Raw genomic sequence first — 57,671 nt, 5'->3', positions numbered from 1 at the left:
AGCTCAACACCATCAGCAGTTTTGATTACAGTAAATTCTTTTGGAGAAATATTATAACCTGTCAAACGTGCACGCAAATCAGCATTATCTTCCAACACTTTAATCAATTGAGTATTAGCAGAACGATACAAACTTACTTTTAATGGACTGTTTGATGCCGAATTGTTCAAAATAAAGTATTTGAAGTCTGGACTAAAGTTGGCAGAGTTCATACCACGCTCAGCAGACAACTTCTTTTTCACTTTACCATCCAACGAAATACTGTACAAATGGCGTTCGATCGAGGCAATCTCAGTAGAAGTAAAATACAACGTATTGGTTGATTCATCAATACCATAAAAGTTATCCACTTCCCAATTACCCGAAGTTATTTTGCGAACTTCACGACCCGACATATCGTACTGATATAAATGTTTATAGCCATCTTTTTCGGAAGACATAATAAAGCTTTTGCCGTCAGCCAAGTACGTTAGGTCATCGCCAAAGTTTTCAACATCTACATAAGTTCTACTTTCTTCAATCAAAATAGTCGTTGTCTTACCCGTAAACGCATCAGCGTGAATCAATTCCATTTTGTTTTGATAACGATTCAAGCGACTAATTGATAGCACATTCGTATTGATTGTCCAACGAATACGTGGAATATACAAATCGGTTTCTTTACCCAAATCCATTTTTACTGTTTTGGTATCTACAAGATTATAAACCGAAATACTTACAGCCGAGTTAGGTTCACCTGCTTTTGGATATTTGTAACGGTAGTCAGTAGGATATAGCTTACCCCACATTTGCATATTGTATTCTGGCACTTTGCTCTCGTCGAAGGTATAAAAAGCAATTTTGCGACTATCTGGCGACCAGAAAAATGCTTTTGCAAATGAAAACTCCTCCTCATATACCCAATCGCACATACCATTAATAATGTTGTTCCATTTACCATCTGTCGTAATTTGACGCTCAGCCATGGTGTTCAAATCAACCATAAAAAGGTTATTTTGGCGAACAAAAGCTATTTTAGTACCATCTGGTGAAAAGGTTGCAAAAGACTGTTTGCCTCCAGCCGATAACTTAACCAATTTTTTGGACTTAATATCATACACAAAGTTTTCAGCTCGCGAACTGCGACGATAAATTTGCTCAGGATCTGTTTCAATTAAGATTTTTTGCTCGTTGGAAGACAAAGTATAATCTGCAATCGTGATCTTTTGACCAAGGTTTTCGACACTTACTCCTTCATCAAAGAGGGTTTCTACGGCAGCTCCGTCAGTTACCTGATGCTTTACAATACGACCGTTTTCTAGTGCCGAATAAAACGAGCCATCTTTCATCCAATTGATACTACGAACTTGCTTTTGCGAAAAGGCAAATTTGCTCCAAACTTCGTCAAGGCTCACATTTTTCTTTTGAGCAACTACACTCAGGCTACTGTACATAAGCAATGCTATTACGGAACAAATGATTAGTTGTGTTTTTTTCACTGTATATAAAAGGTTTCTGTTGTTGATATAAACTAGTTAGTGGGCAAAATATAATTTAATTTTTGAGCTTATGGTTTTCAGCTTTGGGCATTCGACAAAAATGTATCTATTGTTACTAAAACACAATTTAACACTTTTTGACTTGTGTCTGTTGCCTTATGCCTTCAACACAATACTTAAGTCTGTCAAATTTAAGTAAAATAGTGCAATTTACTACCCTAGTTCTGACTGGTTTTTGGGCTCTTTCGTCTAAAGATAACAGCCCCAAACTCGGCTTTCTTTCCGTATTTCTGCATTCCATCGCAGGAACTAAGTACTGTCACCAGCTCTATTTCGTTGCGCGAAAACTGTTTAAGTTTTTCCATATCTATTTCTTCATTATCAACTATATAGAGTGGAATTTCAGGCTTTTTGTTTTCACGCATTTGTTTTAGCTCAGATATCACACGTGACATATTTGCTAATGATTGGTGAAATACTTGTCTCGTTTTAATCTTGATGGTATCTATTTTATTTTCCTTTCTTTCGGGAGCTGGAAAAGAAGTACTTCCTTGTCCTAAAGTGGTTTCAATAGACACAACACCATCTAAATTGATTGTTTTTCGATTGGTATATTCATTCTCAAGTCGATTATCAATCATATAAATCACCGATTGTGCTTCGAGCTTGGCTTTTCGATAAGCTCGAAACTCATCCATATCAGCAAGAACGGTGTCAGATAGTATTTTCCATCCACCATCAGAAGCTATCTTCTCACTTTCTACAACATTAATTTTAAAAACCAGATTGGGCAATGTTTTAGTTTTATGTGTTTTTACTACAACTAACCCTCCCTCAAATCGTGAACTAAAATAGCGTTTGGCATTTTCAGGAGAATAGACTTTAATAGATTCTATTTCGGGCAACTTAAGATTCCGCTCAGTAAATCCAATAGCTTGTAGTTGTCCATCAACCAAATATCGAGGAGACGTTGAGGTTTTTTCTGATGAAAGTCCTAAACCATCAAAAAAAGGTTGCTCTACCGAGCAAGTATAGCGAAGCTCCTCTAAAGTCAATTTTTTGAAGGTAACAAAACTTTCTGGCAAATCGTCCAGATACTGAATTACCGCCGCTGACAGTGGAACAGGCTTCTTTTGACTCGGTTTTTCCTTTAAATACACATAGTATGTTGAGGTATCGGTAGCATTGCCATATACTTGAACATTTGGCATTTTGTCGAGATATGATTTATTGGAAAAAATTATCTCGTTGACTCTAATGATGGCTTCAGGATGTATCTGCGTTTTATCGAAAACTTGGTTTTTGGGAGCAAACCAAGGTATATGACTCATCGTAAATCTAACAGAGGTTAAATCCTCCACATTGTAATAAACAAGAGAATCAAGAGGAACATTAAAACGCCTCAAAGAAGTTTCTGTATTTTGAGAATAGGCTTTCATCGAAAGAAAAACCAATAGGGTGACTATAGAAAAGTTAGCGCGCATAACTGAGAGAAGAGTATATTGAACTTATTTCTTAATTTACAAAAAATTGATGCAATTCTAAAGCTATTTAAGATAAGTAAAAGAAAGTTATTAGTTAACCGTAAATCAGCTATTAGAATTAACTCATAGTCAGAAGGATTACAATCAATATGTACCGCAGATGTATTATTACTTCTTCCCTATTACTTAGGTGAAGGCTAATTCCATAAAAAAAGCTACCCATCTAGGTAGCTTCTCTTTCAATAATTCACATTGGTATGATAAAAACATAGAGCCTATTGCATAGCTCCTATTGCATAGCGCCACATTAATTATCAAATAGTACAATATCGTTAGACTGTACCACATTGCTTTTGTGAAGGGCACGGTCGGTAATCCAAATATCAAAACGAATGGTATCTTTTTTTCCTGTCAATGAAGGAATACCACTGAAGTTATTGTAGTCAAAATTGATAGAAAAATCAATACTTCCCTCGATTGGACCAGGCTTATCTCCTTCTTTATAACGTTGGAAATGGTTTCCTCCTAAAGGAAAACTAGGAGTTGATTTGATATAAGTACCTTTCTTTTTTACATACAAATCCACATCGAAAGTACGTAAGTTAGGTTGAATCAAAATCAGCTTTTTATAATCATCTTGCGTAAGTCCTAAGTCGCCGTCACCATCTTGAAAATTGATAGTCAAAATCAAAGAGTCACGCTTGGTGGTATTGCCCAAAAGATCGGATGAAGTTTTAGTAATAATGCGTGCCGAGTTGAAGCCAATATACGGTATTACGTCAAAAGTTGGTTCGCTCACGCAACCAAGCATTCCAAAAAGTCCTAATAAGAAAAAAGTAATTTTTTTCATGGGGGCACAAGTTCTTTACAAGGTAAAAATCTATCAAACAGTTATCTGACTGCGTTTAAGAGCGTTTTGTGTGTTCAAAAAACGATGGCATTCTTGGAACGAAAAAGCCCTTGAAATGTTGTTCTTTCAAAACCAAACTTCTGTAAAGTTAATCATTTGAAGTAATTTTGCACGGAGAATTCCCAAAATCAACATTTTTGTATTTATAGGCTGTTACTTCTCATATAGATAAGAGCAACATTGAGCTACAAAAAGTTTCTTTACAATACTATGCAATCATCAAACGCTGACATATTAAAACAACGAGTATTGTCGGTAGATGAATCAAATTTTGATTCACTTGCCCTTGATATTTTTCAATTTCAAGCTACAAACAATCCTATTTATCGTCAATATATCGAGCAACTTGGAAAAAAAACTTCTGATATTACTTCAGTTAGTGACATTCCTTTTTTGCCAATCGAATTTTTCAAATCCCAAACTATCATTACCAACCAAGTACCAAGCAAAGTTGTTTTTGAAAGTAGCGGAACTACAGGCTCACAAACCAGTCGTCATTATGTATATGACCCAGATTTTTATGTAAAGGTTGCAATACAGATATTCGAAAAATTTTATGGGTCTTTGGCAAATTTTCAAATTTTGGCCTTGCTTCCCTCCTATTTGGAGCGTAACAACTCTTCATTGGTTTATATGGTCAAAAGTTTTATTGAGCAAACCAATTCACAATATTCTGGTTTTTTCCTAAATGATTACAAAGGACTTATTGAAAGTCTTAAAAAGGCTCACAAAGCAAATCCTAAGCAAAAAATTCTATTAATAGGGGTAACTTTTGGGCTTTTGGACTTAGCAGAGTCAGGAGAAGATTTTAGTTTCCTCAGAGACTTTGAAGATGTTATCATCATGGAAACAGGTGGTATGAAAGGACGTAGAAAAGAGTTATTACGAGAAGAAGTTCATGAGATATTAACTGCGGCATTCGGTGTAAAAAGCATTCATTCGGAATATGGTATGACCGAGCTACTTTCGCAGGGATATTCGTATGGAGAAGGGATTTTTGAGCTTCCAGCGTCTATGCGTGTGTTGTTGCGCGACGTCAACGACCCTTTTACATTAGTAGATTCAAGTGTGCGCTCAGGAGGTATTAATGTAATTGACTTGGCCAATATCGACTCATGTTCTTTTATCGAAACCAAAGACTTAGGCAGCTTTTTGCCAGACAATCGCCGTTTCCGCATACTGGGCAGGTTCGATAATTCAGATATTAGAGGCTGTAATTTGATGACGCTTTAGAGTGATGAGTTTTGTGTTAGGAGTGCGGAGTTTCAGACGATTACGGATTTGGGATTTCTGATTTCGGAAATATTGAAAATAACTCAATTTTTGTAAAATATTATTCGAAAATATGGGCTACACTTCCGAAATCCAACATCCGATATCCGAAATAGATATTTTCTCCGCACTCCTAACTCAAAACTCATCACTCTTAAGCATGTGCTTCTAGCCATTCTTCACCATTGTCATACACTTCTTTTTTCCAGATAGGCACTACTTGCTTGAGCGTATCGATAAGCCACTTGCAGGCTTCAAATGAAGCTGCTCGGTGAGGCGTTGCTACAGCTATTACTACCGCTACATCGCCAATCGAAAGTACCCCTTTGCGGTGAACCATCACAATTTTTTCAGTATTCCAGCGTACTTGTGCTTCGTCTGCCAATTCTTGCATTTTTTTGACAGCCATTGAATCATACGTTTCAAACTCCAGTCTTACTACCGACTTGTCTTTATTATGATTTCGAACGGTTCCAATAAATACATCTACTGCCCCAGCACCTTCAGACTGAGCAGCGTCAATACATTCTTGAATAATTATAGGAGAATCTGCAATAGCAATCATAGCCTTGTGATATGTGTTTTTTGATGAAAATATCGAAGAATCCTACGCCTTATCAGTGCGTTTTTCTAAAGTAACAAAATCGAAAGCATATGCATGCTTTTCGTCTGGCTGAAACGACTTACGTTCTGTTTCTGTCCAAATATTTGTATCTAATACTGGGAAAAAAGCGTCGCCTTCAAAATTATGATGCACTTGGGTCAAATATACCGTGTCTGCCATATCCAATGCTAACGCGTAGATTTGAGCGCCACCGATGATAAAAGCCTCTTCTGTTTCAATCTCTTTTGCTTTTTCTATTGCCTCCTCTAAAGAACTCACAACAATACAACCCTCAACCTGATAGTCGTTATTGTGTGAAATAATGATGGAAGTACGATTAGGAAGTGGATTACCGATAGACTCAAATGTTTTACGACCCATGATAATCACATGACCAGTTGTCAAACGTCTAAACATTTTAAGGTCTTCGGGCAAATGCCAAATTAATTGATTGTCTTTTCCTATTACACCCTGTTCGGCTGTTGCAACAATTATTGAGAGTTTCAAAGTTTTATTTCTTTAAAATGCTATTCTAATTTTTTTGTAAAAATAAGCAATTAATGTTCTTCCATTAGTACGCCTTTCAAGATTGTTGGTCTTGTTAAGTCGTAATTGTGGTTTTCTATTAAACATATTCTCCATAACTTTAGCAACCCTAAAATTATGAATACAATACCGATATGCTAACTATGAAAAAATTATTACTACTTATTCCAGTACTATTACTATTCGGGTATCTGATTTGGTCCAATCTCGATCGACAAGAGCTTGACCTCCCTACTGATGCTCAATTCAGAGACTATCAAACGATTGGTATTGATTCAAGTCGTGGAAATCTCATTGGAATTCAACCTTTCATGGTCACAGCAGACTATAGTTCAGAGAAAGCTTTTTATAAAAAAATGGATGGATATTTCGCTCAACTCAAACAACGCCATTGGCTCAACAGCAAAAGTATTGTTGTGCTTCCCGAATATTTGGGCACATGGTTGGTAACTGTTAATGAAAAGCATTCGGTATATACTTCTTCCTCATCAGCTAAGGCATTGCAAACGATGGCGCTCAGTAATTTAGGAAGTTATGCGAGTGCCTATTTGAGTGTTCCCGATTCTGTTAAAGTACATCCAAGATATGCTATTTTTAAGATGAAAGCGGAAATAATGGCAAAGATTTATGGTAATGTTTTCAAGAAAATCGCCTCCACGTATCAGGTACATATTGTGGCAGGGTCTATTCTTTTACCTAATCCCAAAGTTGAAAACAATGAGATCATTCCACAAGATGGACTCATGTATAATGTCTCGGCAGTGTTTCGCCCAAATGGAAGTATTGCTATTGATTTGGTCAAAAAAAGCTTTCCTATTGCTGAAGAACAAGCATTTTTAGCGGCTTCGCCAATACAAAACCTTCCAAGTTTCGACACTCCTGCAGGTAAATTGGGAGTACTAATTTGTGCGGATTCATGGTTTCAAGAGGGTTATCAAGTTCTTAAGCAAAAGGGTGTAAAAATTTTGGCTGTGCCTTCATTCTGTTCTATCAATTTTGGTTGGCAAATTCCCTGGACTGGCTACAGTGGTTGGCCAACGCCAGCACAAGCCAAAGCTGATATTGGCATTTTGACAGAAGGACAAGCTTGGCTAAAATATGCCATGGTAGGAAAAGCATTTACAGTTGGGAATATGCAGGCAGGGATGAATGTATTTCTAAAGGGGCAGTTATGGGATTTTGGATTTGATGGAAGAACGACCTCTACTCTTGGCACAAAATCATACACTGACAATCAATCACTTAGCTCAACTGTAACGTGTTTATGGCTTTAACGCCATCTAGGAAGTCTTACTTTACCGTTTAAAAAAATGAAGTGAAAATAATGTTAAATTTCAATTTTTTATGTTAAGTTTATATGTTATTGCACTAATTGCTTGCCAAATGTTTGTTTCCAAAATCATTACCAATCAGTTAGTATTAATAACAAAAATAAGTTAACGATATTAATATAGGTATAGGCAAAAACGTCAATGGAATTTTCTATTGACGTTTTTTTGGTCTAAGATATACGATATGATGAAAATTAATTCATATATCAAGCCACGTATTTTATCATTACTCCCATAAGAGATTACTATGTTTTTACTAGACGACTCTGCTCACCATACCAATCATAAAGACGTTTGGCCAGACTATCAAAAAGCGTTGAAGGCTACAATCATTTCACAATCACGATTTCTTGATGATACAGTTGCCTTGGAAAGGCAGCATCGTAATTGGAAAATCAGACTAGAGGTTGACTATAGGACACTAGACAAACATAATCCTCCCTTTACTCGGATGCGTTGTCGGTATAAGACCTTAGATAACTTTGTTTTTAGGATTTATGAAGAGGGTTGGCTTGGTATCATTGGTAAAGTATTGGGTGCGCAAGACCTTACGATTGGCAATACAAAATTTGATGAGAAATTTATTATCAAAAGCAATCACCACAAAATCCAAGATTTACTAACAAACAGCTCTGTCAAAACGAGTCTTCTTTCTATTTCTCACCAAGTAAACTTCCAATTCAGAATTGTAGATAATAGTAGTATTTTCATGGATGGTCTACCCGATGGAGTACATGAATTGTACATGGAAATGGACGGTATTATCCTCAACTTTAAGACCATTAAAACTATGTTTGAGCTATTTATAGAGGTAATGGATTTGTTAGAAAAATTAGGAACAGCAGTAGATGAGAAGATTGAATTTTAATTTTCTTAGGTAGTCGTATGTGCTTTAGGCAACATGCACTAGGCAAAGAGTTTTAACATGTTTTTGCCAAAAGCCCATTCCTGAAAGTCGAAAGCCAAATAGTTGGATTTTATTTTGCCTACTAACTTCTACAAAAAAAGGGCTTCGAGTAACTAGCACTCAAAGCCCTTTTTATTATTTATAATTTGTATTTTTCTTATTTAGAAAGATACAAATTACGTTCGCTATACACTTTGCGGAAGAACTCATCTTTCAATGAATCAATGAAGTAAATGGCTTCACCCGTTGATTTCATTTCTGGCCCTAATTCCATATTTACATTCGGGAATTTGTTGAATGAGAATACTGGAATCTTGATTGCCCATCCGTTTTTCTTAGGAGCAAAGTTGAAGTCTTTCAATTTAGCACCTAGCATTACTTTAGTAGCGTAGTTTACATACGGCTCTTGGTATGCTTTACAGATAAATGGCACCGTACGCGAAGCACGTGGGTTAGCTTCGATGATGTACACCACTTCGTCTTTAACGGCAAACTGGATATTAATCAAACCTTTTGTTTGAAGCGCTATAGCGATTTTTCTAGTATGTTCTTCGATTTGACGAATTACATTTTCAGATAAATCAAATGGAGGTAATACCGAGTGAGAGTCACCAGAGTGGATACCCGCAGGCTCAATATGCTCCATTACTCCGATGATATATACATCTTCGCCATCACAGATTGCATCTGCTTCTGCTTCGATTGCATTCTCAAGGAAGTGGTCAAGCAAAATTTTATTACCTGGAATATCGCGTAGAATGTCCACAACGTGTTGTTCCAACTCCTGCTCGTTGATTACAATCTTCATTGATTGTCCACCCAATACGTAAGAAGGACGAACCAACAAAGGATAACCCAATTGACGACCTAATTCTACTGCATTGTCAGCATCTTCACAAACTCCAAATTTAGGATATGGAATGTCATTTTCTTTCAACAATGTAGAGAATGCACCACGGTCTTCAGCTAAGTCAAGGGCTTCGAAAGATGTACCAATAATTTTGATACCATATTTCGATAATTTCTCAGCTAATTTAAGTGCAGTCTGACCACCCAACTGAACGATAACACCTTCTGGTTTTTCGTGTTGGATAATGTCATAAACATGCTCCCAGAATACTGGTTCGAAGTATAATTTATCAGCGATATCGAAGTCAGTCGAAACGGTTTCAGGGTTTGAGTTAATCATGATTGCCTCATAACCTGCTTCTTTTGCCGCCAAAATACCGTGTACACATGAATAGTCAAATTCGATACCTTGACCGATACGGTTAGGACCAGAACCCAATACGATTACTTTTTTCTTATTAGTTGCTACTGACTCATTATCAAGCGTTTCTGAACCTTGCGAGAATGATGAGTAGAAATAAGGAGTTTTTGCTTCAAACTCAGCTGCACAAGTATCTACGCATTTGTAAACACGTGTAATACCGTAGCTTGTACGCAAGTCGTGTACTTCAGATTCTAAACAACGTAAAGCGTAAGCAATTTGACGGTCAGCAAAACCTTTGTGTTTTGCTTCTTCCAATAATGCTTTTGGTACAGACTGAAGTGTGTATTTCTCTAGTTCATTTTCCACTCTTACTAAATCTTCCACTTGGTATAAGAACCACTTGTCAATCTTAGTAGCGTTGCGGATTGTTTTGAACGAGATACCCATTTTGAAGGCATCGTAGATATGGAACAGACGATTCCAAGATGGATTAGCCAATGACTTCATGATAGCATCCTGATCGCGCAAGCCTTTTCCATCTGCTCCCAAACCATTACGTTTGATTTCGAGTGATTGACAAGCTTTTTGCAATGCCTCTTGGAAGTTACGACCAATACCCATAGCCTCACCTACTGACTTCATTTGGAGACCCAAAGATTTGTCAGCTCCGTGGAATTTATCAAAGTTCCAACGTGGTACTTTCACAATCACATAGTCAAGTGCTGGTTCGAAAAACGCAGAAGTTGATCCTGTAATAGCATTCGTTAACTCGTCGAGGTTGTAACCAATCGCCATTTTAGCAGCGATTTTAGCAATTGGATAACCAGTTGCTTTCGAAGCTAAAGCCGAAGAACGAGATACACGTGGGTTGATTTCGATAGCAATGATATCGTCTGTATCAGGATTCAAGGCAAACTGAACGTTACAACCACCCGCAAACTTACCAATCGCATTCATCATCTTGATGGCCATGTCACGCATCTTTTGGTAGATAGTGTCTGGCAAAGTCATCGCTGGAGCTACTGTAATAGAGTCACCAGTGTGAATACCCATTGGGTCAAAGTTCTCGATAGAACAGATAATGATTACGTTGCCCAAGTTGTCACGCAACAACTCAAGTTCGTATTCTTTCCAACCCATGATAGATTGTTCTACCAATACTTCATGCGTAGGCGAAGCGTGCAAACCTTTGTTAAGAGCAGCGTCAAAATCTTTTGGCTCATTAACAAAACCACCACCAGTACCACCCAAGGTAAACGAAGGACGAATAACCAAAGGGAAGCCTGTTTCCTGCGCAATTTCTTTACCCTCCAAGAAAGAACGTGCAGTACGACCTTTACAAACGCCAACACCAATTTCTAGCATTTTCAAACGGAACTTCTCGCGGTCTTCGGTAGTTTCAATCGCATTGATGTCTACACCGATGATACGTACTCCGTATTTTTCCCAGATACCTGCAGCGTCGCAATCGATAGCTAAATTTAATGCCGTCTGACCACCCATAGTTGGCAAAACGGCATCGACTTTGTGTTTCTCTAAGATTTCAATAATAGACTTTTTCTCAAGTGGCTTCAGATATACATGGTCTGCATTGAGAGGGTCTGTCATAATCGTGGCAGGATTCGAGTTAATCAAAATAACCTCGATTCCTTCTTCACGAAGTGAACGCGCTGCTTGCGAGCCAGAATAGTCAAATTCGCAAGCCTGACCGATGATAATTGGACCTGAACCGATAATGAGAACGGACTTGATGGATGTGTCTTTAGGCACGGCTGTACTTTATGTTAGTTTTGAAATAATACGTAAAATAAAAGTATTCAGTACTGACTTTCAGTGATTTACGATTAAAAGCTTAATGATTAATTGAAATGTGCGAGAAGAACATGATTCAAAAAAGCTAATCATTAGCAAATACCTGATTATCAGAGTGCAATTTTTGTGGAACATCCTTGAATTACATAGCGGTAACAAAGGAAGGATATGCTCAAAAATTGCACAAAGGTAATAGATTGAGCCGAAAAACGAAGCCTAAAATTGTATTTATTTAATTTTTCAAAAACTTTCTAAGAAAAATATTATTCTGTTTTTACCCTAAAAACCCCTAAAATTCGCCTCTAGCAATACGCCAAGCCAGAAAAAAGAATAGTTGCGCACGTTTTTGCAAAATGTCAAATTCAATCTTCTCTACATCGTCAGTTGCCTTGTGATAATCTTCATGTTCTCCATTGGTAAAAAAGATAATTGGGATATTATGCTTGGCAAAATTGTAGTGATCTGAACGATAATATAACTGTAATGGGTGCATCTCTGAGCTATAGGCATAATCCAACGACAAGTGGGTATAGGTATTGTTGGTATTTTTTAAAAGACTATCCAATTTGGGATTCATTTTGTCTGAACCAATCACATAAACATAGTTGGGGTCTTTTTCTTCTTCATGATAATGATCGATACGCCCTACCATATCAATATTGAGATTACAAACTGTTTTTTCAAGTGGAATAATAGGGTGTTCTGTATAAAATTCAGAACCTAATAATCCCATTTCTTCTCCCGCTACGGTCATCAACAATATACTTCTTGAAGGTTTATAACCTGCTTTTTGTGCCTCCGCAAAGGCGGTAGCCAATGCCAAAATCGTAGATGTGCCTGAGCCATCATCATCGGCTCCGTTATATACTTTCCCTTGATCTTTTCCTAAATGGTCGTAATGTGCTGTAATCACGACTACTTCGTCTTTTCTATCTGTGCCTTCAATAAAGCCCAAGACATTTTCGGTAGGAATGACGCCTCGTCCTTTGATATGCTGTGTCTTAGGAGCATGAATGACGCTATATTGTTCTAAGAAATAACGTTTAATATAAAATGGTTGAATAAAACTATCTCCTTTGAGGCTATCTTTTACGATTGGTAATAAGCCTTGGCTCTCAAAATGTTTTGCTATATACTGAGCCGCCTTTTTTTGTCCAACAGTACCTGTACGACGACCCGCTAGCTCATCGGATGCAATGTAGGTTAAATGTTTTTTTAATTCTGGCACCGAAATATACTGCGCAAATCGTAGTGCAGTGCTGTCTTGAGCCTGTAAATAATAGGGAATCAATGTTAAACAGAAGAGTAATTTTTTAAGCATAATTGTTCTTGGATAAATGGTACTTTTGGTGAACAGGCGAAAGGGGCAACACCTCAAGGTATTAGTGCTGAATTGTGAGTTGTGAATTGTGAATGTAAATTTAAGTTTTCGGCTTTGGGCCATGGTCTTTGGACAAAAACAAGTCTGTGCTTATCAAAAAGCATGTTAAAACTCTTTGCCTGTTGCCTAGTGCCTATTACAAAAACCTACTACTATTTCATAAGAAATATTTGACTGAAAGCTAAATCGTCAGAGTTAATTTCGCTGTGTTACTTAATGCCCCATGTAGCACAAAGGCAGCCATATAAGCTGCCTTTGTTGCTTGGACTTTATTTTTGCGCTTTAGCACTTGATTTGATAACTTCTCAAAATCAGCACTCCTATTAAGGTTTGTTTGAATCTACCACGATACGTTTATCACGGTTTGCCAAATCCCATGCCATATAGTACACCAATTTGGCACGTTTTTCCATTTTGTTAAATTCAATTTTCTCTACATCGTCGGTAGGCTGGTGATAATCATCATGAACACCGTTGAAGAAAAATGCTACAGGAATTTTGTTTTTAGCAAAGTTATAATGGTCTGAACGATAATAGAAACGATTAGGATCGTTAGGGTCATTGTAACGGTAATCCAAATCCATTTTTGTGTACTTGTTATTGCTCATCTCCATGATTTGATGTAATTCTGAAGACAATTTATCAGAACCAATCACATAGATATAGTCACCTTTTCCTTCATGTTCTTTGTCGGTACGACCTACCATATCGATATTGATATCGCAAACTGTGTTTTCCAAAGGCAACACGGGATGTCTTACATAATACTCAGAACCTAACAAGCCTTTTTCTTCACCAGTTACCGTCATAAACAACATACTACGACGCGGACGGTGACCAGCTTTGGCAGCTTTTCCGAAAGCCTCAGATACCTCTAATACAGATACCGTTCCAGAGCCATCATCATCTGCACCGTTATAGATTTTACCATCGTTTACACCCACGTGGTCGTAGTGAGAAGTTACCACAACGATTTCATCTTTTTTGTCAGTACCTTCCAAGAAACCCAATACGTTGTAAGTTTCGACAGGAGTAATAGTGCGCTCGATACGTAAAGCGCCTGTTTGTGGCGTCAAAGAACCAGCAACTGTTTTTTTCGTTTCGGCAGCTTTAGCACGAAGTGCATCCAAATCGCCAGCTTTGATGCCCAACAAATCTGTTGCCATAGCATTGCTCACGTTTAGGACAGCAAAATCAGCTCCTTTAGGCTCACCATCTTCACGGAATCCCATACGAGCATTGCCAAAACGCTTCATCATTACTTGGCGCTGTTTGATCGCTTTATCAAAATCTTCGTCTGAAGTTTTTGTAATCAATATCATAGCTTTTGCTCCTTTTTCTTTAGCAATCGCCATTTTATCTTTCCAGCTGTCAGCTTTACTCCATTTTGAAGCTTCGTTACTACCTGAAAGTACATAAGTACCATCGGTATTACGAGGTTCGCCATCAAATGCTACAATCACTTTTCCTTTTACGTCCATGGTAGCGTAGTCGCTCAAGCGAGATTCGTCGATACCATAACCCACAAATACGAAATCTACTTTTTCTTCAGTGTTGATTGGAGCTGTATTGCTAGCAATAAAGTCTTGGAGGTACACATAAGTCTTAGTGTTAGACTTGATATAAAATTCGCCCCAACCACGTTTCACTAAATCTACTAATTGGAAATGCGATTTGTCGGCACCAACGATTCCTTTCAAGCCTACCGATTCGAAATGATTGGCAATGTATTGTGCAGCTACTTTTTGTTCTGGCGAGCCAGTGTCTCTACCTTTTAGGCTATCAGAGGCAATAAATGTAAGATGTTTTTTTAGGTCGTCAGCCTTGATGGTATTAGCGTACTTAGCAATCACTTTATCCTGTGCCAAAGTAGCCGTACCAGTCATGAGTAACAAGACAGCGGGTACTATCAGTTTTTTCATATAAAGGTATTTTGTTGAATGAATCTACGAAGATAATGAATTCTTGGTGTGGGACAAATGGGAGTTTGTGGGGGTATAGCAGAGCTTAAACATTTTTTCTCTTGGAGGCTCTTCTATCTCATGCAATTTTCTCACAAAAGTCAGAGAATTAGTAAACACTTACCTAAAACAGGATTAATCCAAGAATGATTGCTGCGTTTTTTTTGAAAAAAATTACTAGAACAATCTTCTGAAACAGGATGTTACTTATAAAAATCGCTCTAATTAGCACTGTCCGAGCCTTCTGGATTCAATGTTAGGGATTTGTGAACAAGTGTTTGCTGTTTTGATAATAATTCTACTTAAATTTGCAGCGATTTCCGACAAAATACCATCAAATCACCCATTTAATGAAAATCAACTTTCAGTATCAGGAAAAATTTGAGACACGCCATAACAACTCACATGTAGCTGACCGTAAGGCTATGTTAGAGGCAATTGGTGTTGATTCGATCGAAACACTCATCAACCAAACAGTACCTGCGGCAATTCGTTTGCCACAGGCATTAAATCTTCCAAAAGCAAAATCTGAAGCTCAATTTTTGAAAGATTTCAAGAAATTAGCTCAGTTAAATGATACCTACAAATCTCATATTGGGATGGGATATTATGATACAATCACTCCTTCTGTGATTTTACGTAATATTCTTGAAAATCCAGCTTGGTATACTGCTTATACTCCTTATCAAGCAGAAATTGCTCAAGGTCGTTTGGAGATGTTGCTCAATTATCAAACCATGATAATTGATTTGACAGGAATGGAAATTGCTAATGCCTCGTTGCTCGACGAAGGTACAGCTGCTGCTGAAGCGATGACTATGCTTCACGGACAAAGAAAAGGTGCTAAGAAAAACGCTGAAACCATCTTTGTTTCTGAACTATGTCACCCTCAGACTATCGATGTATTGGTTACACGTGCTACTCCACTTGGTATCAAGGTTGTAGTAGGCGACCACCGTACTGTTGACCTTACTCAGGAAGATATTTACGCTGTATTTGTACAATATCCTGCTGGTGATGGTTCTGTTTTTGATTACACAGACTTTATTGCTTCTGCACATGAGTTGAGTATCAATGTTATTGTTGCAGCAGATTTGCTTGCCTTGAGTTTGTTAAAATCTCCAGGTGAAATGGGTGCAGATGTTGTAGTAGGTTCTTCTCAAAGATTTGGTGTGCCAATGGGCTTTGGTGGTCCTCACGCTGCATTCTTTGCAACAAAAGAAGAATTCAAACGTCATATTCCAGGTCGTATTATCGGGGTATCTGTAGATGCTCAGGGAAATCGTGCTTTGCGTATGGCTTTACAGACACGCGAGCAACATATCCGTCGTGAAAAAGCTACTTCAAATATTTGTACAGCACAAGTATTGTTGTCGGTAATGGCTGCGGCTTATGCGGTTTATCATGGTCCAGAAGGTATCAAAGCTATTGCGGAGAAAGTTCATGGCTTGACTAAATTGACAGCTTTGGCTCTCGAAGAGCTAGGATATAAAGTAGAGACTGAATCATATTTTGATACGATTAAAGTATTTATCGACGAAGACGAGAAGCGTTTAAGAATGGAAGCATTGGCTAATGGCATCAACTTCCGTTATTATGATGACTACCGTTATATCGGTATTTCTTTGGACGAAACTTGTACTTTGGAAGACGTAGAAACGATTATCTACGCTTTTGAAAAAATTGGTAAAAAAGAAGTAAAACTAGAAAGCCTTTTCGAAAAAGTTGATTATGCTTTCCCTGCTTCTTTGAAACGTGAAAGTGCATATTTGACACACGAAGTTTTCAATAGCTATCATTCAGAACATGAAATGTTGCGCTATTTGAAGCAATTGGAAAACAAAGACCTTTCAATGGTTCACTCAATGATTTCGTTGGGTTCTTGTACCATGAAGTTGAACGCTACTACCGAAATGATTCCAGTAACTTGGCAAGAATTTGGTAACGTTCACCCATTTGCTCCAAAAAATCAGGTTGGTGGTTATTTGAAAATGATTGATGAGCTAAACGTATGGTTGTCTGAAATCACTGGTTTTGCACAAATGTCATTCCAACCAAACTCTGGTGCTCAAGGTGAATACGCAGGTTTGATGGTAATTCGTGCATATCATGAGTCAAGAGGTGATTTCAATCGTAATGTAGCCTTGATTCCTTCTTCTGCACACGGAACTAACCCAGCATCGGCTGTTATGGCGGGTATGAAAGTGGTTGTAACAAAATGTGACGAAAACGGAAACATCGACGTTGCTGACTTGCGTGAAAAAGCAGAACAATATTCTGATAGTCTTTCTTGCTTGATGGTTACGTATCCATCTACTCACGGTGTATTCGAAGAGTCAATCAAAGAAATTTGTGCATTGATTCATGAGCACGGTGGTCAGGTATATATGGACGGAGCAAACATGAACGCTCAGGTAGGTCTTACATCTCCTGCAACTATTGGCGCTGACGTTTGTCACCTTAACCTACACAAAACATTCTGTATTCCTCACGGTGGTGGTGGTCCCGGTATGGGTCCAATCGGTGTAGCTGCACACTTGGCTCCATTCTTGCCTGCTCACGCTGTTGTGAAAGATGCTGGTGGTAAATTAGGTATCACAGCTGTTTCGGCTGCTCCTTACGGTTCAGCTAGTATCTTGACTATTCCTTATGCTTACATTGCTTTGATGGGCGGCGACGGATTGACAAGAGCTACAGAAACAGCAATTTTGAATGCTAACTATATCAAAGCTCGTTTGGAAGGACACTACCCTGTACTTTACACAGGTACAGAAGGACGTTGTGCTCACGAAATGATTTTGGATTGTCGTCCATTCAAACTTTCGGCAGGTGTTGAAGCAGAAGATATTGCAAAGCGTTTGATGGACTATGGATTCCATGCTCCTACCCTTTCGTTCCCAGTTGCTGGAACATTGATGGTTGAGCCAACCGAATCTGAATCTAAAGCTGAATTAGACCGTTTCTGCGATGCGATGATTGCTATTCGTGAAGAGATTGCTGAAATTGAAGCTGGTGCAGACAAAACCAACAACGTTTTGAAAAACGCTCCACATACGCAATATGTAGCATTACAAGAAAACTGGGATAAACCATATTCTCGTGAGAAAGCGGTATTCCCATTGGCGTATGTAAAAGCGAATAAGTTCTGGCCAAGCGTTTCAAGAATTGACTCAGCTTACGGTGACCGTAACTTGATTTGTGCTTGTATTCCAACAGAGGCTTACGCACAATAATCAATACAGTATGGAAAATTTGCTTAAGCAGATGCTCCACACTTCCTAAATAAAAAGGGGCAATTTGATAACTCAAATTGCCCCTTTTTTTATCTAAAAATAGCTAAAGTACCCTTCAACTCTAACTCTGGATGATCAGGGAAAGGTATGATATGGTAGGTATAAGATCCCATTGGCAATACTCGCCCATTATAGGTTCCATCGAAGCCCGCATAAGCGCCATAGGAGTAATAGGCTATTTCGCCCCATCGATTAAATACCCGTACTTCTGCATTAGGATATGCTGTTATGTTGGTTAATTCCCAAGTATCATTAAATCCGTCTCCATTAGGAGTAAATACATCTGGAATCCAGATTTTTTCAAACACTACGACATCTACCGATTTTTCGTCACTACAATTTGAGCTAAATGGACTTTCTACCTTCAAAGTGTAAGTCTGTGTTGCTGAAGGATTAGCGATAGGTGTTGGAATTTTTGGATCGCTTAAGGCAACATTAGGACTCCATGTATAAAGATATGTCGGATCTGTATAATTGCTTTGAAGAGTTACACTTGAACCTTTCCACATAAATTCAGTACGAGCAAATTCGATTTTAGGAATTTCATGAATGATTACATCTTGATTAGCCACACCATTCAAACAACTCAATGTACCTCTTACCTCATAATTTACGGTGTGTTTTCCTACGCCTAATTTGGCATAATCAAACTGCGTTGCAGCAATACCATCGATGGTAAATGTACCGCCAATAGGAGTACCTTCCAAAGGGATGGCTGTATGATTGAGTCCACAAACGGAGGGAATATTAGTAATTTTGGGCTGAACCTGATTAACAAATTTTGCCGTGAATACCTTTTCGGCACTACACTCTCCATCCGAAACCTTCACTTTATAATCAGCATCACTAGTGATTGTTAATTTGCTACCTACCTCCGAAAGTATAGTACTATTTTGAGACCATTCATAACTTACAAAACCTGTGGTAGCTTGTAAACTGGCTGGTTGTCCAATACAAAAATCTGTACCGCCAGTGCTACTAGTAAGTACCACTTGAGGGTCTTTTACAACAATTTGAACACTGTCCTCTAAATTTGGACAGCTATTATTTTGTGGCAAAGAATAAAAGATTTTGTGAGTTCCTACTTTGGCATCTTGTGGCGAAAAAAAGCCCATGGAGGTATTGGTAATACCTGGCCCTCTGAACGTACCTCCAGCATAATTTACCGAAAGATTAAAGCCTGCTGTACTTACACCACAGACTGTTGGAACGGGCGTAATGACTGGTTGTTGTAAGGAAAAATAAGTAATCTCATAAGGGGTAGATGATTTTACACAACCTGTAGTTCTATCTATTACTTCGAGTACATACTTACCTTCTTTGGTAGCCTTAATGACAGTATTATTATTGTTTAGCGAGCTATTATTGAGTCGCCAATTATAAAAAACATTAGTGACTATATTTGCTCGAAGCTCTAAGGAATTACCTTTACAGATTTGGTTTGTAGGACTTGCAGGGGTAATTTCTGAAACTGGAGCTATCAAATCTACAACTGTTACTTCTGGAAATGAAACAGTTGCGTTACCAGATTTACGGTTAGCAAAAAGTCTATATCTACCTGATTCTGTAATATTCAAATCACTACCATTGACACCTCCCACCCCATTCACTTGAGCCGACCAACTTTGTGAGGATACCACGAACTGTTGCCAACTAAAACCTGAATAATCATCGGGATTATCAACATACAAACGTAGAGAACTGTTAGGGCATATACCTAAACCATCCATCTTAATTTGCTGTGCAAATGACGAAGAATAACTCAGGAATAATATGGTAAAAAAGGCAATATATCGGTAAATATTTATGGGCATATAAGTTAGTAATCGAAATTGTAGGAAATGCTTTTTGATATGGGCTATTTGAAAATTCAGGAATGAAGAGTTATTTTTTGGGTGCTGTTAGAGTAAATTTTCTATCACACATTTACCCAAAATTCTTTTCTAAAACAGCTTTCAAAGTATAATCCTGATCCTCAATAAGATTGACAAATTTACTGTAATTAACGTTGCAATACAATTGAATATTTTCCTGATACTCTTTTCCAAAAAAGAAACCCCTTCATCAATTGACAAAGGGGTTTGCTAATATGGGATAAGATAGAGTCTTCGCTCGCGATGAAAACTTCCGTTAATTAATTGGTCCCATTTCTTATTATCTTTTTAGAAAAGGCTTTTGCCTAATTCTATTTATCTCGCTGATTTTTGAATTGTAATTGGAACACATTCTTGAGGTCCGCAATCACAAGCTACAGGCTGAATTCTCACTACTTGATCTGTAAAACAACCATTGGCATTGAATACTCGAATCGTGTAGGTTTTTGTTGCCGTTGGATTCGGAATATTCGCCATCAAGATACCATTGGTAGGAATAACCGTTGCCGTTGCAAAGTTTTTCGTTCCTGTGTAAGTCGAAGCCTCAACAATGTCATATTTATCTCCAGTATTGAAACCTGCGATACGAATTGAGCCATTGTTTAGCGTAGTTGTTTTGTTACATTCTGAGTTAGTGACAATCGGAACAAAGTTTGGTTTTGCATAAACCATTACATCTGTTGTAGCTGTTGCCACACAACCATTAGCTGAAACAGTTACCATATAAATACCTTGTGACAGTGCACTCGCTCCTGATACTACAGGGTTTTGGGCTGTTGAAGTAAATCCATTTGGACCAGCCCAGCTATATGAAGTACCACCACTTGCTCCTAGAGTAATCGAAGAACCTGCACAAGCACTTACCGAAGTAGCGGTTGCATTTACACTATTTTTGGTTACGGCTACCGTTGTAGTTGCTTCACAGTTTTTATCAGTAATTACTTTCACGGTGTATGTTCCCTCTTGGGTAATCGATACCGTTTGAGATGTTGAGCTAAATCCGTTTGGACCTGTCCACAAGTAAGTTTGACCGCTAGTTACACCTGAATTAATGGTTAACTGTGTTGAAGCATCCGAGCAGAATGCTGTTGCTCCTGTTACAACCGTTGCTGCTTTAGGATTCTGAGTCACATTGAATACCTGAACAGATTTACATCCATTAGCTTCCGTAATATTCACCGTATAAGCTCCAGCAGTTGATACGCTAATTGAAGACGTTGTTGCTGAAGTATTCCAACTATAAGTAGCATTGGTAAATCCAGTGACTGCCAAAGTTGTTGTACTACCTTCACAGAATTCAATTGCTTTAGTCGTTGTTGGAATAGGACTCACTGTAATACCAACTGTCGCAGTAGTTGTACAACCAGAATTACCTTCGATAGTGACTGTATATGTTCCTGAATTACTTACTGAAACATTCGACAGTACAGGGTTCGTTGTTGTGGCAGTAAAGCTTGCTGGGCCGCTCCATGAGTAAGATTTTACGCCAGAACCAACCGTTGCATTTACATTCAAATTAACCGAACCTCCTGAACAAACAGTTGTCGCACTTGCTGAAGCATTTACATTAAATGTTTCAGTTGTCAAAGTTACGGTTCCTGTCGCAGAACATCCATTATTTGTTACTACCACTTGATAACTTCCTGCTGTACTTACATTAATCACTGCGGTATTGGCAGTAAATCCATTTGGACCAGTCCAAGCAAAAGTACCACTAGAGTTTGCCGTAAGCGCTACTTGACCACGTGGGCAGATTACTCTATTTCCAGAAATAGTCACCACTGGATTTTCTTTTACTGTCAAAGTTGCTGTGGTAGAACCAACACAACCTAATGAAGTCGTTCCTACTACGGTATAAACGCCATTCATTGTCGTAGCCGCACTATTTGAAATCAAGGCTTGAGCAGATGTTGAAGTAAATCCGTTTGGACCTGTCCATGAATAAGTACTTGCACCTGTAGCTGTCAATTGAGCAACACCTCCTACACAAACCTCAACATTAGATACATTTATCGTTGCCGCAGGATTCACGGTTACACTTGCTGTAGCTGTACCAATACAGCCCGTAGCATTAGTTCCTGTTACTGTGTAAATTCCTTGTGTATTTACTGATGGTGACGCACCTGTTGCTGTAAAGCCATTTGGTCCTGTCCATGAATAAGTACTTGCGCCAGTTACTCCCAAATTCAAACTTTGTCCTTGACAAATCGTTCCGCCTGTGGCTGTCAATGCTGGTAAGGTATTTACTGTTACCTGAACTGTTGTTGATGCACTACAAATATTACCATCACTTACGACTACTGTATAGGTTCCAGAATTTGAAGTTGTCGCACTTGCAATCGTTGGATTTTGCTGTGTCGAAGTAAAGCTTGATGGTCCACTCCATGAGTAATTAGAGCCTGAGCCATTCGCCTTCAATTCGATTGTTTGACCTTGACATACTACTGTATTTACTAACGTTGCACTTACTGTTGGTAGAGCATTTACTATAACATTTACTGTAGCCGTTGTCGTTGCTGAACAAGCATTATTAGCTGTTACTGTCAAGGTATATACTCCCGATTGAGCGGTTGTTACACCATTGATCGTTGGACTTTGACTTGTACTTGTAAAGCTTGCTGGACCACTCCATGAGTATTGTGATACCGTTGGCGTTCCTGTTACTACGGTCGTTAGTTTCACCGTTGAACCTGCACAATAAGTATTTTTATCCGTACTTACGCTAATTTGGGCCGCTGGGCAATTTACACCTGCATCAACAGTCAAGTTAGATGTGCCAGGAGTTGTGATTGATACTACACCAGTTGTACCTGTTAAATCAGCATCACTATCCTTTGTATCATCTCCACCAGCATCTTTCGTTGAAATCACATAGCCTGCAGGTAAAGTACTTGTCGAGAACACGACTTTGTAATCTCCTAAACCTAAGTAATCAAATCCATAAATACCAGAAGAATTAGTCGTAGTGGTTGCCAAGATATTTCCTAAGCCATCCGTCAATGTTACCGTTACATTATTTACTCCATTTAGCGGTGTTTCATTTTGGATACCATCTCTATTAGTGTCATACCATACTAAATCTCCAATTTTCGAAGGTTTAAATAAACCAAAATCAACTGTTAAGTTTGAAGTATTGTCAGTATCACCATCGTTTACAGGCTCTGTATAAGGAACTAATGTAATCGCTTTAGTGATAATTTCAGCACCTACTAATGTTCCGTTATCATCATTATTTACATCATTGTCAGGATCTGGTGTCGCACTACCTTCATAAGGTCCTGTTGCGCTACCATTTTTACCTGTTGATGAAATATAGCCTGCTGGTGCAATGATGCTTACGATATAATTATCTGGTTCAAGACCTGTAAATAGATAGTTACCTGTAGAAGTTGTTACCTGGGTCGCTATCGCTGCTCCGTCTGGAACATTGTCATTATTAGCATCACGATAAAGTTTTACCGTAACATTTGAAATACCTGACTCGCCAGCATCTTTAATACCATTGTTATTCAAATCATCCCATACCAAATCTCCAAGTTTCAAACATTTGTCTAATGAAATACTGATGGTAGTTGCAGCAGTACATCCATTCGCATCCGTAACTGTCAAAGTGTAAAAACCTGCATAAGTTGGTGAAGAAATTGGAATAGTTGGGTTTTGAATAGTTGAGCTATATCCAGCAGGACCAGCCCATGAGTACGAACCACCTATTCCGCCGCCGTTACCATACAAACTTATAGGAGCGCCTTGACAAATTATTGTTCCACCTTCGCTACTAGCAGTGGCTGTTGGAACTGGATTAACAAATACAAATATTTCTGACGTTGCAGTACATCCAAAACTATCTGTCGCTTTTACATTATAGAAGCCTTCATTTACTTCTAGAGCACCAGCAATTGTTGGGTTTTGACTTGTACTAGCAAAGCTACTTGGGCCACTCCATGTATAAGAAGCAATAGTAGCTCCACTTGCAGCAGTTGCATTTGCTTTCAATTCGATTGAAGAGTTATTACAAACAGTAGCATCAGTTACTGAGGCCGTTACTGTAGGTTTTGTTCTAACTACTACTTCTACTGTAGCAGTACCTGTACAACCTCCAGTTCCTGAAACGGTTACTGTATAGATACCATTCAAGCTAGTACTTGCATTTGTTAAAGAAGGAGTTGCTGAAGTTGATGAATACCCATTTGGTCCTTCCCACAAATATGAAGTTCCACCAGATGTTGATAAGGTCACTGTTCCTCCAATACAAACTGGAGAGTTAGTAGTTGCAACTGGTGTTGGTTTGCTGTTATAAATAACATCTACTGAGCGTCTTGAACCTACCGGTGTCTCACAGCTTGTTGTAGTATTTTTACAAGAAACAAAATAAGTAGCATTTGCAGATACTGCTACAGTATAAGCATTTCCAGAAGTCAATACTGTTGTTGAGCTTTGTGAGCTATACCAAACAGGGGTTAAACTTGCATCTCTACAATTTGCAGTAAGTGTTAAATTACCCGTACCACAAACAGAACCACCTTGAACATCAGCAGCAGCTGGTGCATCAGGAATAAGATTCACTGTACCTACCACTGGAGTTCTTCCGCCAATAGCTACCTCACAAAGCGTGGTATTGTTTTTACATGCCACATAATATGAAGTCGTTGCCGAAATACTTGGGCTATAAGTTGTACCTGTTGACAATACAGTAGTCGATGTCTGACTAGCGTACCATTGTACCGTTTCACCTGCACCACAAGTTGCTCCTAGTGTTAATACACCACTACCACATCTTGAGTTGTTTGTTACATTACTAGGACTTGGTGCTGGTGGTATTGGATTTACTGTACCTACTACAGCTTGACGTGAATTCGTTGCTGTTTCACAAGTTGTCGTGTTGTCTTTACAACCTACAAAATAGGTAGTCGTGGCTGTAATACTTGGTGCGTAGCTTGTACCTGTTGTCAAGACACTGGTCGAGGTCTGGCTTGCGTACCATTGTACCGTTTGGCCTGATGAACATACTGCACTTAAGTTTACTACTCCACTACCACATACTGCGCCACCTTGTACACTTGATGAACTTGGTGCTGGCAAGTTTGGATTTACTGTACCTGTTACTCCTTGACGTGTACCTGCAGTTGTTTCACAAGTTGTCGTGTTGTCTTTACAACCTACATAATAAGTAGTCGTTGCTGTCAAACTTGGTGCATAACTCGTACCTGTTGTCAACACACTTGTTGAGCTCTGACTTGCATACCATTGTACTGTTTGACCAGTTGAACATGTTGCTGTCAAGGTTACTACACCTGCTTCACATCTTGATGCCCCTACTACATTATTTGCACTTGGTGCACTTGGGATTGGGTTAACCGTTCCGATTACACCTTGACGTGAGCCTGTCGCTGTTTCACAAGTTGTTGTATTATCCTTACAAGCTACATAATAAGTAGTCGTTGAAGTGATGCTTGGAGCATAACTTGTACCTGTTGTCAATACACTGGTTGAACTCTGACTTGCATACCATTGTACTGTTTGACCTGTCGTACAAGTTGCTGTCAAATTCACTACTCCACTTCCACAAACGGCACCATTTGTTACATTTCCTGCACTTGGTGCACTTGGGATTGGGTTAACTGTACCTACTACTGCTTGACGTGAGTTGATCGCCGTCTCACAAGTCGTAGTATTATCTTTACAGCCTAAATAATATGTCGTCGTCGCTGCAATACTTGGTGCATAGCTGGTGCCTGTCGACAACACTGTAGTTGAGGTCTGACTTGCATACCATTGTACTGTTTGACCTGTTGAACATGTCGCACTCAAGTTTACGACGCCACTTCCGCAAACTGCTCCGCCTGTTACATTACCTGCACTTGGTGCGCTTGGGATTGGGTTAACTGTGCCTACTACTGCTTGACGTGAATTCGTTGCTGTTTCACAAGTTGTCGTGTTGTCTTTACAACCTACAAAATAAGTAGTTGTTGCTGTAATACTTGGTGCGTAGCTTGTACCTGTTGTCAAGACACTTGTTGAGGTCTGACTTGTGTACCATTGTACTGTTTGACCTGTTAAACATACCGCACTTAAGTTTACTACACCACTACCACATACTGCGCCACCTTGTACATTTGATGAACTTGGTGCTGGTAAGTTTGGATTTACGGTACCTGTTACTCCTTGACGTGTTCCTGTTGTTGTTTCACAAGTTGTCGTATTGTCTTTACAACCTACATAATAAGTCGTCGTTGCTGTAATACTTGGTGCATAACTTGTGCCTGTTGTCAACACACTTGTTGAGCTCTGACTTGCATACCATTGTACGGTTTGACCTGTTGAACATGTTGCTGTCAAAGTCACTACACCTGCTTCACATCTTGATGCCCCTACTACATTATTCGCGCTTGGTGCACTTGGGATTGGATTAACCGTTCCGATTACGCCTTGACGTGAGCCTGTTGCTGTTTCACAAGTTGTTGTGTTATCCTTACATCCTACAAAGTAGGTTGTCGTTGCGGTGATGCTTGGAGCATAACTTGTTCCTGTTGTCAATACACTTGTCGAACTCTGACTTGCATACCATTGTACTGTTTGACCTGATGAACAAGTTGCTGTCAAGTTCACTACACCACTTCCACAAACGGCACCATTCGTTACATTACCTGCACTTGGTGCGCTTGGGATTGGGTTAACTGTACCTACTACCGCTTGACGTGAGTTTGTTGCCGTCTCACAAGTCGTAGTATTATCTTTACAACCTACATAATATGTCGTCGTTGCTGCAATACTTGGTGCATAGCTGGTGCCTGTCGACAACACTGTAGTCGAGGTCTGACTTGCATACCACTGTACAGTTTGACCTGTTGAACATGTCGCACTTAAGTTTACAATTCCACTACCACATCTTGAGTTATTAGTTACATTACCTGCACTTGGTGCGCTTGGGATTGGATTCACTGTGCCTACTACTGCTTGACGTGAATTCGTTGCTGTTTCGCAAGTTGTCGTATTGTCTTTACAACCTACAAAATAAGTAGTCGTTGCTGTAATACTTGGTGCGTAGCTTGTGCCTGTTGTCAATACACTGGTCGAGGTCTGGCTTGCGTACCATTGTACCGTTTGGCCTGATGAACATACTGCACTTAAGTTTACTACGCCACTGCCGCAAACTGCACCTCCTTGTACATTTGATGAACTTGGTGCTGGTAAGTTTGGATTTACGGTACCTGTTACTCCTTGACGTGTTCCTGTTGTCGTTTCACAAGTCGTTGTGTTGTCTTTACAACCTACATAATAAGTAGTCGTTACTGTCAAACTTGGTGCATAACTTGTGCCTGTTGTCAACACACTTGTTGAACTTTGACTTGCATACCATTGTACGGTTTGACCAGTTGAACAGGTTGCTGTCAAGGTTACTACACCTGCTTCACATCTTGATGCCCCTACTACATTATTCGCACTTGGTGCACTTGGGATTGGGTTAACCGTTCCAATTACGCCTTGACGTGAGCCTGTCGCTGTTTCACAAGCTGTTGTATTATCCTTACATCCTACAAAGTAGGTTGTCGTTGCGGTGATGTTTGGAGCATAACTTGTACCTGTCGTCAATACACTTGTTGAACTCTGACTTGCATACCATTGTACCGTTTGACCTGATGAACAAGTTGCTGTCAAATTCACTACACCACTTCCACAAACGGCACCATTTGTTACATTACTTGAACTTGGTGCATTTGGAATTGGGTTAACTGTTCCTACTACCGCTTGACGTGAGTTGGTCGCCGTCTCACAAGTCGTAGTATTATCTTTACATCCTACATAGTAAGTCGTCGTTGCTGCAATACTTGGTGCATAGCTGGTGCCTGTCGACAACACTGTAGTTGAGGTCTGACTTGCATACCATTGTACTGTTTGACCTGTTGAACAGGTTGCACTTAAGTTTACGACACCACTTCCGCAAACTGCTCCGCCTGTTACATTACCTGCACTTGGCGCACTTGGGATTGGGTTAACTGTTCCAACTACTGCTTGACGTGAATTCGTTGCTGTTTCACAAGTTGTCGTGTTGTCTTTACAACCTACAAAATAGGTAGTTGTTGCTGTAATACTTGGTGCGTAGCTTGTACCTGTTGTCAATACACTGGTCGAGGTCTGGCTTGCGTACCATTGTACCGTTTGGCCTGATGAACATACTGCACTTAGGTTTACTACACCACTTCCGCAAACGGCACCACCTTGTACATTTGATGAACTTGGTGCTGGTAAGTTTGGATTTACGGTACCTGTTACTCCTTGACGTGTTCCTGTTGTTGTTTCACAAGTTGTCGTATTGTCTTTACAACCTACATAATAAGTTGTCGTTGCTGTCAAACTTGGTGCATAACTTGTGCCTGTTGTCAATACACTTGTTGAACTTTGACTTGCATACCATTGTACGGTTTGACCTGTTGAACAAGTTGCTGTCAAAGTCACTACACCTGCTTCACATCTTGATGCCCCTACTACATTATTTGCACTTGGTGCACTTGGGATTGGGTTAACCGTTCCGATTACACCTTGACGTGAGCCTGTCGCTGTTTCACAAGTTGTTGTGTTATCCTTACATCCTACAAAGTAGGTTGTCGTTGCGGTGATGTTTGGCGAATAACTTGTACCTGTTGTCAATACACTGGTTGAACTCTGACTTGCATACCATTGTACGGTTTGACCTGTCGTACAAGTTGCGGTTAAATTCACTACACCACTTCCGCAAACTGCACCATTTGTTACATTACTTGAACTTGGTGCACTTGGGATTGGGTTAACTGTTCCTACTACTGCTTGACGTGAGTTTGCTGCCGTCTCACAAGTCGTAGTATTATCTTTACATCCTACATAGTAAGTCGTCGTCGACGCAATACTTGGTGCATAGCTGGTGCCTGTCGACAACACTGTAGTTGAGATCTGACTTGCATACCATTGTACTGTTTGGCCTGTTGAGCATGTTGCACTTAAGTTTACGACACCACTTCCACAAACTGCTCCGCCTGTTACATTACCTGCACTTGGTGCGCTTGGGATTGGATTCACTGTTCCAACTACTGATTGACGTGAATTCGTTGCTGTTTCGCAAGTTGTAGTATTGTCTTTACAACCTACAAAATAAGTAGTCGTGGCTGTAATACTTGGTGCGTAGCTTGTGCCTGTTGTCAAGACACTTGTCGAGGTCTGACTTGCGTACCATTGTACCGTTTGACCTGATGAACATACCGCACTTAAGTTTACTACGCCACTGCCGCAAACTGCTCCATTCGTTACATTACCTGCACTTGGTGCTGGTAAGTTTGGATTTACGGTACCTGTTACTCCTTGACGTGTTCCTGATGTTGTTTCACAAGTTGTCGTGTTGTCTTTACAACCTACATAATAAGTAGTCGTTGCTGTCAAACTTGGTGCATAACTTGTGCCTGTTGTCAACACACTCGTTGAGCTCTGACTTGCATACCATTGTACTGTTTGTCCTGTTGAACATGTTGCTGTCAAAGTCACTACACCTGCTTCACATCTTGATGCGCCTACTACGTTGCTTGAACTTGGTGCACTTGGAATTGGATTAACCGTTCCGATTACGCCTTGACGTGAGCCTGTTGCTGTTTCACATGTTGTTGTATTGTCTTTACATCCCACAAAGTATGTTGTCGTGGCTGTGATGCTTGGCGCATAACTTGTACCTGTTGTCAATACACTTGTCGAGGTTTGACTTGCATACCATTGTACTGTTTGACCTGTCGTACAAGTTGCTGTCAAATTCACTACACCACTTCCACAAACTGCACCATTCGTTACATTACTTGAACTTGGTGCACTTGGGATTGGGTTAACTGTTCCTACTACTGCTTGACGTGAGTTGGTCGCCGTCTCACAAGTCGTAGTATTATCTTTACAACCTACATAGTAAGTCGTCGACGACGCAATACTTGGTGCATAGCTAGTGCCTGTTGTCAACACTGTAGTCGAGGTCTGACTTGCATACCACTGTACAGTTTGACCTGTTGAACATGTCGCACTTAAGTTTACAATTCCACTACCACATCTTGAGTTATTAGTTACATTACCTGCACTTGGTGCGCTTGGGATTGGATTCACTGTGCCTACTACTGCTTGACGTGAATTCGTTGCTGTTTCGCAAGTTGTCGTATTGTCTTTACAACCTACAAAATAAGTAGTCGTTGCTGTAATACTTGGTGCGTAGCTTGTGCCTGTTGTCAATACACTGGTCGAAGTCTGGCTTGCGTACCATTGTACCGTTTGACCTGATGAACATACTGCACTTAAGTTTACTACGCCACTGCCGCAAACTGCTCCACCTTGTACACTTGATGAACTTGGTGCTGGCAAGTTTGGATTTACGGTACCTGTTACTCCTTGACGTGTTCCTGTTGTTGTTTCACAAGTTGTTGTGTTATCTTTACAACCTACATAATAAGTCGTCGTTGCTGTCAAACTTGGTGCATAACTTGTGCCTGTAGTCAACACACTTGTTGAACTCTGACTTGCATACCATTGTACGGTTTGACCTGTTGAACATGTTGCTGTCAACGTTACTACACCTGCTTCACATCTTGATGCCCCTACTACGTTGCTTGAACTTGGTGCACTTGGAATTGGATTAACCGTTCCGATTACACCTTGACGTGAGCCTGTTGCTGTTTCACAAGTTGTTGTGTTGTCTTTACATCCTACATAATAGGTTGTCGTTGAAGTGATGCTTGGTGAATAACTTGTACCTGTTGTCAATACACTTGTCGAACTCTGACTTGCATACCATTGTACCGTTTGACCTGTTGAACAAGTTGCTGTCAAATTCACTACGCCACTTCCGCAAACGGCACCATTTGTTACATTACTTGAACTTGGTGCACTTGGGATTGGGTTAACTGTTCCTACTACCGCTTGACGTGAGTTGGTCGCCGTCTCACAAGTCGTAGTATTATCTTTACAACCTACATAATAAGTCGTCGTCGCTGCTACACTTGGTGCGTAGCTGGTGCCTGTCGATAACACTGTTGTTGATGTCTGGCTTGCATACCATTGTACTGTTTGGCCTGTTGAACAGGTTGCACTTAAGTTTACAACACCACTTCCACAAACTGCTCCGCCTGTTACATTACCTACACTTGGTGCGCTTGGGATTGGATTAACTGTGCCAACTACTGCTTGACGTGAATTCGTTGCTGTTTCGCAAGTTGTCGTATTGTCTTTACAACCTACAAAATAGGTAGTCGTTGCTGTAATACTTGGTGCGTAGCTTGTGCCTGTTGTCAATACACTGGTCGAGGTCTGGCTTGCGTACCATTGTACCGTTTGGCCTGATGAACATACTGCACTTAAGTTTACTACGCCACTGCCGCAAACTGCACCTCCTTGTACATTTGATGAACTTGGTGCTGGTAAGTTTGGATTTACGGTACCTGTTACTCCTTGACGTGTTCCTGTTGTTGTTTCACAAGTTGTTGTGTTGTCTTTACAACCTACATAATAAGTCGTCGTTACTGTCAAACTTGGTGCATAACTTGTGCCTGTTGTCAACATACTTGTTGAACTTTGACTTGCATACCATTGTACGGTTTGACCAGTTGAACAGGTTGCTGTCAAGGTTACTACACCTGCTTCACATCTTGATGCCCCTACTACATTATTCGCACTTGGTGCACTTGGGATTGGGTTAACCGTTCCAATTACGCCTTGACGTGAGCCTGTCGCTGTTTCACAAGTTGTTGTGTTATCCTTACATCCTACAAAGTAGGTTGTCGTTGCGGTGATGTTTGGCGAATAACTTGTACCTGTTGTCAATACACTTGTTGAACTCTGACTTGCATACCATTGTACCGTTTGACCTGTTGAACAAGTTGCTATCAAATTCACTACACCACTTCCACAAACTGCGCCATTTGTTACATTACTTGAACTTGGTGCACTTGGAATTGGGTTAACTGTTCCTACTGCTGCTTGACGTGAGTTAGTCGACGTTTCACATGTTGTAGTGTTGTCTTTACATCCTACATAATATGTCGTCGTCGCTGCAATACTTGGTGCGTAGCTGGTGCCTGTCGACAACACTGTTGTCGAGGTCTGGCTTGCATACCATTGTACTGTTTGACCTGTCGAACATGTCGCACTTAAGTTTACGACACCACTTCCACAAACTGCTCCGCCTGTTACATTACCTGCACTTGGTGCGCTTGGGATTGGATTCACTGTTCCTACTACTGCTTGACGTGAATTCGTTGCTGTTTCGCAAGTCGTTGTATTGTCTTTACAACCTACAAAATACGTAGTTGTTGCCGTAATACTTGGTGCGTAGCTGGTGCCTGTTGTCAAGACACTTGTCGATGTTTGACTTGCGTACCATTGTACTGTTTGACCTGTTGAACATACCGCACTTAAGTTTACTACACCACTACCACAAACGGCACCATTCGTTACATTACTTGAACTTGGTGCTGTTGGCAATGTATTAATAGTCCCAGTTACTGCGGTTCTACTTGCTGTTGGTGTTTCGCAATTGGTCGTTGTATTTTTACACCCTACATAATAAGTAGTACTAGCTGTTAAACTTGGACTATAAGATGCTCCCGTTGTCAATACTGTTGTTGATGACTGAGACGAATACCATTGCGCAGTTTCGCCACTACCGCAAGTTGCACCCAATGTTACTGTTCCTGCACCACAACGAGTTGCTGGAGTTACAGTTGGAGATGATGGTGTAGCATTAATTGTAATAGCAATAGAGGCATTACTAGAACAACCTGTATTACCTGTTACAGTTAAAGTATATGTTCCAGTAGTACTTGCTGTGATATTTTGAGTTGTTGCACTAAAGCTATTTGGACCTGTCCATGAGTATGATACCGTAGGAACGTCCACTGTCATTGAGATATCATCTAGTGCGAAGTCATTACCGCCTGTATTCGTATTTTCATTTCTAACCTCAAAATATGCTGTCGTACTACTTCCCGAACTCCATGTAGTTGATAATTGTTGCCAAGCACAAGTAGTCGCTGATAAGGTTGTCGAAGTACCAACTTTTACTCCATTCACATAAAATGCAAGAGTAGATGGACTCGTTGAAGAGATAGAAGTAGCATAAGTACTTAATCTATAAGTAGTATTTGGATTCACTGCAATTCTTTGTCCCCATACCGTAAGGTTTGCACTTGTGCCTCCATCTGCAACAAATATTTTACCAGTACCTGCGGTAGTTCTATCTTTACAGGCTGATGCCCAATTGAAATAGGTATTAGCATCAGTTACAACACCAAAAACACCGTATCCCCCATTTTGCTCTCCATAGTGTGTGACAAAACCAATATCTCCAGCTGAGAAATCTCCATTATAAACAAGGTTAGGGTTAGCCACACTCCCCGCACCATTTATCGTAATTGGCGTTCCACAATTAGAGGTATTACCTCCTACTGCTGTCGCACTTACCCCCGAAACTGCTCCACTCACAGTTAGGTTGACTGGAGTTTTCATACTTTCACAGTTGTTAAGTGTACAGGTTGCGAATAAATTCAATGATGTACTTCTTGAAGCTGGTGTATATGTAGCACCTGTAGCAATTGGAGTAGTATCAGTTGAACCACTATACCATTTCACAGTTCCCCCTGTACATCCTGTAGCTGTAAGTGTTGCAGTACCTGTTCCACAAATAGACGCACTACTAACAACAGGTGCAGAAGTACAAGTTTCTTCTGTCATACAGATATCATCAAACGCAACACCATCTCCTTCATTGTCGCGAGGAGTGATATATAATTCAAGATATGTTGCACCTGCTGGCGCTACAATTTCTACACAATACTGTTGCCAGTTAAGCGTCTCCCATTGTCCATCTGCATCGGCAGGTATTGATTGATAGATATCTCCTGTAGAAAGTATACCCTTATCACCACCTTCAGCATTTCTGAAGTTGTATTCAAAATACACATCTGCATTACCTTGTACACCCGATGGGTTAAATGCAGCCATATAAGCACATATTTTATATTTTTTTCCTGGAGTTACTGGGAAAAATTTTTGATTTGCGCTTGGTGCAAAAAGAACGCACTGATTATAACGTCCGTAGATAAAACGGTCGCCAGAGTTTGCATTTCCTGTTACACTTGCATCGATATAATATGCACCATTTTGGTTAGCATAATCATTTACATCTGTACCAATAGCCCAATCAGCAGGAGAAGCTCCTCTGTAAGCATCGGTATTGGTAGCAGTACGTGTAATATATGAGGCAGGAGATGATTGAAAATATACTGGAAACTTCTTCCCGTTATTAGTGACATTATCATCAGTCTCAAAACTTGAGTTAGTGACAATGTTATTGGTACAAGCCACAGTCGCACAGTTGTTTTTCAAAACAACTAATACGGCATTTGATTCAGCCACATAATCGTTACAGTTGGTACGACGAGCTGTTCTGATATAACAAGTTGTCTGTGTTATTGCCCCAGGCGTATAAGTTGCAGCTGTTGCACCCGAGATTGCAGTATATTTTGATGAGCCTGCTACGTTTGTAGGGCAAGCTCCATTTTCTAATGATGTAGCTTTATACCATTGATATTGAATCGTTTGTCCAGTATCTCCACCTGATGGTGATGTGACATTGGTAAGAGCTGCTGGTGTACTACTTACATTTTTACATAATACTTGGTTTGAGCCAATGGTACCTCCACTTGTTAAGTTGTTACAAGTATTGTTTACTGTCAAACACAAGTTATCTAACTTTAACCAGTCACCACTTGCATAACCTTCTACTCTCAAATAAGAAGTACCAGTAGGTGCAGTTCTAGTCAGTACATATTCTTTCAAAATGGTTTGTCCTGCCGGAACAATGTCCACATCCCAATCAACCTGAACTTCTGTAAAATCTAATAATGTACCTGAACTGTTATAAAAAGCAAGTCTATAGCGGTGATCGTAGTAGGGTTCGTGTGTACCACCATAAGCCGATAGTGTATAAGAAGTACCTGCGGTGATATTATCTACCCTCTGCCACATCGCTGCATTTGAGCTGTAAGCATACAAATATGCGTTATTAGCATCACAAACTTGAAAACCAGAACCAGTAGTCAAAGAAGCTGACGAGTTCCATTCCCAATAAGCTGTTTTTTGGTTAAGATCATACCCTGAACGAAACTCTTGAACCTCAAAGCCAGAGTTTTTCAACAAACCACCCGGACAGTCACAAGTAACTGAGCTAAAGCTACTACAGTTTACCGTAGTATTGAATGTCTGATAGTGCACTTCCCCTTGTGCATGTGTATAGTTCATACAGACTACCTGACCTTCAATATTACCAGAACCCGCTTTGTTGACGTGTGCATTTGGTGCAAACACAGTACCAATGATAGTACTACCTCCGTTTAGGTTGATTGTTGCACTACCCGCTGAGTTATTCACAAAGTTGAACAAGATATACTGACCTGCTGCGTTAGGTACTCCAGGAAAATTAGGAATGGTCCAGTTAAATGAAGTGGCAGTTCCTATATCCACAGTAATTACGACTGGGTTGGTAGCAGAAGGTACAATATTGAATTTTATCTCGTTGAACAATGCCAATTGACTGGCTGTCATTTTGAAGAAATTGGTACGACCTGCCGTCAAGTTAAAAGTATAAGACGTGGCAGTAGTCGATACTGTGGTATTTGAAGAGCAACCTTTATAGGTAGTTGAGTAACTACGCATATTAGCAATGGCTGTATTAAAGTCGAACACATCGGCATTAATAGAAGCTTGCGTTTGAGCTACAGACAAATTGATACGAGGGTTTGCATCCTGTGAGGTCGCACTTGATGCAGTAAGACGTGTGGGATTGGTAGACCAATACTTTGAAGTTGTGAAATCTTTAATTTTCACAAAACCACCATTAAGGATATTGACACCACTACCAGCCGAGTAGCTCACATTACCTTCAACAATCAAAGCCGTATTGTTGGCATCACCTGAAGCTTTGAAGCTACCAGTGGTACTCATCGACAATGAATAGGCACCATTGAGTGTAAGGTTACCAAAAGTAGCCAAACCACCATTGGCGTCACCATTGGTAAGTACGGTATTACCGTAAGCAAAAATGTTAAAACCTTGTACGGGACTTAGAGGGTTTTGTTGGGCTTGAGATTTTATTGTACCTCCTAAAAAAAAGATAAGGGGCACAAGCAACACAATCCTCAAAATTCCATTGGCATGGTTTTTGAGGTAGTGGCGTGCTCTTCTAAAAGTGTTCAACTCAGGCGTACATAACTTACTTAGGTCGCACTTTGATGAAGTACGTAATGAAGCAGTAAAGTTTTTCATGGGGAAACTTTATTAATTTAACTCGGCGGATTCTAGGAAAAATTATATTTCTGGACTAGTACAAACTAAATCCAAACAACTGTTTCGAGAAGACAATATCGTCTTTGGGGCGGGGACAAACATCTGTAGGTGGTGTCAAAACAGATACACCTCAAATCATTTCATGGCGTTTAAAATGATAGCGTGATTTCCTACAAAATGCATTCGAAAACAGCAATGATTTACAAAACAAAAACGTGAGACGACTAATAGCGGAATGAGCCGAATGTGATAAGCCTAGATTACCGAGGTTGATTAACGAAAATAAATGTTACAGGGAAAGCTTGCGGTTCTTTCCTACAGAAATGGCGTTACTCTTTAAAACTTAGGCTTTTGCATTATACTAAGCGGTATTGCGGTTCGCATTGTATAATCTATAATAATTCTGAAGCATTAGCGGGTGCCTGGCAGAAGTTCTCTAAAATAATTCTCTCAAAATTGTTTCTCAAAAACACGTTGCGAAGGTATTTTTTCAAAGGACTTTATTGTAAATTACAATTTTTAAAACAAATTGATTTTGGGCGGGTTTTGTAATAAAAATGCAATTTTGTCTTCAGAAAGACGAGAATTATTTACTATAAATGAAGCCAAAATCATGCCAAAATACAATATTATACCTATGGGTAGTTTTTTTCACTTTCTTGGAAAAATTATTAAACGGTATGTATTTCAGCCTTTTATAAAACTCTCTATTATAGGTATTTGATACTATAAAGCGTATAATCTTTACACTAATGCTATACAACGTACCTCAACGCTTAATTTGCATTATGATAGTGTTTTTCATTTCATTATCATCTATCTCTTTTACTCTTACAAACCCTATGGACAAAATTCCTTCAAAAAAAATATTAGCGCTTGGTGACTCCTATACCATCGGAGAGAGTGTTCTTGAATCAGAACGCTGGTCAGCACAATTAATTGAATTTATCAAAAAAGATATATCCATCTCCAAACATGATATTGTGGCTCAAACAGGTTGGACAACTTTTGAGTTACAAGATGCCATTGCATCACGCAAACTTGACAAACATTATGATTTGGTTACGCTACTCATTGGTGTAAATAATCAATATAGAGGTCTTTCGAAAGAAGAGTTCAGAAAGGATTTTCAGCAATTATTACAAACGGCAGTGAACTTTACTTCTGGTAATTTTCAACATGTCATGGTACTTTCAATACCAGATTGGGGTGTAAGCCCTTTTGCGTCAAATCGAGATAAAGCGCAAATTGCTAAAGAAATAGATGCGTTTAATAGCGTGGTTAAAGAGGAGTGTCAAAAGCTTCATGTGCCCTTTGTCGATATAACTCCTATCTCAAGAGCATACCCCAATGACGCAACGATGATTGCTGAAGATGGGTTACACTTTTCTGGAAAAATGTACGCACTTTGGGCTAAAGCTGCACAAGAAGAAGCTTTGAAAATTCTTACAAAGTAAATCTGGGAAGAAGTTATTAGTCAATCGTATATCCGTTACTAGATTGCCTTCATTATCAGTTGCGTACCATCAATATATTGTTAACTTAATCAATTCTAATACTTAAGTAAGAAAGCACGGTAAGTGCGATAGAAGTATCACAATACTGGATTCTGTCGCACATACAGCACTATTAGAGGTTCCCCTACCAGACTCCTACCTCAAAATCATCTAGCAAGCATTATAAGAGCAGAAAACAAACACTTTCTTTCAAAAATCATTATCAATACTACATAAATATTCACTTAAGAAAAAAGATTAAATTCATGATATACTTGCGGTAAATTTAAGACGTATCCTCTTGATTATGAGCATTCTAATAACGGATACACTAATAACTTCTTTTTACTTATTTCCCCATTAATTCCTGAAAATATTCTGCTGAAGCAATCAACGTTAGGGCTACTCCTGCTACCATTCCTGAAAGAATCAAATTCCAATCGTGTTTTTTGACTCTAAATACCTCTAGAATCAAAAAACTAATGACCAAAGTAAACATCACAATGAGTAATTGACCCAACTCTAAACCCACATTGAATGCCAATAGTGGCTTTAGTAAGCTTTCTTCTTTTCCCAACAAACTGCGCAGATAATTCGAAAAACCCATTCCATGAATCAACCCAAAAGTCATCGCCATTGGGTATCGAAGTGATGAGCTTTTTTCTTTCTGAAATCTAGTACTATCAACTGACTTATGAAAAAAGTTTAACACACATGTTAGGAAGATGGTAATAGGAATCAGAAATTCTATTACTTCTGTGCGATAGGTAATAATTTGAAGAGTAGCCAACGCCAAGGTTACCGAGTGTCCAAGCGTAAAGGCTGTCACTAATATTGCTAGTTTTTTCCAATCGCTAGGGCGATATACAGCACAAAGTGCAATAACAAACAAAATATGGTCATAGCCATTTACATCTGTGATGTGTTGAAAACCTAGTTGAAGATACAATTGAAAATCTGACATGAGCAGTTAATAGCAATTTAAAGGTTTGTCTCTGAAGTAAGATTCTACAAATTTAACTTAAAAGCAGACACAAAACACCTATATTTACAGCACTAATCAAAGAAGTTTTTGTTATATTTAGTTAAACAAATCCTCTTTCCTATTTTATGTTAGTCTTCTTAAAACAGCTTCCTTTTTTCTAATCAACCATCAACTATGAAACCAGATTATATCATCATTGGTGCAGGTTCGGCTGGCTGTGTGTTGGCACATCGTTTATCCAATATTCCCAATAACCAAGTTTTATTGGTCGAGGCAGGAGGAAAAGACGTAAAACCAGAAATACATATTCCTGCAGGATATGGTAAATTACATCACTCGAACGTAAACTGGAACTTTGTAACTGTACCTCAGGCCCATCTTCATAATAGGCAATTATACCAGCCAAGAGGTAAAACTTTAGGAGGGTCTAGTTCTGTTAATTGCATGGCTTATATCAGAGGGAATAAGGAGGATTACAATGATTGGGAAAAATGGGGAAATCGTGGATGGGGCTATCAGGATATGTTGTCCTATTTCACCAAATCAGAAAATAATCAGCAGTTTCAAAACGATTATCATGGAAAAGGCGGTTTACTCAATGTGAGTCATAATATCAATGTAACGCCATTAGCTGAAGCTTTTATAGAAGCCTGTGTGGAAGTGGGTATTCCTGCCAATCCAGATTTTAACGGTGTTCAGCAGGAAGGTGCAGGGAAATTTCAGTTTACCATTAAAAACGCTCGTCGCCATTCGACAGCAGCGGCTTTTTTAGTCCCTGCACTGTCGCGTCCCAACCTTTCTGTATTGACCAAAACACAAGTAGCTAGGATTATTATCGAAAATGATCAAGCTATAGGCATTGAAATCATCAAAGGAAATACTACGGAAAAAATTTATGCCCAAAAAGAAGTAATTCTATCGGCGGGAGCATTTCAAAGTCCTCATCTGTTGCTACTTTCGGGCATAGGCGACGCTTCGTATCTCAAAGATTTTCAAATAGATTGTAAGGTAAATTTATCGGGTGTTGGGCAAAATTTATCCGATCACCTTTTTGTCAATATCAACACCTTATGCAATCAACGTATTACCTACAATAATGCCGAGCGATTTCCGTGGCTACTCTCTAATCTTTATCAATACCTTTTCCAGAAAAAAGGACCATTGAGTTCAAGCCCACTCGAGGCTTGTGCATTTACGCAAACCAAAGCTGGTCTTGACCGCCCAGATATACAATTCCATTTTGCTCCTGTACTTGCCCCTAATTTGCATGAAGTAAAAACGTTACCCAAAGAAGAAGGATTCACGGTTTTGCCCACCTTACTCAAACCAAAAAGTAGAGGATATGTGGGTTTGTATGACAATCGTCCAAATTCTGTCCCACTTATTGATCCTTGCTATTTATCTGATTCTAAGGGCGAAGATATTGCCACGCTATTGAGGGCTGTTCACCAAGCAAAAGATATTTTATTATCGGATGCTTTTGCTCCATTTCGTCAACATGACACCTTATTTCTTCCTGATAAATATGAGAGTGACCTAGACTGGGAAACCTATATCAGGGCTACTTGTGAAACGGTTTACCACCCGTGTGGTACTTGCAAAATAGGCATCGACTCACAAGCTGTGGTCAACCCTGACTCGCTAGAAGTCTATGGTATCAAAGGTCTGAGAGTAGTAGATGCCTCTATTATTCCAGAAGTGATTGCAGGAAACACCAATGCCCCCGTCATTGCAGTAGCTGAAAAAGCATCAGACATAATAATTGGTTAGTGGGCAAAATAAAATCTAACTTTTGAGCTTTCGGCTTTCAGCAATGAGCTTTCGGCAAAATATTTCCCATGAATTCAAAAAAGCTTTTTGGCCTAGTACCCAAAGTATATTAATGCAATTTAACCTTGCGTTAATTTAAGATAACACACTGATAATCAAGACAAAAAATAACAATTTCCAAACTAACAAAAATCATATTTAGAGCTAACAAACAGAGGCTTACGGGCAGAGATTTGATTTTACTTTTGTCATAAATCAAATCTCATACAAGCCATGAACAACATTCTTATTGCTACCGATTTTTCGGATAATTCTCACAAAGCACTACAATACGCTATCTTAATAGCCCAAGCCACAGGTAGCGACTTATATTTGATCCATACGTATCTTCCTCGTTATGTCGAGCCAGGTATTTATGCAGATGCCGACACCATGCAAAAAGCGTTGGACGACCAACGTGATTCGCTTTATAGTAAAATGGTACCGCTAGCCTCAAAAGTCGAAGAAGCAAATATAAAATGCCATGTAGTCTTAGAAATGAACGACGTTATCTCTGGAGTTTTTGATACGGTCGAAAAATATAACATTGACCTAATTGTAATGGGACGAACAGGCGCTGGAGGCTTCTTAAGCAAACTAATCGGTAGCAATGCTGCCCATATTACAGCCAAAGCACATATACCAGTTTTGACAGTTCCAAATCAAGTAGAAGAGGTTGCGATAGATAAGATATTGTATGCTACTCAACTCGAATTTGACGAAAACCATATCTTGGCTCAAGTATTTGAATTGTCGCATCAACTAGGAGCAAATGTCGCACTTACCAAAGTAAGCGCACCTTTTGAACCTGATATTCAATCTGACAAACAATTTGTAGAACAAATCAAAACAGCTTTTGTAAAAGAAACTTTTAGTATCGATACCACCATTTCAAATAGTGTAACCGAAGGTATTCTCACTACTGCGGCTGAAAGAGGGGTCAATCTCATTGTTTTGGCAGCACATCATCGCAATTTCCTAACCCAACTAATAGATCCTAGCAAATCAAAACAAGTAATTATTCGTTCGGATATTCCTGTTTTGACCTATCAGCTATAACTGATAGTGTTTATTTTTTCTAAGAAATAGTTTATCGTAATGCCCTACCCTTTCAAGTAGGGCATTTCCGTTTAAAAACTTTCCCTCTATTTTAAAAAAATAATAATTCCTTTTTGAGGCCTCAACTAAGAAGGTGAAAATAGTTAATTACTTTTGTGGAAGTAAATTAATTTATATTGCCAATTTTTAACATCAACACTATGCGCAAATTTCTACCGTCTTTGGTGCTATTAATAGCACTGTTATCTCCTTATGGCATACTCGCACAAAGCTTTTCGGAAGATTTTAACTTTTCAGGCCTATTAACAGCCAATGGCTGGACCGCTCATAGCGGTGGTGGAACTAATGCCATCTCAACAACTACAGGATTAGTATTTGCAGGCTTAAATAATGCAGGCAATGCTGCAGTGTTGACAACTTCAGGCGAAGACGTTTCCAAACTATTAGCCACGCCATTTAGTACAGGTAGCGTTTATGTATCTTGTTTAGTAAATGTTACAGCAGCCAAAACCGCTGGTGATTATTTTATCCATTTAATCCAAGGAACAACTAGTTCGGGAGGCTTTAACCCAAGAATCTATATTCGCTCGTCTACAGACGGTATCCAGTTCGGTATTTCAAAAGGTTCTGCTTCTGGAACAACCTTGGCTTATACTACTAAAAGCTATGCCTTAAACACTACTTATTTGTTAGTGTTCCGTTATACTTTCAACAGTACAGCCACCAACGACGATACATCGGAGCTATTCGTTACAGATGCACTATCAAGTAATTCAGAACCTGCAAAAACAGATTGGCTAGCATCACTTGATACACAAAACGATGCTACAAGTTTAGGTATGATTGCTCTACGTCAGGGAACTGCCGCTAATGCACCCAATGTGATCGTTGACCGTTTGAAGGTAGGTGATTCTTGGGCAAGTGTAGCTTCTTTGAGTTCGTTACCTACATTATCAGCCGTTGGAACTACCCTGTCGAATACCAATTTGGGAACAGCCTCTGCAGCATCCAAAATTACTGTTACGGCATCTGATTTAGTAGCAGATATTGCAGTAAGTTTTAAAACTGCAACGGATAATTTTGAAATGAGTTTTGATGATGGTAAAACTTGGGGAACTACAGGAACTATCAATCAAAAAGGAGGAGCATTTTTAGTAAGAAGCTCTACAAAAGCCATCCTTGGTAATAATGAAGCTAGTATCTTACTATCAAGCGGTTCAGTTAGCAGCACTATTATTGTAAAAGGAACTGTTTTCCCTGCTGGAACAGGCCTATGTGGTATTACAACTAATATTAAGCAAGTTCGCGACAATATTCCTGCACAAAATACCTACTCAGGTGGTAGCGCTAGTATTGCAGGTAGAGTTACCAGTAAATTTGGAAGCAATAAGTTTTATTTACAGGATAACACAGGAGGTATTGCGGTATTCTCGGCAAGTGGAGCAACGTTATTTGCCAATATTTCAGTAGGTGACTCCGTTCAAGTTGTAGGGTCATTGGCTCGATTTAGTGGAGAAGCCGAAATCCTCAATCCAACCTGTATCAATAAAGTGGCAAGTACTAGCAAAACGCCTACGGTCGCTGTTTTTGATGCAAGTAAAAAAGGAACAACAACGCTTTCGACTTTTCTTGAATCAAATGAAGGAAAGGTGGTAAAGTTAATCGGTATGAACTTTACAGTAAACACAGGAAATTTTGCCAGTGCTACCAACTATAAAGTCATTGCCTGTAATGAAATGGGAGAAACAGAAGTACGTGTCGACGCTACAGCTACTGGTGTAATTGGCACGGCTGTTCCGAGTGTTACACAAGACATCACTGGAACGATAGGTCACTATATCAATACAAGTGGCACAGTAGATATCTTGCAGGTATTTCCTTACGTAGCTAGTGATATTTCAAAAAGCTCAACTTCTTGTACTATTACTGTACCTACGCCAGCATCATACTGCGGAACCTTGGCAGGTGCAACGATTAGTGCAGATTCTACCTTGGATATCACTACTTGGAACGTTGAATGGTTAGGAAATACAACAATTTCACCAAGCGCCTTGGGTCCCATCAAAGACACCCTCCAAATGAATAACGTAATTACGGTAATCAATAAATTGAAGTCGGATGTTTTCTGTCTTGAAGAGGTTTGTAACCATACCTACTTTGCTAGTTTGCTAGCGCAAAGTTTACCAAACTATGGTATCAAATGTCAAACTGACTACTACTCGCATTACTTTGATGCACCCGAAAAGGCAAGTGACCCAACAACCTATGCTCAGAAAATCTGCTTTGTATACAAAAAGGATATCATTACTCCTGTAGATGCCGAAACCAAGTCTTTACTGGTCGGAAAATATACCTATCCTCCTGCCAACAACTGGGCATCTGGTAGATTACCATATATGTTTGTGGCTGATGCCAAAATCAATGGAAAAACTAAAAGAATCAACTTTGTAGGAATTCATGCCAAATCTGGTTCAGCCGTTTCTGATTATACAAGAAGAAAGCAAGATGCTATTGACTTGAAAGCCGAATTAGATAGCAAATACGCCAGCAATACTGTCATAGTATTGGGTGACTACAATGATGATTTGGATACGTCTATTGCACTCGGAAATGCTTCTTCTTACAAAGAGTTTGTTGCGGATGCAGCAAATTATAAAACTATCTCAAAATCTTTGAGTGATTGCAAAGTATCTAGTACAGCTAGTTATTCTGACATTATTGACCATATTATGGTAAGTAACGAAATCGGCATACTGACAGAAGGCGCTGCAAATCCAGCGGTATCTACCTCAGGTATTTATTACATCAACAGTACGCTTAATGTTTCAAGACCAATCGATTTTGTAGCAGACTATACCAATAGCACTTCCGATCACTATCCTGTAAATGCTCGCTTCTATTTTGGCTTCTTACCTGTAAAAGTATTAGGTTTTGAAAAAGAAGAACAAGCATTTTACAAAGTTTATCCAAACCCTGTACAGGACAATTTAACCATTGATTTGTTGACTGCTGGAGAAACTAGCGAAATTACTATTGCCGATGTAATGGGAAGAGTAGTTTGGACAAAAACTACTAATGCAAACTTGGTAACAGTTCCTACATCAGATTTTACAAAAGGTTTGTACATTATTCGTATCAACCGCGGTAAATCATCAAGTGCGTTTAAGATTGAAAAATTATAAACGCAATGAGTGATTCTTTTTAAGATGAATTTTACTAGTAGAGACGCAATGCTTGCGTCTAAAGAGGTACCATTCTGAAATATAGTATCAAAAAAGGCGTTCGAAATTAGTTTTTCGAACGCCTTTTTTGATAAACACTTAGAACATAACCCAAATATCAAAATTCGGGATGACTCATATTTTTGATATTACCTTTTTCAGGATGACCCCTTTTTAGGCGCAATCATTGCGTCTCTACTTAAAATTCAAAAACTCCTCAATACACGCATATACATAATCCAAATCTTCTTGTTGTATGCAATACGGTGTTAGTAAGTAAATGATATTGCCAAGTGGACGCATCAGAATGCCTTTTTCTAAAAAGAAATTATATGCCATATCTCGAATATTACTAAAGTATGAGGTTCCTTCTCCAGTATGTATCTCAATGGCCAAAATCGTTCCCCGCACACGTACCGAATCTACCGCACTTGCTTTCTCTGCTTTGAGTTTTTGAGCAAATTCCACATGACTTTGATGCAGAGCTTTTATCTGCGCTTGTGTTTCGGGTAAAAGCAATAAATCCAAACTAGCCAGCGCTGCTGTACAAGCCAAAGGATTAGCCGTAAAACTGTGGCTATGGAACAAGGTTTTGCGTCGATCTTCTGACAAAAATGCGTCAAATATCTCTTGAGTACAGGTAGTTACACCCAATGCCATAGCCCCACCAGTCAAGCCTTTGGACATACAGTAAATATCTGGTTTGGTCTGGATGTAATCTGTGGCAAACATTTTACCTGTACGACCAAAACCCGTCATGATTTCATCAGCAATCGTAATCACACCCTTATCTTTTGCCAATGCAATCAGTTCTTCCAATACCTCTGGTTCGTACATAACCATCCCTCCTGCCCCTTGAATCAACGGCTCAAAGATAAAAGCAGCGATTTCATCAGCATTTTCGAGGTATTTTTTCATCTGAGCAACCGCCTCTTGCTCTTGTCCTGCTACGGGCACTGCCAAATAACATGTTTCATACAAAAAAGGCTCGAAGGGCGCATTAAAAGCACTTTTTGCTCCTACGGCCATTGTGCCAAAGGTATCGCCGTGATAGCCATTACTCAAGGCGATGATTTTGTTTCGTTTTTCAAACCCTCGATTATGGAAATATTGAATAGCCATTTTTAAGGCCACTTCGATAGAGGTTGAGCCATTATCCGAATAAAATACTTTTGCTTGATGGCTCGGTAAAATACCCAATAACCTTTCGGCTAAACTTACGGCTGGCTCATGCGTAAAACCTGCAAAAATAACCTGCTCGAGTTTCAAAAACTGTTCTGCAACTTTTTGGGCAATATACGGATGAGAATGCCCATGTAAATTGACCCACCATGACGAAATAGCATCGATATATCTTTTGCCATTTTCATCAAATAAATACACCCCTTCTGCACGAACAATCGGAATGGAAAAGGGGGCTGTATGATGTTGTGTAAAAGGATGCCAAACCACTTTGGCATCTCTTTCACTTAAATTAGTTATCACTGGTTTTTCCACATTTTCAACAGGAAATTCCAAGTGCTCGTCTATCGAATAATCTTTTTTCATAAAAAGCTTTAGACCTCTCCTACTGCCAATTACTTTCTAACGCATCGGCTAGTTTACGAACAGCAGGCTTGTCAATTTCTGCCTGAGTTGGGACACGACCCAAGCATTTAAGTTTTGTATAATTCAAAATAAAGCTCTCGGTAGAAGCATTGGAAATACCATTGAAAATAATCCCTTCAACTGGAATATTTCTACTTTTTAGAGCTTCGACCGAAAGAAGCGTATGGTTGATACTGCCTAGGTAATTTTTGGACACCAGTATCACAGGAAGGTTCAATTGTTGAGCCATATCTATCACTAAGTCATTATCATTGAGCGGAACCATTAAGCCGCCTGCGAGTTCCACAATCAAGTTTCGTTCAGTAACTGGCAACTGTATTTTTGACAACTCAATAGTAATGCCATCCAAGGCTGCGGCTGCATGTGGAGACAAAGGTTCATTGAGGCGATAGGCTTCTGGAAAAAAAGTATTGTTCTTGATTGAAACAAGACTTTTTACGGTATCTGTATCCGAAAAATCGAGACCTCCCGATTGTATCGGCTTCCAGTAATCTGCCTGAAGTGCTTCTACCAAAACACTAGAAATGAAAGTTTTACCTATTTCGGTACCAATACCAGCGACAATAAATTGTTTTTTCATGTTGAAATTTAATATTAAAGGTGCGGGGACATTTGCTTCACCAGAGCATCTATCTGCTCGAAAGTATTATATTGATGAAGACAAATTCTTAATCGTTCTTTGCCTTTGGGAACAGTCGGCGAAAGAATAGCCCTCACGTCAAGTCCAGCTTTTTGTAACTGTAGCGCAACTTGGCGACAAGCTTCATTTCCAGGAATCACCACACATTGAATAGCCGAACGACTCTCGATAATGGGGTAACTACATGAAGATGCCACTTGTTCTCGGAAATATCTTATTAATTTGTGAAGATATGAATGGTTAAAGTTGGCTGATTGCAAATAATCATAAGCACTTTTCACACCTGCATGGCTATGTAAAGGTGCCGCTGTAGTATAGATAAATGAACGAGCAAAATTGATTAAAAATGCTCTTAAGCTCTCACTCCCCAACACAATGGCGCCATGACAACCCAGTGCTTTTCCAAAGGTAATCACTCTGGCAAAGACACGTTTTTCGAGTCCATAATAAGAAACTAATCCCTCTCCTCTATCCCCAAAAACGCCAGTAGCATGTGCTTCATCAACAATTAACCCTGCTCCATATTCTGCACATATATCTGCTAGTGCTTTCAAAGGGGCCTCGTCTCCGTCCATAGAATAAACCGACTCTACTGCTACATAAATGCGTCCAGTATTTTGGGTTTTAGCATGTTCGAGCTTTTTACGAAGGTCTGATAAATCGTTGTGAGAAAACTTTAGTCGGGTGGCATAGCTTAGTCGAGCGCCATCAATCATACTGGCATGAATGTATTCATCAGTAATCAAAAAGTCTCCTTTTTGAGGAACACTTGCCAATACTCCAACATTGGCATCATAACCTGAATTAAAGATGAGTCCAGCCTCTGCGCCATGAAAGTCTGCAATGGTACTTTCTAGGTTTTCTGTATAGGCATAATTACCTGCTAACAAGCGCGAACCTGTTGCTCCAACCCATTGGTTGTATGATTGTTCGAGTTGAGCGAGTTCTTGCTTAATGCCCTCAACTAATATACCTGTTTTGGCAAAACCTAAATAATCATTTGAACAAAAATCCACCATATTTTCGGTGGTTTTTAGTATTCTATATAAAGCCAAATCTTTTCTTTTCTGAAGAGATTCTGCCAAAAAATTTTCAATTTGATGCACGTCTTTACAAGCCTAATAGCCCGTTTTGAGGTTTATTGGGCACAAAGATAATACCTAAGCCTCCTTCACAGAGTGATTATCTAAGAAATAATAGAAATGCTCTTGATCCTTTCTGAAGCCTAATTTTTCATAAAGGGCTTGAGCCTTAGTATTTTCGATTCCTGTTTTCAAGGTAAGCCAAGCAGCACCTGTGTCTTTGGTATGCTTCCACGCTGCATCAATCAATAAGGATGCTACGCCCCCTTTCCGATAGTCAGGCATCACAAACATATCATTTAATAGCCAAACTGATTCGAGCTTCAGTGTTGAGTACACGGGATACAACTGGGTAAAACCAGCCAATGCCCCATTTGAGTCATCCAAAGCAATAAATATGGTAGAGCTATTTTGAGCAAATCGTTCTTTCAAAAAGTTACTTGTTTTAATCAAATCGCTCGTTTGTCCGAAATGAACACGATAAGCGTCAAACGCTAATACTAGTAATTCTAAGTGCGATTCACTTGCTTTAGTTATTTGCATACGTCAGTAATTAGTAGAGTTTTTAAAATGTTTTTTACATAAAAACTAAATAAAGTCCATTAGGTTCCATCAAGCTATGTTTAGACCATGATTCCTAATCTGATTGATTTATTGAGTTTAATTACGTTATTCTTCTTTAATAATAAAAAAATCTTTATTCGTAATAAAGTTTCAATTATTTTATGATTGTGTATTGCGTATTAAACAAAAAGCTTATAACTTTGTACTCAATAGGTGTAGAACTATTTACTAGGCTTGCTCAGGTGGTTTCCGCCTGAGCAACTTTTTTTTATAGGCTTACACAAAAAAGGTGGTCTTACCCAGAAATTCGGTAAGACCACCTTTTTTTGTTGACTATTGACAATCAGCTTTCAGAATTATTTTCCCTTTACCGAAAGCTGACTGCCGTAAGTCAATAGCTCATTACTATTTTTTCGCTCCTTGAACTGCACCCGCTGCTTGTTTTTGTTGTTGCATTGGGTTTGGCATAGACTGACGTTGTCCTTTGAATACTTGGAAACGTGTCGGTTGCTCTGGCTCACGAGGGAATGCGTTATTGTTTGTATCAATATCAGCAATCTCATAGAATGGGTCAAGTACCCATTTAGCTACTTTCTTATCTGTAGGAATTACTTTTTTCACCTCTTTGTCGTTCAAACGCCATACTTCCGCAGGAATACGAACTACCTCATCGGTACCATCTTCGTACACCATTTTGATAATAATTGGCATTGGCAAACCTCCAACGTTTTTCACGTTGATTACATAGAAGTTTTTGTTGCTAGTTGTCAACTGTTTTTCTTCATCTGAAAGACCTGCTGTTGCTTGCTCAAAACGTTTTTTATCTGCTTCTGAAGTAGCGTAGCGGTCATAACTGTTGTAGAAATCACGCATATCTGGGTTTGCCTCTACTACCGTTTGAGTAATATCTTTTTTGTTGCGGATATTGCTCATCGTTTGGCGTTTTGCTTCTGCGTCAGCTTTTGCTTTAGCATTTTTCTGCTCAGGAGATTGGTTGTCGATACCAAACCATTCTACCGTTTCTAATGATTGGTCTGAAGGCTCAACACCGTAGAACCAACCACGCCAGAACCAGTCCAAATCAACACCTGAAGCATCTTCCATCGTACGGAAGAAATCCTGTGGAGTTGGGTGTTTGAAGGCCCAACGACGAGAGTATTCTTTAAAGGCAGCATCGAACAATTCACGACCCATGATTGTTTCACGCAAGATAGTCAAACCTGCAGCTGGCTTGGTATAGGCGTTTGGTCCAAATCCCATAATGTTATCCGAGCTACTCATGATAGGTACCTGTTGCGTTTTGTCGGTACGCATATAAGTAACAATACCTTGTGGCTCTCCACTTGAAGTATCAAAGTCTCTATCCCATTCTTTTTCAGCCAATTGCTCGCAGAAAGTATTCAAACCTTCGTCCATCCATGACCATTGACGCTCATCTGAATTTACAATCATTGGGAAGAAGTTATGACCAACTTCGTGGATTACTACACCAATCAAAAAGTTTTTGGTTCCTTCAGAATAGGTTCCATCTGCCTCAGGACGAGCACCATTGAAACAAATCATTGGGTATTCCATACCACCAACTGGCCCGTGAATAGACTGAGCCGTTGGATATGGATACGAAATAGTTCTTTTTGAATATGAACGTAAAGTATGCGCTACCAACATAGTTGAATATTGACCCCAAAGTGGATTAGCCTCTTTTGGATAAGCAGACATAGCCCATACTTTTTTGCCTTCAACATCAACTTGCATAGCATCCCATACAAATTTACGAGAACCTGCAAATGCAAAATCACGTACGTTATCAGCTTTGAAAACCCAAGTTTTCTTGCCTGATGGTTTGCTTTTCTCAGCCGCTTCAGCTTCTGCTTGTGTTACAATAAGCACAGGGCGATTAGCGCCTTTAGCTTTTTCCAAACGTTTTTGTTGCTCTGCTGACAATACCTGAGCGGCATTTTGCAATTCACCAGTACCCATTACTACAAAGTCATTTGGCATTGTTAATGCTACTTTGTAATCACCAAATGGAAGGGTAAACTCGCCTTGACCCAAGAATTGTTTGTGCTGCCAACCGTTTACGTCGTCATACACACACATACGAGGAAACCACTGAGCAATTTCGTAGATATAGTTACCGTCTTTAGCAAAATATTCATAGCCACTACGAGCACGAGTAGCTACGGCATCGGTAATATTGAAATCCCACTCTACTTGGAAGCTGATCGTTTGACCAGGCTTCAATGGTGTTGGTAAATCAACACGCATCATAGTTTCGTTGATAGTGAACTTCAATGGAGCACCTTTGATGTCTTTTACAGCACTGATATTGTAACCATAATCTTTGTTGTTCAGCACCCCAGCACTTGCGCTCAAGCGTGCAAAACTAGTACCCTTATCGTTCAAAGAAGAAGTTTGGGTAGTTTGTGCAATACCGCCTTTTTTGAAGTTGTTTTGGTCTAGCTGTAACCACAAATAACGAAGGTCGTCTGGAGAAAAGTTTTTGTAGGTAATTACCTCACTACCAATAATACGTTGCTTTTGGTCATCCAATTCGGCTTTGATGTCATAGTCGGCACGGTTCTGCCAATAGTCTTTGCCCGGAGCACCCGAAGCTGTACGGTAGGTATTTGGAGTTGGCAGTGAATTGCCAAGCTGCTCAAAACGGCTGTTTCCGTTATATGGGTTTTGTGCAAATAGCGTTGCACATTGCCCTATGAGAAGCGCAAAAAGGCTAAGCTTTTTCATATAGGATTTGTTGGTGAAATAAAGTTTCTACGAAAATACAGAATTTTTAGCATAAGCCACTTCTCTCTCCAAATCGCTGTGCATGAGCCTTTCATACTTTGCGGATGAACGGTCGTATGAGTATTTAAGTGGTTAGCAGACAGCTTTCAGCTTTGGACCTTGGGGAAAATCGGATAGCTGAAAGTTCAAGTCCAAAGGGCGTAACGGACTATTCCTTTATACTTTCCCCTACTTTTTTACGCCAAATAAAAATCTCATTAAGCTAAAAGGTCGTATTAAATAATGATACAAAAGCCAAGAAATACCAAAAGTTCCACTCGCGATAAGGATGTATTTTACCCAAAGATTGAGAGATACATCAGCCAAGTAAAAACCTAGAGCCACCGTAACTGTTTGATGTAAAATGTAAAACGGATATACGGCTTGATTGCTGTATTGGAGCGCCTGATTAGTAAAATTTAAGTAATGTTTAGCATAACCTCCTATCGCTAAAATTGTACTCCAAAGGCTCACCATAGTCAGTAGTCCATTCACAATAGTCATCCAAACGGTATCTTCGGGAATACTTCCAAAAAGCGTATCATACGAAAATCGGAAGGCTACGATAAATAGGCCTATCACGGCATAACTTCTCCTGTGATTTTCCATAGTATTCCATGCAATAGGCGTTTTTCCTACTAAATACCCCAAGACAAATAACATTATCGAAACCGTGAAGTTATACCAATCTGATACTAAATTTTGGAAAACTGGCCAATCGGCATGCAAAAACCAATAGGCCGAAGCCAATACTATAGCCCAGAGTAATAGACCTAAAGGCTGACTTACTATTTTTTGAAAAAACTGCCAGAGCCCTTCGCTACTTTTATTTTTCAGTAATACGAAGAGCGGCGTTGCCAATACGGAAAACACCCACAAATAGACGATAAACCATAAATGATGCCATGAGCTATTGCCTTCGGGATAGGCTTGAAATTCAAAAATTTTAGGATAAAAAGCCCAATAAGATCCTTCAAATTGGTGACGTTGTAAGCGTTCGAAATACACCTGCGGGGGCACTATTACCAAAACACCAAACAGTAATGGAATGAGTAATCGCTTGGAACGTTCGCCAATAAAAGCACTAGCCGTTTTTGACTTCATGGCAAAACTTACCCCAACACCCGAGATAAAAAACAATAGGGGTAATCGCCAAAGGTGTAGCCATTCCATCGGAATTTCGAGGACCTCCGTCAGTTCGTTGTTTTTGACATGCCAGCCCCAGTACACAAAAAACATTCCTGTGTGAAAGAAGATTAAAATGCCAAAGGCTAAAACACGAATCCAGTCGATATAATACTGGCGAGTCTTTTGAGAAGAAGTGCTAAGAGGTTGTTGTTTGTCAAGAGTTTTCATACAAAGCTTTTTTTGATTTGATGGTCAAAACTAGCTTTGTCATAGGCTCCGATACGATTGTTTTGATAAAGTAGATGTTCGATTTTATAAAATCGAACATCTGTAAAATCTCTATTTTTCCTCTTTTCGGTATTGGGAAGGGGTTTGTCCTACGATTTTTTTGAAAGCTGTATTAAAGGCGGATTTAGAATTATAGCCTACCATTTCGGCGATTTCTTCTATTTTGATATGTTGACTTCCTGAGGAAACAAGCAACTTTTTTGCTTCGGCAATACGCCACTGCGCGGCATAATCAAAAAAACTTTGCCCTAAACTTTCATTCAGAATTTGAGAAAGGTGATGCGGAGAAACCCCCAGTTTTTTGGCCAGCGAGGGCAAAGAAAAATCTTCTTTCAAATACAATTTTTCTTCTTGCATCAGTATCTCCAAACGTGCTAAGGTTTGGTCTTGTATTTCGTCTGTTAGGGTTGACTTTTCATATTTTTTCACTGGTTTTGCCTCCTCTCCTAGTCTAAAAAAATCAGACTGCCGAATTACCGAAAAGCTGATGGCATAAATGATAAAAGTGATATGTGCCGATAAAATATGATCGCCCAAATCACTAGAAAACGTTCTTTTGACAATTAAAAACAAGAGCACAATAGAAGCAAAACTTAACCATTGGGTACGACACCAACTCAGAGAGCTATTTTCTTTCGAAAAAATAGATAATCCCACTTTTTCAAATTGCTTTTTTAGTTCAATAAATCCAACAGCGACATATATAACCATTTGCACAAACATTATGTCATTGACGTAGTCTCGAATTTCACAAAACCATCCCCAGTCTAATACTTCATTTTTAACAAAAGGCATTTCAGGGTGATAGGCGTCTAAGTATGAATTGTATTTAAAACTGTCGGGCAAAGGATAAATGTATAGGCACATGCAAACCAAATAGAATGCAAATGGAACGAAATGGATTAATTGCTTCCATGAAAAGCGCTCAGAGACAAAGGTTCTGAGGTACAAATATGTCAAAGGTGCTAATACAAAATTGAGAGGTTCGGCAAAGTCTACCCAAGCCAACATTTTGAACATGTAATTGGTATATGACAACAATACCTCGACCGTACAAGTTGATAAGGCAAATAAAAATAAGCCTAAATATCGGTGGGCAATTTTGTTTCCTTTGGGCGTGAACAGGAAGAATATTGCTAAAAAATAGCCCTGTACCACTCCCATGAGTATAATGATAGCAAATAGGTCGATATGAAGAGGATGATTGACAGGCATTGGTTTAGTTTTATCAAAAGTAAAATTACGCTTTTTTCAATTACAATAGGGTGCTATACTTTTACTCAAAATAGACTTTTATACATTCAAAAAAGTTTTTTATAAAACCATATTGCATTTTCCTCAAAAGCAAACATACATTTGTTTAGTATCTCGTAACTCTCGTTCCTAGCATTTGATAGGGGCATAATTTCCGAACTTATCAAAAGTAGCTCAACCTGTGTAAGTTTTTTTTGGCGTGCAACAGTGTAGTAGAGTTAGTTTATTTCGAAAAAAAGGTTTCGTACGAGACCTTTTTTTGTTTTTATCTTGGGGAAAGGTTTTGCTTATTTGTGGAAAACTCTAGAGCACTATCAGCTCCGATAGACCTTATTTCAGTAATGCGACATTTTTTGACGTTTCTATATATTCTAATTTTTAGTTTTTTTAGTAACTATGCGGTTGCTCAAAATGCTGTTTATAGAGTTATCAACAACCTTAATGGCTTACCCAGCAATACGGTTTATAGTATTCTTCAAGATAAAAATGGTTTTTTGTGGGTTGCTCACGACAAAGGTTTGAGTCGTTATGATGGTAAGAGTTTTGTCCATTACGAAAGTATTGCCAAACAAGGTCGTTCGCTCTTCAATCTGATGGAGTACCAAGACCGCATTTATTGTCAGGATTTTGCAGGAAATTTTTATTATACCCAACACGACAAACTCGTCAAAGAATCAACACTTTCATGGAAAGGTGGCTTTGTACCCGCTACTATTTTAAACAACAGACTATTACTTAGTTGCTTCACAGACACCCTCCGAACACTTAACTTGGCGACGAAGAAAATCAGCAAAATCCCTATTCCAAGTACCTTTTCGTGGGGAATTAGTGTGAAAGATCACAAGCTTTTAGCTTTATGTGAAAACGGTATTTATCGCACAGATGGGTATCGGGGACAGTTTCAAAAACTACCTACCTATCAATCCTTCTTTGTGATTCCAACAGACCATGAGTTATTTGGGATTACCAAAACCAAATATCCGTATGTAAGGCGGCTCCTCCACGATGGCTCAGCGATTTCGGTACTCAAACCTAATTTATTTATCCAAGATGTAGTAAAACTCAAAGACGAAATTTGGGTTGCAACCTCCAGTGGAGCCTATTGCTTTGACCTAAACTTTAATCCTAAATACAATGGATTTTGTTTTTTTGAAGGAACGAGCATTAGTAGAGTTCTTATAGACCGTGAAGGAAATTATTGGTTTGCTACTTTAGCAAAAGGACTTTTGTTTGTTCCCAATATCCATACTCGACTCTATCAATTTCAGAATATAGGTATGACCGCATTGGCACCTTTTCAAGAAGGGAAAGGCGTTTATATTGGCACCGAAAAGCAAAATATCCTTTCCTTTAGCCCAGAACAAGGTTTTCGTCCTTATTTCATGCAAAAGTCATCTAATCATGAAATTATCTCTATTTATGAAGATACCGAAAACCACGATATGTTTTTTTCGAGTAATCGCCTAGTACACCTAAATGCTCAACATCAACAAGTCCAAAGCCTTGAATTAGCCTCTAAAAGTATTGTAAAAATCAAATCCAATCTTTACGCTATGGCATATTCGGGGGGCGTAGCTTTACTGACCAAATCTCGAAAGCCAATCTCAATTCCAGGGTGGCTTCTGCCTACAAACACTTCGAGCAAGTCGATAAACATAGATACCATTTTTCACTTAACTCATCCCTCTGTAAAATCCAGAACACGGTGGATTGAATTTGGACAAAAAGACAGTACACTTTACATTTCAACAGTAGGTGGTTTGTTGTATATTTCTCCGAAAGGAACAAGCGAAATTCTGTATCAAGGCAACCCAATATACGGCTCTCAAATTATTTGCAAAGGAGACTACACCTATGTTGCCACCTTTAGCGAAGGCTTATATATTCTCAAAAATCAACAAGTTGTACGACACATCAGTACCAAAGATGGACTAGCAAGCAACACCATCTACCGCTTTCAGATAGATCAGCAAAAGTTATGGCTTGCTGAAGAGGGAATGTTGCAATCGTTTGATTTAAAAACGAAAGAAATTATTAGCTACAGTAGTACCGATGGACTTCCAAAAGCCGAAATTAAAGACCTTGTCGTAGGTTCTCAAAATGTATTTTTGGCTACCCCCGAGGGTCTTGTTGTATTCGATAAAAAAAGAGATGTTGCTAACAAAACCTCTCCCTTAATGGCCTTGACAGGATTTACGGTAAACGACCAAATACGCGACTATTATTCAGGCATAAAACTGGAATCTGATCAAAATAGTATCGAAATCTTCTTTTCAATATTGAGTTTCAAAAGCGAAGACGAACTACACATTAGTTATAAAATTAACAATGGAACTTGGCTAAATTTACCCTCACAATCGAGAGTTTTGAGCTTTCCATCCCTATCCCCAGGAGCCTATAAACTTACGCTTAAGGCAATCAATGAAGATGGTATTGCCGTACAAAAACCCCTTGATATTTACTTCGAAATCAATGCCCCTTTCTATCTACAATGGTGGTTTGCAGGATTGGTTTTAGCCATAATCACGCTAGGAATTTATTGGTATTTCCGCTGGAGAATCAATGATATTAACCAGAAAAACCAACTTATTGCTGATAAGCTCAAGCTCGAACAAGAGGTAAAACAAAGTATGCTAGCGAGTATCAAAAGCCAAATGAATCCGCATTTCTTGTTCAATGCACTCAATACCATTCAGGCCTATATTTATACCAACGACAAAGAAAATGCTTCTGTGTATTTGGGTAAATTCAGTGAGCTCACTCGTCGAATTCTGGATATGAGTAATAAAGATTCTGTTCCATTGAGCGAGGAGATTAAGGCACTAAGTCTTTATTTAGAACTTGAAAAAATACGATTTGAAGACCTCCTCCACTATACCTTCGACGTTGACCCAGCCCTTCAACCCGATTTTGTGTATATCCCGTCCATGCTTATTCAACCATATGTCGAAAATGCTATTAAACATGGACTATTACACAAAAAAGAAGACCGACAACTATGGATTAAATTCATTAAAGAGCGGGATTGTCTGATGGTCATTATTGAAGATAACGGTATAGGACGAAAACGGTCGGCACAGTTGAAAAGACTGAAAGAAAAAAATAGCCATCAAAGTTTTGCTATTTCAGCCAATCAAAAGCGACTAGACATTTTGAACCAAGGTGCCAAACACCAAATCATGATGGAAATTATTGACAAACACAACGCACAAGGCGAGCCTTCGGGCACATTAGTGAATATCAGAATACCTTTTCAGAAATCACCTACTTCAAATTTGGTCAATTAAAAATCTGATTTCCTAAAACCTCATTCCATAGCGGGAATAATATTTCTATTTTTACAATAGGC

The 57,671-nt window shown here is 39.2% G+C and carries 27 protein-coding genes (1 of these 27 running past the window's edge); 9 read left to right on the top strand and 18 right to left on the bottom strand.

The genetic code is table 11. The annotated features are described in order from the left end of the window. From QM524_RS17205 to QM524_RS17195, 3 genes are all read right to left on the bottom strand, one after another. Positions 1–1,478 carry the 5' portion of a S9 family peptidase gene (locus tag QM524_RS17205; protein WP_310586457.1) on the bottom strand. It extends 718 nt beyond the left edge of the window, so 1,478 of the gene's 2,196 nt are visible here — the first part of the coding sequence; it begins with the start codon at positions 1,476–1,478; its stop codon lies off the left edge, out of view. A gap of 218 nt (positions 1,479–1,696) precedes the next feature. Beyond that, entirely contained in the window at positions 1,697–2,962 is a 1,266-nt protein-coding gene (locus QM524_RS17200; protein WP_283345524.1) for a hypothetical protein, read from the bottom strand. A gap of 307 nt (positions 2,963–3,269) precedes the next feature. After that, the gene (locus QM524_RS17195; protein ID WP_283345523.1) at positions 3,270–3,812 is read right to left on the bottom strand and encodes a hypothetical protein; all 543 of its coding nucleotides are present in this window, start codon (positions 3,810–3,812) and stop codon (positions 3,270–3,272) included. 270 nt (positions 3,813–4,082) lie between these two features. Between QM524_RS17195 and QM524_RS17190 the strand changes: the two genes are divergently transcribed. Next, positions 4,083–5,105 carry a LuxE/PaaK family acyltransferase gene (locus tag QM524_RS17190; protein ID WP_095166850.1) on the top strand — a complete coding sequence of 341 codons (1,023 nt, stop codon included), beginning with the start codon at positions 4,083–4,085 and terminating at the stop codon, positions 5,103–5,105. 193 nt (positions 5,106–5,298) lie between these two features. Here QM524_RS17190 and QM524_RS17185 read toward each other — a convergent pair whose 3' ends face one another. Together QM524_RS17185 and QM524_RS17180 are read right to left on the bottom strand one after the other, a co-directional pair. Continuing rightward, on the bottom strand, positions 5,299–5,709 hold the full coding sequence (locus QM524_RS17185; RefSeq protein ID WP_283345522.1) for a molybdenum cofactor biosynthesis protein MoaE: 411 nt from the start codon (positions 5,707–5,709) through the stop codon (positions 5,299–5,301). Between the two features lie 42 nt (positions 5,710–5,751). Further along, the gene (locus QM524_RS17180; protein ID WP_283345521.1) at positions 5,752–6,255 is read right to left on the bottom strand and encodes a dihydrofolate reductase; all 504 of its coding nucleotides are present in this window, start codon (positions 6,253–6,255) and stop codon (positions 5,752–5,754) included. A 182-nt stretch (positions 6,256–6,437) separates the two neighbouring features. Between QM524_RS17180 and QM524_RS17175 the strand changes: the two genes are divergently transcribed. Both QM524_RS17175 and QM524_RS17170 read left to right on the top strand, forming a co-directional pair. Beyond that, a complete protein-coding gene (locus tag QM524_RS17175) occupies positions 6,438–7,568 on the top strand; it encodes a carbon-nitrogen hydrolase family protein (protein WP_283345520.1) in 1,131 nt (376 codons plus the stop codon). Between the two features lie 304 nt (positions 7,569–7,872). Then, positions 7,873–8,493, top strand: coding sequence for a hypothetical protein (locus QM524_RS17170; protein WP_283345519.1), 621 nt, complete (start codon positions 7,873–7,875; stop codon positions 8,491–8,493). Between the two features lie 196 nt (positions 8,494–8,689). Here the strand turns inward: QM524_RS17170 and carB are convergent, their stop codons facing one another. The 3 genes from carB to QM524_RS17155 form a co-directional block, all read right to left on the bottom strand. Next, complete coding sequence (carB, locus tag QM524_RS17165; RefSeq protein WP_283345518.1) at positions 8,690–11,515, bottom strand: carbamoyl-phosphate synthase large subunit; 2,826 nt, start codon at positions 11,513–11,515, stop codon at positions 8,690–8,692. Positions 11,516–11,846: 331 nt separating this feature from the next. After that, positions 11,847–12,878: a M28 family peptidase gene (locus QM524_RS17160; RefSeq protein WP_283345517.1), complete on the bottom strand. Its 1,032-nt coding sequence runs from the start codon at positions 12,876–12,878 to the stop codon at positions 11,847–11,849. A 383-nt stretch (positions 12,879–13,261) separates the two neighbouring features. Then, positions 13,262–14,860: a M28 family peptidase gene (locus tag QM524_RS17155; protein WP_283345516.1), complete on the bottom strand. Its 1,599-nt coding sequence runs from the start codon at positions 14,858–14,860 to the stop codon at positions 13,262–13,264. Positions 14,861–15,249: 389 nt separating this feature from the next. On the opposite strand from QM524_RS17155, the gene gcvP reads away from it, so the two are divergent. Then, the gene (gcvP, locus tag QM524_RS17150) at positions 15,250–18,132 is read left to right on the top strand and encodes an aminomethyl-transferring glycine dehydrogenase (RefSeq protein WP_283345515.1); all 2,883 of its coding nucleotides are present in this window, start codon (positions 15,250–15,252) and stop codon (positions 18,130–18,132) included. Positions 18,133–18,221: 89 nt separating this feature from the next. Here gcvP and QM524_RS17145 read toward each other — a convergent pair whose 3' ends face one another. Next, positions 18,222–20,006, bottom strand: coding sequence for a gliding motility-associated C-terminal domain-containing protein (locus QM524_RS17145; RefSeq protein ID WP_283345514.1), 1,785 nt, complete (start codon positions 20,004–20,006; stop codon positions 18,222–18,224). Positions 20,007–20,381: 375 nt separating this feature from the next. Further along, positions 20,382–36,380 carry an Ig-like domain-containing protein gene (locus QM524_RS17140; protein ID WP_283345513.1) on the bottom strand — a complete coding sequence of 5,333 codons (15,999 nt, stop codon included), beginning with the start codon at positions 36,378–36,380 and terminating at the stop codon, positions 20,382–20,384. A gap of 863 nt (positions 36,381–37,243) precedes the next feature. Here QM524_RS17140 and QM524_RS17135 point away from each other — a divergent pair. Further along, positions 37,244–37,858, top strand: a complete 615-nt coding sequence (locus QM524_RS17135) for an SGNH/GDSL hydrolase family protein (RefSeq protein WP_283345512.1) — start codon at positions 37,244–37,246, stop codon at positions 37,856–37,858. Positions 37,859–38,246: 388 nt separating this feature from the next. On the opposite strand, the gene QM524_RS17130 is transcribed toward QM524_RS17135, so the two are convergent. Next, positions 38,247–38,861: a HupE/UreJ family protein gene (locus QM524_RS17130; protein ID WP_283345511.1), complete on the bottom strand. Its 615-nt coding sequence runs from the start codon at positions 38,859–38,861 to the stop codon at positions 38,247–38,249. Positions 38,862–39,056: 195 nt separating this feature from the next. Here QM524_RS17130 and QM524_RS17125 point away from each other — a divergent pair, with 195 nt between their 5' ends. The 3 genes from QM524_RS17125 (at position 39,057) to QM524_RS17115 (ending at position 44,932) form a co-directional block, all read left to right on the top strand. Further along, the gene (locus tag QM524_RS17125; protein ID WP_283345510.1) at positions 39,057–40,652 is read left to right on the top strand and encodes a GMC family oxidoreductase; all 1,596 of its coding nucleotides are present in this window, start codon (positions 39,057–39,059) and stop codon (positions 40,650–40,652) included. A gap of 273 nt (positions 40,653–40,925) precedes the next feature. Then, positions 40,926–41,750: a universal stress protein gene (locus tag QM524_RS17120; RefSeq protein WP_283345509.1), complete on the top strand. Its 825-nt coding sequence runs from the start codon at positions 40,926–40,928 to the stop codon at positions 41,748–41,750. A 200-nt stretch (positions 41,751–41,950) separates the two neighbouring features. Then, the gene (locus QM524_RS17115; RefSeq protein ID WP_283345508.1) at positions 41,951–44,932 is read left to right on the top strand and encodes a T9SS type A sorting domain-containing protein; all 2,982 of its coding nucleotides are present in this window, start codon (positions 41,951–41,953) and stop codon (positions 44,930–44,932) included. Positions 44,933–45,166: 234 nt separating this feature from the next. On the opposite strand, the gene bioA is transcribed toward QM524_RS17115, so the two are convergent. The 7 genes from bioA to QM524_RS17080 form a co-directional block, all read right to left on the bottom strand. After that, on the bottom strand, positions 45,167–46,519 hold the full coding sequence (gene bioA / locus QM524_RS17110) for an adenosylmethionine--8-amino-7-oxononanoate transaminase (protein WP_310586456.1): 1,353 nt from the start codon (positions 46,517–46,519) through the stop codon (positions 45,167–45,169). A 19-nt stretch (positions 46,520–46,538) separates the two neighbouring features. Beyond that, entirely contained in the window at positions 46,539–47,159 is a 621-nt protein-coding gene (gene bioD / locus QM524_RS17105) for a dethiobiotin synthase (protein WP_283345507.1), read from the bottom strand. A gap of 14 nt (positions 47,160–47,173) precedes the next feature. Beyond that, entirely contained in the window at positions 47,174–48,304 is a 1,131-nt protein-coding gene (locus tag QM524_RS17100) for an aminotransferase class I/II-fold pyridoxal phosphate-dependent enzyme (RefSeq protein WP_283345506.1), read from the bottom strand. A 75-nt stretch (positions 48,305–48,379) separates the two neighbouring features. Continuing rightward, the gene (locus QM524_RS17095) at positions 48,380–48,844 is read right to left on the bottom strand and encodes a GNAT family N-acetyltransferase (RefSeq protein ID WP_283345505.1); all 465 of its coding nucleotides are present in this window, start codon (positions 48,842–48,844) and stop codon (positions 48,380–48,382) included. 426 nt (positions 48,845–49,270) lie between these two features. Continuing rightward, positions 49,271–51,613: a M1 family metallopeptidase gene (locus QM524_RS17090; RefSeq protein WP_283345504.1), complete on the bottom strand. Its 2,343-nt coding sequence runs from the start codon at positions 51,611–51,613 to the stop codon at positions 49,271–49,273. A 228-nt stretch (positions 51,614–51,841) separates the two neighbouring features. After that, positions 51,842–53,008 carry an acyltransferase family protein gene (locus QM524_RS17085; protein WP_283345503.1) on the bottom strand — a complete coding sequence of 389 codons (1,167 nt, stop codon included), beginning with the start codon at positions 53,006–53,008 and terminating at the stop codon, positions 51,842–51,844. A 111-nt stretch (positions 53,009–53,119) separates the two neighbouring features. Then, the gene (locus QM524_RS17080) at positions 53,120–54,283 is read right to left on the bottom strand and encodes a helix-turn-helix domain-containing protein (protein ID WP_283345502.1); all 1,164 of its coding nucleotides are present in this window, start codon (positions 54,281–54,283) and stop codon (positions 53,120–53,122) included. Between the two features lie 332 nt (positions 54,284–54,615). Here QM524_RS17080 and QM524_RS17075 point away from each other — a divergent pair, with 332 nt between their 5' ends. Continuing rightward, positions 54,616–57,609, top strand: coding sequence for a sensor histidine kinase (locus QM524_RS17075; protein WP_283345501.1), 2,994 nt, complete (start codon positions 54,616–54,618; stop codon positions 57,607–57,609). The last annotated feature ends 62 nt before the right edge of the window (positions 57,610–57,671 follow it).

Source organism: Flectobacillus roseus (assembly GCF_030056595.1).
GTDB lineage: Bacteria > Bacteroidota > Bacteroidia > Cytophagales > Spirosomataceae > Flectobacillus > Flectobacillus roseus.
This window is presented reverse-complemented; position numbering and strand designations above follow the sequence as displayed.

Excerpts from the sequence above, each read along its gene's own strand:
- QM524_RS17200 (WP_283345524.1), bottom strand. The coding sequence starts at position 2,962 with ATGCGCGCTAACTTTTCTATAGTCACCCTATTGGTTTTTCTTTCGATG.
- QM524_RS17195 (WP_283345523.1), bottom strand. The coding sequence starts at position 3,812 with ATGAAAAAAATTACTTTTTTCTTATTAGGACTTTTTGGAATGCTTGGT.
- QM524_RS17190 (WP_095166850.1), top strand. The coding sequence starts at position 4,083 with ATGCAATCATCAAACGCTGACATATTAAAACAACGAGTATTGTCGGTA.
- QM524_RS17185 (WP_283345522.1), bottom strand. The coding sequence starts at position 5,709 with ATGATTGCTATTGCAGATTCTCCTATAATTATTCAAGAATGTATTGAC.
- QM524_RS17175 (WP_283345520.1), top strand. The coding sequence starts at position 6,438 with ATGAAAAAATTATTACTACTTATTCCAGTACTATTACTATTCGGGTAT.
- QM524_RS17170 (WP_283345519.1), top strand. The coding sequence starts at position 7,873 with ATGTTTTTACTAGACGACTCTGCTCACCATACCAATCATAAAGACGTT.
- QM524_RS17160 (WP_283345517.1), bottom strand. The coding sequence starts at position 12,878 with ATGCTTAAAAAATTACTCTTCTGTTTAACATTGATTCCCTATTATTTA.
- QM524_RS17155 (WP_283345516.1), bottom strand. The coding sequence starts at position 14,860 with ATGAAAAAACTGATAGTACCCGCTGTCTTGTTACTCATGACTGGTACG.
- gcvP (WP_283345515.1), top strand. The coding sequence starts at position 15,250 with ATGAAAATCAACTTTCAGTATCAGGAAAAATTTGAGACACGCCATAAC.
- QM524_RS17145 (WP_283345514.1), bottom strand. The coding sequence starts at position 20,006 with ATGCCCATAAATATTTACCGATATATTGCCTTTTTTACCATATTATTC.
- QM524_RS17140 (WP_283345513.1), bottom strand. The coding sequence starts at position 36,380 with ATGAAAAACTTTACTGCTTCATTACGTACTTCATCAAAGTGCGACCTA.
- QM524_RS17135 (WP_283345512.1), top strand. The coding sequence starts at position 37,244 with ATGGACAAAATTCCTTCAAAAAAAATATTAGCGCTTGGTGACTCCTAT.
- QM524_RS17130 (WP_283345511.1), bottom strand. The coding sequence starts at position 38,861 with ATGTCAGATTTTCAATTGTATCTTCAACTAGGTTTTCAACACATCACA.
- QM524_RS17125 (WP_283345510.1), top strand. The coding sequence starts at position 39,057 with ATGAAACCAGATTATATCATCATTGGTGCAGGTTCGGCTGGCTGTGTG.
- QM524_RS17120 (WP_283345509.1), top strand. The coding sequence starts at position 40,926 with ATGAACAACATTCTTATTGCTACCGATTTTTCGGATAATTCTCACAAA.
- QM524_RS17115 (WP_283345508.1), top strand. The coding sequence starts at position 41,951 with ATGCGCAAATTTCTACCGTCTTTGGTGCTATTAATAGCACTGTTATCT.
- bioA (WP_310586456.1), bottom strand. The coding sequence starts at position 46,519 with ATGAAAAAAGATTATTCGATAGACGAGCACTTGGAATTTCCTGTTGAA.
- bioD (WP_283345507.1), bottom strand. The coding sequence starts at position 47,159 with ATGAAAAAACAATTTATTGTCGCTGGTATTGGTACCGAAATAGGTAAA.
- QM524_RS17095 (WP_283345505.1), bottom strand. The coding sequence starts at position 48,844 with ATGCAAATAACTAAAGCAAGTGAATCGCACTTAGAATTACTAGTATTA.
- QM524_RS17090 (WP_283345504.1), bottom strand. The coding sequence starts at position 51,613 with ATGAAAAAGCTTAGCCTTTTTGCGCTTCTCATAGGGCAATGTGCAACG.
- QM524_RS17085 (WP_283345503.1), bottom strand. The coding sequence starts at position 53,008 with ATGAAAACTCTTGACAAACAACAACCTCTTAGCACTTCTTCTCAAAAG.
- QM524_RS17080 (WP_283345502.1), bottom strand. The coding sequence starts at position 54,283 with ATGCCTGTCAATCATCCTCTTCATATCGACCTATTTGCTATCATTATA.